61 protein-coding genes, 1 tRNA gene and 1 pseudogene (1 of these 63 cut by a window edge) are annotated in these 56614 nt (G+C 65.9%); 43 read left to right on the top strand and 20 right to left on the bottom strand.

Annotation, left to right across the window (positions count from 1 at the left end):
* Positions 1-400, top strand: the 3' portion of a protein-coding gene (locus WA675_RS20175; RefSeq protein WP_336086219.1) for a hypothetical protein. It extends 206 nt beyond the left edge of the window; only the last 400 of its 606 coding nucleotides appear in the window; its start codon lies beyond the left edge, outside the window; it ends in the stop codon at positions 398-400.
* Positions 401-560: 160 nt separating this feature from the next.
* Here the strand turns inward: WA675_RS20175 and WA675_RS20170 are convergent, their stop codons facing one another.
* On the bottom strand, positions 561-953 hold the full coding sequence (locus WA675_RS20170) for a helix-turn-helix domain-containing protein (protein WP_336086218.1): 393 nt from the start codon (positions 951-953) through the stop codon (positions 561-563).
* A gap of 358 nt (positions 954-1311) precedes the next feature.
* On the opposite strand from WA675_RS20170, the gene WA675_RS20165 reads away from it, so the two are divergent.
* The 14 genes from WA675_RS20165 to WA675_RS20100 all read left to right on the top strand — a co-directional run bounded on the left by WA675_RS20165 (position 1312) and on the right by WA675_RS20100 (position 12501).
* Positions 1312-1995, top strand: coding sequence for a hypothetical protein (locus WA675_RS20165; protein WP_336086217.1), 684 nt, complete (start codon positions 1312-1314; stop codon positions 1993-1995).
* A gap of 697 nt (positions 1996-2692) precedes the next feature.
* A complete protein-coding gene (locus WA675_RS20160; protein WP_336086216.1) occupies positions 2693-3292 on the top strand; it encodes an ImmA/IrrE family metallo-endopeptidase in 600 nt (199 codons plus the stop codon).
* A gap of 276 nt (positions 3293-3568) precedes the next feature.
* A complete protein-coding gene (locus WA675_RS20155; protein WP_336086215.1) occupies positions 3569-4351 on the top strand; it encodes a PE-PPE domain-containing protein in 783 nt (260 codons plus the stop codon).
* 34 nt (positions 4352-4385) lie between these two features.
* Positions 4386-4616, top strand: coding sequence for a hypothetical protein (locus WA675_RS20150; RefSeq protein WP_336086213.1), 231 nt, complete (start codon positions 4386-4388; stop codon positions 4614-4616).
* Between the two features lie 19 nt (positions 4617-4635).
* Entirely contained in the window at positions 4636-4890 is a 255-nt protein-coding gene (locus tag WA675_RS20145) for a hypothetical protein (protein WP_336086212.1), read from the top strand.
* Positions 4891-5117: 227 nt separating this feature from the next.
* Positions 5118-5903, top strand: a complete 786-nt coding sequence (locus WA675_RS20140) for a peptidoglycan recognition protein family protein (protein WP_336086211.1) — start codon at positions 5118-5120, stop codon at positions 5901-5903.
* Between the two features lie 1050 nt (positions 5904-6953).
* The gene (locus WA675_RS20135; protein ID WP_336086210.1) at positions 6954-7832 is read left to right on the top strand and encodes a hypothetical protein; all 879 of its coding nucleotides are present in this window, start codon (positions 6954-6956) and stop codon (positions 7830-7832) included.
* On the top strand, positions 7811-8320 hold the full coding sequence (locus WA675_RS20130) for a hypothetical protein (protein ID WP_336086209.1): 510 nt from the start codon (positions 7811-7813) through the stop codon (positions 8318-8320). The genes WA675_RS20135 and WA675_RS20130 overlap by 22 nt, the downstream gene beginning before the upstream one ends.
* 1129 nt (positions 8321-9449) lie before the next feature.
* Positions 9450-9824, top strand: a complete 375-nt coding sequence (locus WA675_RS20125) for a hypothetical protein (RefSeq protein WP_336086208.1) — start codon at positions 9450-9452, stop codon at positions 9822-9824.
* A 125-nt stretch (positions 9825-9949) separates the two neighbouring features.
* Positions 9950-10591: a hypothetical protein gene (locus WA675_RS20120; RefSeq protein WP_336086207.1), complete on the top strand. Its 642-nt coding sequence runs from the start codon at positions 9950-9952 to the stop codon at positions 10589-10591.
* 6 nt (positions 10592-10597) lie between these two features.
* A complete protein-coding gene (locus WA675_RS20115; protein WP_336086206.1) occupies positions 10598-11035 on the top strand; it encodes a hypothetical protein in 438 nt (145 codons plus the stop codon).
* A 94-nt stretch (positions 11036-11129) separates the two neighbouring features.
* Entirely contained in the window at positions 11130-11717 is a 588-nt protein-coding gene (locus WA675_RS20110; protein WP_278266192.1) for a phage tail tube protein, read from the top strand.
* A gap of 116 nt (positions 11718-11833) precedes the next feature.
* Positions 11834-12121 (top strand): hypothetical protein, encoded by a 288-nt coding sequence (locus WA675_RS20105; RefSeq protein ID WP_278266193.1) that lies wholly within the window; start codon positions 11834-11836, stop codon positions 12119-12121.
* Between the two features lie 92 nt (positions 12122-12213).
* Positions 12214-12501, top strand: coding sequence for a DUF5361 domain-containing protein (locus tag WA675_RS20100; RefSeq protein ID WP_336086205.1), 288 nt, complete (start codon positions 12214-12216; stop codon positions 12499-12501).
* A gap of 5 nt (positions 12502-12506) precedes the next feature.
* Here the strand turns inward: WA675_RS20100 and WA675_RS20095 are convergent, their stop codons facing one another.
* A complete protein-coding gene (locus tag WA675_RS20095) occupies positions 12507-13061 on the bottom strand; it encodes a hypothetical protein (RefSeq protein WP_336086204.1) in 555 nt (184 codons plus the stop codon).
* A gap of 150 nt (positions 13062-13211) precedes the next feature.
* On the opposite strand from WA675_RS20095, the gene WA675_RS20090 reads away from it, so the two are divergent.
* The 9 genes from WA675_RS20090 to WA675_RS20050 all read left to right on the top strand — a co-directional run bounded on the left by WA675_RS20090 (position 13212) and on the right by WA675_RS20050 (position 23008).
* Positions 13212-15143: a hypothetical protein gene (locus tag WA675_RS20090; RefSeq protein ID WP_336086203.1), complete on the top strand. Its 1932-nt coding sequence runs from the start codon at positions 13212-13214 to the stop codon at positions 15141-15143.
* Entirely contained in the window at positions 15140-16033 is an 894-nt protein-coding gene (locus WA675_RS20085; RefSeq protein WP_336086202.1) for a phage tail protein, read from the top strand. The genes WA675_RS20090 and WA675_RS20085 overlap by 4 nt, the downstream gene beginning before the upstream one ends.
* Positions 16033-17598 carry a Gp37-like protein gene (locus tag WA675_RS20080; protein ID WP_336086201.1) on the top strand — a complete coding sequence of 522 codons (1566 nt, stop codon included), beginning with the start codon at positions 16033-16035 and terminating at the stop codon, positions 17596-17598. The genes WA675_RS20085 and WA675_RS20080 overlap by 1 nt, the downstream gene beginning before the upstream one ends.
* Positions 17599-17613: 15 nt before the next feature.
* The gene (locus WA675_RS20075) at positions 17614-18654 is read left to right on the top strand and encodes a hypothetical protein (RefSeq protein ID WP_336086200.1); all 1041 of its coding nucleotides are present in this window, start codon (positions 17614-17616) and stop codon (positions 18652-18654) included.
* Between the two features lie 10 nt (positions 18655-18664).
* Positions 18665-19741, top strand: a complete 1077-nt coding sequence (locus WA675_RS20070) for a hypothetical protein (protein WP_336086199.1) — start codon at positions 18665-18667, stop codon at positions 19739-19741.
* Position 19742: 1 nt separating this feature from the next.
* Positions 19743-20786 carry a hypothetical protein gene (locus tag WA675_RS20065; RefSeq protein WP_336086198.1) on the top strand — a complete coding sequence of 348 codons (1044 nt, stop codon included), beginning with the start codon at positions 19743-19745 and terminating at the stop codon, positions 20784-20786.
* A 32-nt stretch (positions 20787-20818) separates the two neighbouring features.
* On the top strand, positions 20819-22108 hold the full coding sequence (locus WA675_RS20060; protein ID WP_336086197.1) for a hypothetical protein: 1290 nt from the start codon (positions 20819-20821) through the stop codon (positions 22106-22108).
* Positions 22108-22554, top strand: a complete 447-nt coding sequence (locus WA675_RS20055; protein WP_336086196.1) for a hypothetical protein — start codon at positions 22108-22110, stop codon at positions 22552-22554. Before WA675_RS20060 ends, WA675_RS20055 begins: the two co-directional genes overlap by 1 nt.
* Before the next feature lie 61 nt (positions 22555-22615).
* Entirely contained in the window at positions 22616-23008 is a 393-nt protein-coding gene (locus tag WA675_RS20050) for a hypothetical protein (RefSeq protein WP_336086195.1), read from the top strand.
* A gap of 112 nt (positions 23009-23120) precedes the next feature.
* On the opposite strand, the gene WA675_RS20045 is transcribed toward WA675_RS20050, so the two are convergent.
* Positions 23121-23543 (bottom strand): hypothetical protein, encoded by a 423-nt coding sequence (locus WA675_RS20045; RefSeq protein ID WP_336086194.1) that lies wholly within the window; start codon positions 23541-23543, stop codon positions 23121-23123.
* A 413-nt stretch (positions 23544-23956) separates the two neighbouring features.
* On the opposite strand from WA675_RS20045, the gene WA675_RS20040 reads away from it, so the two are divergent.
* The 4 genes from WA675_RS20040 (at position 23957) to WA675_RS27430 (ending at position 28563) form a co-directional block, all read left to right on the top strand.
* Positions 23957-25051 carry a polymorphic toxin type 44 domain-containing protein gene (locus WA675_RS20040; RefSeq protein ID WP_336086193.1) on the top strand — a complete coding sequence of 365 codons (1095 nt, stop codon included), beginning with the start codon at positions 23957-23959 and terminating at the stop codon, positions 25049-25051.
* An 83-nt stretch (positions 25052-25134) separates the two neighbouring features.
* Positions 25135-25587: a hypothetical protein gene (locus WA675_RS20035; protein ID WP_336086192.1), complete on the top strand. Its 453-nt coding sequence runs from the start codon at positions 25135-25137 to the stop codon at positions 25585-25587.
* Between the two features lie 573 nt (positions 25588-26160).
* Positions 26161-26637, top strand: coding sequence for a hypothetical protein (locus WA675_RS20030; RefSeq protein WP_336086191.1), 477 nt, complete (start codon positions 26161-26163; stop codon positions 26635-26637).
* Between the two features lie 165 nt (positions 26638-26802).
* Complete coding sequence (locus WA675_RS27430) at positions 26803-28563, top strand: HNH endonuclease (RefSeq protein ID WP_442945683.1); 1761 nt, start codon at positions 26803-26805, stop codon at positions 28561-28563.
* Between the two features lie 125 nt (positions 28564-28688).
* Here the strand turns inward: WA675_RS27430 and WA675_RS20025 are convergent, their stop codons facing one another.
* Positions 28689-29267: a cysteine hydrolase family protein gene (locus WA675_RS20025; protein WP_336086190.1), complete on the bottom strand. Its 579-nt coding sequence runs from the start codon at positions 29265-29267 to the stop codon at positions 28689-28691.
* A gap of 73 nt (positions 29268-29340) precedes the next feature.
* Between WA675_RS20025 and WA675_RS20020 the strand changes: the two genes are divergently transcribed.
* On the top strand, positions 29341-30318 hold the full coding sequence (locus WA675_RS20020) for a GlxA family transcriptional regulator (RefSeq protein ID WP_336086189.1): 978 nt from the start codon (positions 29341-29343) through the stop codon (positions 30316-30318).
* A gap of 221 nt (positions 30319-30539) precedes the next feature.
* On the opposite strand, the gene WA675_RS20015 is transcribed toward WA675_RS20020, so the two are convergent.
* Entirely contained in the window at positions 30540-31253 is a 714-nt protein-coding gene (locus WA675_RS20015; RefSeq protein WP_336086188.1) for a helix-turn-helix domain-containing protein, read from the bottom strand.
* A 548-nt stretch (positions 31254-31801) separates the two neighbouring features.
* Entirely contained in the window at positions 31802-33637 is a 1836-nt protein-coding gene (locus WA675_RS20010; protein WP_336086365.1) for an acyl-CoA dehydrogenase, read from the bottom strand.
* 232 nt (positions 33638-33869) lie between these two features.
* Between WA675_RS20010 and WA675_RS20005 the strand changes: the two genes are divergently transcribed.
* Positions 33870-34475, top strand: coding sequence for an alpha/beta hydrolase family protein (locus tag WA675_RS20005; protein WP_336086187.1), 606 nt, complete (start codon positions 33870-33872; stop codon positions 34473-34475).
* Positions 34476-34502: 27 nt separating this feature from the next.
* Here WA675_RS20005 and WA675_RS20000 read toward each other — a convergent pair whose 3' ends face one another.
* The 3 genes from WA675_RS20000 to WA675_RS19990 all read right to left on the bottom strand — a co-directional run bounded on the left by WA675_RS20000 (position 34503) and on the right by WA675_RS19990 (position 37237).
* Positions 34503-35174: a class I SAM-dependent methyltransferase gene (locus tag WA675_RS20000; RefSeq protein WP_336086185.1), complete on the bottom strand. Its 672-nt coding sequence runs from the start codon at positions 35172-35174 to the stop codon at positions 34503-34505.
* Between the two features lie 36 nt (positions 35175-35210).
* Positions 35211-36317, bottom strand: a complete 1107-nt coding sequence (locus WA675_RS19995) for a DUF4185 domain-containing protein (RefSeq protein ID WP_336086184.1) — start codon at positions 36315-36317, stop codon at positions 35211-35213.
* Positions 36318-36487: 170 nt separating this feature from the next.
* Positions 36488-37237 (bottom strand): crotonase/enoyl-CoA hydratase family protein, encoded by a 750-nt coding sequence (locus WA675_RS19990; RefSeq protein WP_336086183.1) that lies wholly within the window; start codon positions 37235-37237, stop codon positions 36488-36490.
* A 112-nt stretch (positions 37238-37349) separates the two neighbouring features.
* Between WA675_RS19990 and WA675_RS19985 the strand changes: the two genes are divergently transcribed.
* The 5 genes from WA675_RS19985 to WA675_RS19965 all read left to right on the top strand — a co-directional run bounded on the left by WA675_RS19985 (position 37350) and on the right by WA675_RS19965 (position 41294).
* A complete protein-coding gene (locus WA675_RS19985; RefSeq protein WP_336086182.1) occupies positions 37350-37667 on the top strand; it encodes a hypothetical protein in 318 nt (105 codons plus the stop codon).
* 93 nt (positions 37668-37760) lie between these two features.
* Positions 37761-38876 (top strand): dimethylsulfone monooxygenase SfnG, encoded by a 1116-nt coding sequence (sfnG, locus tag WA675_RS19980; RefSeq protein ID WP_336086181.1) that lies wholly within the window; start codon positions 37761-37763, stop codon positions 38874-38876.
* Positions 38876-40258 (top strand): acyl-CoA dehydrogenase family protein, encoded by a 1383-nt coding sequence (locus WA675_RS19975; protein ID WP_336086180.1) that lies wholly within the window; start codon positions 38876-38878, stop codon positions 40256-40258. Before sfnG ends, WA675_RS19975 begins: the two co-directional genes overlap by 1 nt.
* 27 nt (positions 40259-40285) lie before the next feature.
* A complete protein-coding gene (locus tag WA675_RS19970; protein WP_336086179.1) occupies positions 40286-40804 on the top strand; it encodes an NADPH-dependent FMN reductase in 519 nt (172 codons plus the stop codon).
* Complete coding sequence (locus WA675_RS19965; protein WP_336086178.1) at positions 40797-41294, top strand: flavin reductase family protein; 498 nt, start codon at positions 40797-40799, stop codon at positions 41292-41294. The genes WA675_RS19970 and WA675_RS19965 overlap by 8 nt, the downstream gene beginning before the upstream one ends.
* 49 nt (positions 41295-41343) lie before the next feature.
* Here the strand turns inward: WA675_RS19965 and WA675_RS19960 are convergent, their stop codons facing one another.
* The gene (locus tag WA675_RS19960; RefSeq protein WP_336086177.1) at positions 41344-41955 is read right to left on the bottom strand and encodes a TetR/AcrR family transcriptional regulator; all 612 of its coding nucleotides are present in this window, start codon (positions 41953-41955) and stop codon (positions 41344-41346) included.
* Positions 41956-42053: 98 nt separating this feature from the next.
* On the opposite strand from WA675_RS19960, the gene WA675_RS19955 reads away from it, so the two are divergent.
* Entirely contained in the window at positions 42054-42521 is a 468-nt protein-coding gene (locus tag WA675_RS19955) for an SRPBCC family protein (RefSeq protein WP_336086176.1), read from the top strand.
* A 29-nt stretch (positions 42522-42550) separates the two neighbouring features.
* On the opposite strand, the gene WA675_RS19950 is transcribed toward WA675_RS19955, so the two are convergent.
* The 3 genes from WA675_RS19950 to WA675_RS19940 all read right to left on the bottom strand — a co-directional run bounded on the left by WA675_RS19950 (position 42551) and on the right by WA675_RS19940 (position 43645).
* The gene (locus tag WA675_RS19950; protein WP_336086175.1) at positions 42551-43081 is read right to left on the bottom strand and encodes a DUF1990 family protein; all 531 of its coding nucleotides are present in this window, start codon (positions 43079-43081) and stop codon (positions 42551-42553) included.
* Positions 43082-43151: 70 nt separating this feature from the next.
* Positions 43152-43222, bottom strand: a tRNA-Gly gene (locus WA675_RS19945).
* 69 nt (positions 43223-43291) lie between these two features.
* Positions 43292-43645: a DoxX family protein gene (locus WA675_RS19940; protein WP_336086174.1), complete on the bottom strand. Its 354-nt coding sequence runs from the start codon at positions 43643-43645 to the stop codon at positions 43292-43294.
* A gap of 109 nt (positions 43646-43754) precedes the next feature.
* On the opposite strand from WA675_RS19940, the gene WA675_RS19935 reads away from it, so the two are divergent.
* The 3 genes from WA675_RS19935 (at position 43755) to dcd (ending at position 45812) form a co-directional block, all read left to right on the top strand.
* Positions 43755-44405, top strand: a complete 651-nt coding sequence (locus tag WA675_RS19935) for a helix-turn-helix domain-containing protein (RefSeq protein ID WP_336086173.1) — start codon at positions 43755-43757, stop codon at positions 44403-44405.
* Between the two features lie 220 nt (positions 44406-44625).
* Positions 44626-45135 (top strand): hypothetical protein, encoded by a 510-nt coding sequence (locus WA675_RS19930; protein ID WP_336086172.1) that lies wholly within the window; start codon positions 44626-44628, stop codon positions 45133-45135.
* A gap of 77 nt (positions 45136-45212) precedes the next feature.
* On the top strand, positions 45213-45812 hold the full coding sequence (dcd, locus tag WA675_RS19925; RefSeq protein WP_336086171.1) for a dCTP deaminase: 600 nt from the start codon (positions 45213-45215) through the stop codon (positions 45810-45812).
* Here the strand turns inward: dcd and WA675_RS19920 are convergent.
* Positions 45731-46237 carry a hypothetical protein gene (locus WA675_RS19920; RefSeq protein ID WP_336086170.1) on the bottom strand — a complete coding sequence of 169 codons (507 nt, stop codon included), beginning with the start codon at positions 46235-46237 and terminating at the stop codon, positions 45731-45733. The genes dcd and WA675_RS19920 overlap by 82 nt on opposite strands.
* Before the next feature lie 203 nt (positions 46238-46440).
* Between WA675_RS19920 and WA675_RS19915 the strand changes: the two genes are divergently transcribed.
* Both WA675_RS19915 and WA675_RS19910 read left to right on the top strand, forming a co-directional pair.
* On the top strand, positions 46441-47697 hold the full coding sequence (locus WA675_RS19915; RefSeq protein ID WP_336086169.1) for a helix-turn-helix domain-containing protein: 1257 nt from the start codon (positions 46441-46443) through the stop codon (positions 47695-47697).
* Positions 47698-47728: 31 nt separating this feature from the next.
* Complete coding sequence (locus WA675_RS19910) at positions 47729-48976, top strand: pyridoxal phosphate-dependent aminotransferase (protein WP_336086168.1); 1248 nt, start codon at positions 47729-47731, stop codon at positions 48974-48976.
* 336 nt (positions 48977-49312) lie between these two features.
* On the opposite strand, the gene WA675_RS19905 is transcribed toward WA675_RS19910, so the two are convergent.
* Positions 49313-49825 (bottom strand): hypothetical protein, encoded by a 513-nt coding sequence (locus WA675_RS19905; protein ID WP_336086167.1) that lies wholly within the window; start codon positions 49823-49825, stop codon positions 49313-49315.
* A 140-nt stretch (positions 49826-49965) separates the two neighbouring features.
* Between WA675_RS19905 and WA675_RS19900 the strand changes: the two genes are divergently transcribed.
* Complete coding sequence (locus tag WA675_RS19900) at positions 49966-51237, top strand: YibE/F family protein (protein ID WP_336086166.1); 1272 nt, start codon at positions 49966-49968, stop codon at positions 51235-51237.
* Position 51238: 1 nt separating this feature from the next.
* Here WA675_RS19900 and WA675_RS19895 read toward each other — a convergent pair whose 3' ends face one another.
* Entirely contained in the window at positions 51239-52480 is a 1242-nt protein-coding gene (locus WA675_RS19895) for an Hsp70 family protein (protein ID WP_336086165.1), read from the bottom strand.
* A 193-nt stretch (positions 52481-52673) separates the two neighbouring features.
* Positions 52674-53996, bottom strand: a complete 1323-nt coding sequence (locus WA675_RS19890; protein WP_336086164.1) for a UDP-glucose dehydrogenase family protein — start codon at positions 53994-53996, stop codon at positions 52674-52676.
* Positions 53997-54192: 196 nt separating this feature from the next.
* Between WA675_RS19890 and WA675_RS19885 the strand changes: the two genes are divergently transcribed.
* On the top strand, positions 54193-54717 hold the full coding sequence (locus tag WA675_RS19885) for a YdcF family protein (protein ID WP_336086163.1): 525 nt from the start codon (positions 54193-54195) through the stop codon (positions 54715-54717).
* On the opposite strand, the gene WA675_RS19880 is transcribed toward WA675_RS19885, so the two are convergent.
* The 3 genes and pseudogenes from WA675_RS19880 to WA675_RS19870 all read right to left on the bottom strand — a co-directional run.
* Entirely contained in the window at positions 54679-55128 is a 450-nt protein-coding gene (locus WA675_RS19880) for a PIN domain nuclease (protein WP_336086162.1), read from the bottom strand. The two genes, WA675_RS19885 and WA675_RS19880, sit on opposite strands and share 39 nt — an antisense overlap.
* An 11-nt stretch (positions 55129-55139) precedes the next feature.
* Positions 55140-55340, bottom strand: a complete 201-nt coding sequence (locus WA675_RS19875; RefSeq protein ID WP_336086161.1) for a type II toxin-antitoxin system VapB family antitoxin — start codon at positions 55338-55340, stop codon at positions 55140-55142.
* 115 nt (positions 55341-55455) lie between these two features.
* A pseudogene (locus WA675_RS19870) lies at positions 55456-56614 on the bottom strand (Fe-S oxidoreductase); the annotation flags it as partial.

Below are 56614 nucleotides of genomic sequence, written 5' to 3'. Positions count from 1 at the left end.
GGTGACCGGTTCGGCCGGTGCGGATGACGCCACCGACCAGCCCGACGTGCCGGTCGACACCACGTCCGCGACCCTCATCGGCGATGGTGATGCCGATGCCGGTGACGGTGGCGCCGTCGAGGAGCCGAGCACCGGTTCCGCCGACGGCCTGGCTGCCCTGCTCGAGGCTCTGGTGACCGGTTCGGCCGGTGCGGATGACGCCACCGACCAGCCCGACGTGCCGGTCGACACCACGTCCGCGACCCTGATCGGCGATGGCGACGATGCCGACGCCGGTGACGGTGGCGCCGTCGAGGAGCCGAGCACCGGTTCCGCCGACGGCCTGGCCGCCGCCCTCGAGGCTCTGGTGACCGGTTCCGCGGGCGCCGAGGACCCGGCCACCGAGACCCCCGACGCGTAATCACGCGAACGGCGCACAACGAGAAACAGTGAATAAATGCCCCGCCACCCAGGCGGGGCATTTCGCTATTTCCACCCCGATCCACCCGTGTCATAACTGGCTACCGGGACGCAACCCACCGGCACCCCTCGCGAGTGGGAGGGTTCGCGGAGTGCGTGTACTACTCGCTGTTCCGCGCCGCCCGGAGCCCGTTCACATAGGCCGCGACGATCTGCAGGTCACCCTCGGACAGCCCGGACAGATCGACGATGCCCTCATGCGATTGCGCCCGGGCACGCTCGGCCGGAACCGCTTCCAGCCCAGCCTGTTCCAGCAGCGGCTGCGCATCGACCCCGACCGCCTCGGCCATGGCCTGCAGCGTTTCGGCCGTGGTGCTCGCGGGCACCTTCTGTCCCCGCTTGTACTGAGTACCGCTCTCGACCTGGGTCCACAGGCTCGTGCTGATGCGTGCTGCTTTCGCGGCGCGGTCCATCGACATCTCGCGCTCCTTGCGAGCGAGTCGCAGGGTGGCGCTGACCTCGGGCGGGACCACCGCGCTCCGTTGTCTCACCATGCAGCGATGGTAGCAGGTTGTTTGCACTGATGCATGAATTGCATGCACCGCAGATTCGCAGACTTCGCTCGGGATCTTGTCCATCATCACTGATAGAGCGCGTAATGGTTTGTGGCGCCGAGGCACTGGGTAACGGGTCGGTCTCCTCCGCTTGACATCGCTGTTGCAACAACGTTGCATACAACGAGTGTTGGACCGTGGATCTCTGCAGGGGGAGCGGCTCGACTCTGATCAGGTATGCCGCCAGTCGGCATCACCTGGTGCAACAGATCTCGACCGAAGGAGTGTGTACATGGGTGCGAGCGGTGCCGAAACGGTATCGAGCCGCATGCGGGAGGATTCGTGTGGCGTAACGCCGTTGGACAGGTGGGCCGACGACGCCCACCTCTATCTCGACCGAGACACCGCCAGGGAGCTGGCGCGGACCCTCGGTGCGATCCCGGACCTGGCCGAGGATCTGTCGGACGCGCGGACGCGCCAGACCCGCTTCGGCGCGGTCGACTACCGCACCCGCAACGGCGCGCGGGAGCAGCGTCTGCCGTTCAATCCGGCCGCGGCCCGGGTGGAGGATGAGCTCCGGGCCGTGCTGGTCTCCTGGGTTCGGCTGGTGTGTGAGCAGCGTGCCGTCGAGTACTCGGGTGTCGTGAGTATCGCCGGTATGGCGGAATGGTTGCAGCGCAACATCGTCGCCTTCGCGATGACCGAGGGCGTCGAGCAGGCTCCCGGCGAGATCGCCGCGGCCGTCGCGGCCGCCGAGTCGGTGGTGTGCCCGCCCGCGGCGATGGCAGCGGCCGACGCCGAGCTCGTCGTCAAGGCGCGGTCGGTACGACTGAACATCTCCGGCATCTGCAAGCTCGCCGTGCAACTGGGCGAAGGCTTCCAGAACCTGAACGCCCGTCGCCTGCGCACGCTGCGCGAGGCAGGGCTGATCGCACCAGTGCCGGGCCCCTGGGCGCCCGACTGGCCGGAGCTGTTCGTCGTCGGCCAAGTGCTGGACGCGCACCGGAGCTTCCCGACACGACAGCGAGCGAAGAACGCGTAAGTGAATGCAGTACCAGCGGGGCGTCGGCCGATTGTGGCCGACGCCCCGCTGTCGTATCCGGTGCGCCGATCCGCTTACGCCACAGCGATATTCGTGGTGGTATACGCCTAGATCGGCCTTCGCGGACGGCTCTCACCAGGGCCTTCGGGAAATTTCGGAGCATGGGTTGACACCGTCGCATCGGTGATGGAAGATAGGTCCAGCGGGATGTTCTGTGCCCAAAAGTGGTTGGCGTCAACAACTTAAGTCGCGTATCCGCAGCTCACGAACAGTCCTGACGACTGCTCACTTTCCCTCGGACGTTAGAATGGTCCGGTGCTCTCGACCGAGAGTGTCCCACATTTCGGCGGTTGGATGAGGTCTTCTGTGTCAGGTGCATTCGATGCGTTCACCCCCGACGAGTCGGGCAGCTCCGCGGAAGACCCTCCACCTCGTGCGGATGAGCGCGGGTTCCAGGACGCGGAACCGGCGCAGCGCCGCAGTGTGTTTCGAGCCGGTCATGTCGACTTCTCCGACATCTGCCTCGAAGACCTACAGGTAGTGGCGGGGGCCGTGGACCGCTGGCGCGCACTGCGTCCGCCCTTCGTCGGGGCACACTCCACCTCGCGGTGAGCTCAGGACTGGCATCCGTCGCTGTCGGGGTGGCATGGATGCGGCAGGTCCTGTCGAGCAGCGAGCGTGAGAGTTGTGTATCCCCATGGGTGTTGAGGACGAGTCCGATGCGGAGATGCCGGACTTACCAGGTATAGCGGTGCAGCGCAACGGGTTCAATGCCCACGAGGTTGCGTTCAATCAAGGAATCCGGGTCGACTCGGTCATTGTGTACGACTTCGTCTCGTACTGGTCGATCGCCGATCGCGCGGTGCTGATTCAGGCCGATCTGTCGGGTCGGGTGCGCAACGAGGTGATCGCGCACTCGATCGCGCATATCGAGATGGCCGAGTCGCCGGAATTGTTGGCGGCATTGGACGGTGATCTGTGGCGTGGCCGGATCGAGATGCAGGTCCATCATGTCGTCGCGCAACGGTTGATCCCGCTGGCGGATCTGCGTGACGCGCTCGAGATCGGTACCCGACTCGCTGACGTGTCGGCGATCCTCGGAGTAACCGACTTCCTGCTCGGCTGGCGTTTGCAGCACCTCAGTGACGAGGATCTCGGCATGATCCCCGTGCACCTGCTGAATCGCCTCGGCTGGCTGCCCGGTATGCCGACCGAGTACCCCTATCGGTGCCTGTGGCCCACATCCAGTTCGGGACACGTGTTGACCCGGCTGGCCCCCGGCCGCCACCACAAATAGCTTTCACCACCCGAGAAGCCCTCGCTCCTGATCCCAGGAACGAGGGCTTTGTCATGGGCGCACCCGCGCCTCTGATCCCATGCGGCCTGCCCCCGAACGAAGCGCATTCGACCGAAGCGGGTTGAGAGCCTGCCGCATGCCCGCCCCTGACGCGCCCGTCTCCCGCGGTCCCGCGGTCGCAGACGACGCCGCCGCGCAGGGGCGTCCCGGTCCCGCTCCGGACAACACGTCCGGAGCGGGACCACCCATCCACGTCACACCGCAGAGAGGTCCGCCATGTCGTTCTGGTCCAGCCGCCCACCCCGTCCCAGCTGGGATTCCCGCACCGTCGACGTGCTGGTGGTCGGCGGCACCTGGAATCCGGGCGGCGACGGCGTCACCACCGCGTTCACCGACGCGCTGAACAAGTCGATCTTCACCACCCGAATGGTGCCCTACCCCGCCGACTACGGCACCCATGTGAGCTACACCGAGAGCGTCGCCGCAGGCAAACGAGCCTTGCTGGCCGCCGTCGACAGATCGCCGAATCCAGTTGTCCTAGCGGGATATTCGCAGGGTGCGGCGGTCGCGGGCGACCTGGCGGCAGAGATCGGCCGCGGTGACCACCCCGGTCGCGAAGTCATCGCCTGCGCACTGATCGCCGACCCCCGACGGCCCGCCGGAAAGTACCTGGGCGACAACGATCCAGGCGGATTCGGCGTGGTCGGCGAACGCCCGATCGACACCATCCCCACCTACTGGGCCGCCGCCCCCGGCGACCCGATCACCGCCCTGCCCGCGGGCAACCCCCTGCGCACCATCGCCGACCTGAGCGCCTTCTTCAGCCTCGCCGACGCCAACGCCGCCCTGCGGTGGGCGCAGAAGATGTTCGACACCGCGCTGCGAAACCAGTTGCAGCGCTGGTGGTCTCCGGCGAACTGGCGCGAATGGTCGGGCGCCGTCGCGTACGCCCGCGGCTATCTGGTCGACGGCCGCCACACCGACGACTACGTCCGCGGCGGCCACGCCCGCGCCCTGGCGCAAGCCCTGAACCGCGACATCGCCGAAGGCCGTATCTGACGGCGCGTTTCGCGAACCTTGGAAAGGAATCATCGTGCGTATCAGCAAGGTGCCCGAACCGGCACTTGTTCGTTCGGTACTGGTCGCCATCACCGGCGTGATCGCCTACCTGCTCGGCCGCGAGGTCGACACCGCATGGGTCGAGACACTGCTGACCCTCTACGGCCTGGCCACCCCGGTCATCGCCGGGGCGATCATCCGACCGGCAGTCACTCCCGTCACCGCGACGACAGACGAGGCATCCGGTGACGTGGTTAAGCCCTGAACTGATCCAGGCGACCGGTGTGGCCCTCGCGACCGTGATCGGAGCGGTGACCGCATGGCAAGCAAGGGAAGTCGCGAAGTTGCGCGAACGTGTCGTCGCCCTCGAGGAACAGGCCGCCGACGACAAGCTGCGTTTCCGTGACGCGATCCGCCTGATCCGTGCCCTGCAACGCCACATCGACGAACTGCTGGGCTTCCTGCGTCTGCACGTTCCGGGCCAGGAACCTCCGGCCGCGCAGTACAAGATCCCGGACTCTCTGCACGAAGAAATCTGACGGCACCCACGCGGTGCCTTCCCGAAACAGCATGCGGTCGGCCCCCGGAGAACACTCGACACAGTGCGGGATTCGAGCCCGCCGCATGCCGCGCCCCTGATGCGCCTGTCTCCCGTAGGTGGTCTGCGGTCGAGACGCCGCCGCAGCGTCAGGCGCGCCGGTCCCGCCCCCGGCACCTTCCCCTCGTCACCCGGGGGCGGGACCACCGAACCCCTAAGGAGAACCTCATGAGCTGGACCGGAGACCCGGTATGGCTGGCCGATGTCCTGCGCGAAGCCGGGCTCGACGTGATCGAACACGACGGCTGGCGTGACCGCGGCCACGGCGACTTCCGCGACATCCGCGGCGTCCTGTGCCACCACACCGCCGGCGGCGGCGCCAACGACTGGCGCATCGTCCAGAACGGCCGCCTCGACCTGCCCGGCCCCCTGGCCCAGCTGGTCCTCGAACGCGACGGCACCTTCCGCGTGATCGCCGCCGGTGTCTGCTGGCACGCGGGCCGCGGCTCCTGGCCCGGCTGGCCCACCAACAACGCCAACTACCACGTGATCGGTATCGAAGCCGTCTCCCGAGGCGACGGAACCGACTGGACCCCACCACAACTCGACGCCTACAAGCGCGGCTGCGCGGCCATCCTGGCCCGCATCGGCCGCACCGCCGAGGACTGCGTGGCCCACCGCGAGTACTCGAGCGAAGGAAAAATCGACCCCGCCGGTATCGACATGGACGAATTCCGTTCCGAGGTACAGGCCTTCATCGACGGAGAGGACGCCCCGATGAGCGCATCCGAAGTCAACCGGATCCAGGAATTCATCACCGCCTTTTGCGGCCCGATCGGCACCGACGTCAAAGACATCCGCGAACAGCTGTGCGGTAGCCAGCAGCGTGATGTGGGCATGTACGGCGGCTGGGACCAGCTCGACGGCATGACCGTCGTCGACGCCCTGGCCGACATCCTGGACCGCCTCAAGGCCCTCGAAGCCACCCCACCCGCCCTCCAGGAAAGGGGGTGAATCCCATGCTTCCCGTCCTCCTCCAGCTGCTCGAACTGGCAGTCGTGCTGGCCCCGGTCATCCTGCCGCTGCTCGGACTCTGATCTTCGCAGCGCGGAACCGAGTACACGGGCACGCCGCGGATCGATTCGTTGACCTTCTTCTTCACGCCCGGCCCGTGTACTCGGCCCGAGCCATTCTGTAAAGGCACTCACATTGGTGAACTCGGACGAAGTTCGCCCGCCTTCTGAGCCAGCAGTGTCTTGGGCTGCTGGTCGTTCCATGGGACTAGCAGCTCTTGCTCCGGCTGCCGGAGCATCACCTTCGGGTGGCTCCGACCGTGGCACAGGTGGACGCACCTACGATTTTCATGGAATGTCTGTGGCCGGTTCGGCACGGATGGTCGAACGCATCCAAAGCCGCAATCAGATGATCGCGGGGGTGTCTGTCGATCCCGGCATCTACGCCCAGCCAGCCGAACCACACGATGACATAGACCCCGGCATAATCGCTCCGGGCGAACCCGACATCTCCCACCGGAACCCTGACGAGCCCAACGACGCGCTCTATCGCACCGGCCCTGACCCTGGTACCGAGCAACCCGGGTCCGGTGGAGCAGGTGATGTTCCGTACTACGGAGGGGACTCCGGCCAAGGTGGCGCGGGTGGAGGCGGAAATTCCCAAAGTGGCCCCGATGACTCGCCGGGTACGACGGAACCCGCGCCGCGGCGGAACTCCATAGAGAACCCGCCCGGCCGAAAGTTGATGTGGAATAACGACGAGCCCTACTGGGACGACGGAACACCGGTCGACATCTGGCGAACCTATGAAAACGGGCAGGAGCGCGTCCACTACGGGTATCCCGTGCCCATCCCGGGCAGCCAGGACGACGCGTATCCAGTTCCCGCGCCGAGCACCGAACGCAGTGTGCCTCAGCCCGGGACGACTCCGGATCCGACGCGAGGGGACTCGCCTTCCGATCAGCCATCGAGTCCACGTGGAACCGAAAGCTCGCCGACCCAAGAGAAAAGGGACGTCCCGAACGGGCCACACAACGACGAGGCGGTTCCTGTGCCGGCTGCGGGTACCCAGCCAGGTGAAGGTGGCGGGTTCTCACCGCTGCCGCCTCCGCCCAACGTGCAGCCCCTGCGGGTACCGCCACCGCCCGAACTGAATCCTGAGACAACAAGCGAACCGGCCAACGAAGAGCAAGCCCTCCTCGAAAAGTTCCTACGTTGGCTCTCCGAATACCTTTCCACCGATCCGGGATTCTTGGAAAGCCTCATTCCGATATGGGGGCCTCTGCGCCAAGCCATCTCTGATGGATTGGCCGGCGACTGGACCGGATTCGCGGCGAATATCGGACTCCTAATTCTCGATGTAACTGGCATAGGAGCTCTGTGGCGTATAGGCGCAAAGATCCTAGCCAAACCATTCAAGTCAGCTGTTCCTGGACTTTTCGAAAGTATTGGAAGGGGCCTACAAGGTGTCGGACGTGAGATTCGTGACCTAGCGGACCGTTTGCCCTGGAGCCGAAACAGGCGCGAGGCTGCAGAACAAGCCAGGCGGGACACTGAAGCGCCGGAAGCGGGTGCGCCCCATAGAACGGAGACAGAACCGTCGACGCCGGTTCCGCATGAGGCGGAAACCCCTGAAGAACTAGCAAAAGATGTTGATCCAGAAGCCCTAGTGCTAAGTGGGGTTAATCAGAAGCACCTCAGGGAGCTGAAGCCGGATGGTCGTCCATCGAGACCCTATTTGACTTCGACCCAAATTATCAAGGAAATAATGGAGAACGGTACACTCAGGATCGACCCCGGTGGGTACCCTGGGGCAGTAAGATGGGACGCGCCAGGGTCGTTGAACGGCAAAGAAGGAAACTATGAATTGGTTATTGATACCAAGCGTAATGTGATCCTGCATTTCTTATGGAAACCAAGAAAAAAATAGGGAAGGTCTCGATTATGCGCTTTCGTGTCGAAGCTGGAGAGATGCTACACGGAGAACTTCGTTACGTTCACCACGAGTGCGCCATCGATTTCATTCCCGCCGATTCGGCTGACGTTTCGATGAGAATCGGCGATTCCGGAACGGAAAGTCTGTTAGTGAATGAGCTACAGTTGGCGACTTCGGTGGATACCGGGGAAGTGCTGTTTCCTTGGGGCTACTTGCCTAAACCGGGCTGGAGAATGACGCAGCTCCGCGCTCCGGTGGCAAACAATGGCCGAATCTTCCTCGTCTCGGAGGTGATGTCGCCGGGTGAGCCAAAAGATATAATTGAAGGGCGCTGGAACGTGGACTACGATGCTGACACCGGGTGGGTCAAGGTGCATCGTGGTGCTGGTGGTGGACAATGCGTATCTATCGCACCCGGGGTTGTAATGGATATCGTGGACGGCATTCTTGAATCGGTATGGCTGAATCCTGAATTCAATTAGAGAGTTGTCATGGACGCTCCCGGGTAGAGCTGGTGAAAGCCACGCGATCGTAAACATTCAGCCCGGATCCACCGACGTGGATTTATGAATGATTCCTGGCCGTCGGCCCGGAATCATTCCGTGTGTGGGCAGCCGATACCCGGGCTGTGAAGGACTACCCAGCTCCGCCTGAGCCCATTCCGCTTCCCCGTGCTAATTTGTTCCAGACGGAGAGTTGCCTGTACCAGTGCAGGCGCGACCATGGTTCGATAATCTGGAGCAGATCGCGGTGGCCCACGGTACCACCGTGAAGGGTATGGGTAAGGGACCTTCTGCTGAGGAACGCACCGGCATACAGATCTGGGACAACAACGATGCGAGCTATGACCTGATGACGATGGACCAGGTGAGAATGGTAAAGTCTGAATTCAGCAAGAAGAGATTGCCGTTATTCGAGACTACTATGCGGTGGTCTACGCCGCCTCCGCGGCTAGGGTCGAATTCGGCAGTGCGCGTTCCATAAATCCCAGCGCTATCCAGCGCGCTCAGCTTATGGAGTTCTACCTGAAGAACTGGGAGTATGCGTGATACTGAAGGAGTTGGGTATACGCGAGATATCGAAATTTCGCCTATATGCAAGAAGGTGTGAGTTGAAGGTTCGATTCGAGCCGTCGGGACATGAATAGACGATCGCGGAGGGGCATTTCTGGATATCTCGGTGTGGCCGCTGAATGTCGATAGAATAGACGAGTCCGAACTTACCTTGGATTATTGGGAGGATGAGCTGGTAATCGAGCAGCTTAGCTGTTTGCTGTACGCCGAGGACCCGACTGGTATGGATGTAGGTGTGTAGGTGCGGTTTCATTTTATGAGCGCTGTTTCCGGCCGTACCGTGAAAATAGATCAGGACGCGGGTATGCCGGAGGTGCCCGACCCTGTTGATGTTTCGATCGAACCGGTCCGTCGTGCTGACTGTGAATAAGACGATATCCTTTTCATCGTCGAATGCAGCTCGGATGAGATGCGGATCATTCCGGGTTCCGTCGACCTCAATGTGAAGCGTTAAGGTCATGTCTCATGTCTCATGTCTCATGTCGCGGTGAATTATCCCCGTTGTTTCGGGACGTCTTGAGACGCATGATGTTTGGTCGTGGTCGACGAATTGTTGAGGCGGCTGGTACCGGACGATCCTCGAGTCGGGCGAGGTATTCGACACGATGTGTTTGCGCTTGAGGAGCATGCACTTGGCGTGGCTTCCGTGTTTAGCGATCTGGAGATAACGCGTGAAATTCAGAATCAGTGCTCAGTCGAACGATCTGACGTCATGTTCGAGCCGGGTGGCGCACTCCTTGAGCTGCCATTGAACAGCTACATCGACATCGAGTGGACGTCGCCCGCGGCGGGCTGTGAAGATGAAATCGGCGAGGTGCAGAACCTGGAGACGATTGTCGCAATCTGGCAACCTAATGGCTGGAAGCGCAAGGTCGTTCTTGAATCGGGTGACGAATTCGGCACGCTTTGTTAGCGGTTTTGCTATACCCGCATGCGGCCGTGATCGGCCGCTAGTAAAGTAGCTCAATATTTTTAGCAGAAAGCCCAGTGCGGTAGGTCTGGGCTTTTTTGATGCCCAAAACCGGGAGGCTACACGATATGTCTGATAAGGAAATCATCGATTCAATCGAATTCCGTGACGAGGTACCGCCGAAAACTGGATACGTACAGACCGAATCCGGGCAGTTGGTGACGCCGGAGTTCCTCGCGCTGCTGCAGCAAACGCTGTCGGGCAAACTCGCGGAGGCGGACCAGGACGACGAGCTCGATCCTCAGGTGCGTGCGCTGGCTGAGGAGCTGTCGGTCATCCACCTTCCTGCCTGGCAGAGCAGAGTCGGCCGCAAGCTCGCTGAGCCCACTGTTACGTCGATCAAACAAGCTACGCGCGTTGCCGAGTACCTGGTAAAGCGAGGTGTTCGCGTGCACCCAGAACTCGAGACCATCCGGTGGATCCCCACTCCTGCTGGGCCGCCAGGTGCGTTCGACACCGGAACGCACATCACACCGAATGACGATGGCAGTTGGCCGGATCCGGATCCGGAAGTCTTCTACGACCTCGCCGACATCGACGTTCGGCAAACCGACGAAGGAATGTGGTCCGCCACGCATCCCCGCGGATTGGCAGTGGAAGGTCCTACCAAGACCGATGCGTACGCGGGGATTGTCGAAGTCCTCCGCGAGCGGATCAATACGGCACGAAGGGCCGATACCAGCCGCAACCAACCTAATGAAGATTGGTGAACACCCATGCTTGAACGAGTTGTATTCGCTGATATCGAAGAGGCACTCGTCGACTACCTCTCCGCGGAACTTGCGGATCTCGCTGATACCGCCGCGGTGGTGACGCGAATCCCCGACCCCCGGCCTGCTCGCATGGTGCGAGTCGCCCGGAACGACCGCAAGGCCAGGCTCGACGTCGAGGACCGGGAGGGACGTCGTGGTGCGCACCTCGCATTCGATCGTCCTCGAATCGTCGTCGAATGTACCGATGATGCCGGAAGCGCCGCGATCCTGGCGGCGAACGTGCGAGCGATCGTGACATCTCTGGCGCCGGGATACATCGGCGAGATCTGGTGCGACAGCGTCGAAGACGCCGGCGGTGAGAACGACACCGACCCGCAGACCGACGCGCCCCGATACACAGCCATTTTCGACCTGATCGTGCGAGGCAAGATCCTCGCCTGAGACTTCCCGGGGAACTACACACGCGGTAGTTCCATTCGGGAGGAACAACAACTGAATACCGAAACGACAAGAAATCTGAAGGGAACTCACTCTCATGGCTCTGCCTTCCAGCAAGTTCATCGGCGCCGGCACCCCCAACCTCGCGGTCACCGGTGGCGTCCTGGTCGCCCCGCTGTCCACCGCGCTGCCGACTTCGGCCGCCGGCGTGCTCGACGCCGGCTTCACCCCCCTCGGCTACGTCTCCGAGGACGGCATCGAGTCGATGGGCGAGCGCAAGGTCGAAACCGTCAAGGACTGGAACGCCGATATCATCGCCCAGCTCCAGACCGAGCACTCGGTCCGCTTCGGCCTCACTCTCTACGCCGTGTGGGACCAGGATGTGCTGAGCGAGGTGTTCGGCCCGGACAACGTGACTGTCACCCCGGCCGACGCCACCAACGGCACCCGCATCGACGTCCACGAGACGGGCGCTGTGCTGCCGCACCGTGCCTGGATCTTCGACATGATCAACGAGGACAAGAAGCTGCGCATCGTCCTGCCGAACGCCAAGATCTCGGCGGTCAAGGAGAAGAAGTTCGTCTCCAAGGAGCTGGCCGGCTTCACCATCACCGTCGAAGCGTTCAAGAACGACGCCGGTATCAAGGCGTACCGCTACCTCGACGACGGCATCAAGACTGCCTGACGAAGTTCTTCCTGGGGTGGGCCGTCCGCACGTCTTGCGGCGGCCCACCCCGCAGGGTGACGGCCAACAGCCTCCACCCCTTCTGCACGTACTGCATCACCTGAAGGAAGTATTCCGTGAGCTCCCCCAAAGCGCCTGTTCAGCCCACCTTTAGCAAAGTGAAGGAGGATTTCGTCGAACGAGTCGGTCAGGTGGAGGTTCGCCTCCCCTCGCTGACGTATTTGAAGCCCGGGCTGGTCCGCCGAGTGCGCCGCCTCGGTATTGCCGATGCGTTCCACACCATCATCGAACTGAGTGTGTCCGCTGATGTCCTCGCGGTACTCGATGAAATGGACCACGACGAGTACCACCACCTACTCGAATCCTGGCAGCGTCACTCGGGTGTGCGCCTGGGGGAATCCTGAGCCTCGATGCGCTCTGTGAAGAGCACAGCGAGGCCATCGAATACGACCTGATCCTGCTGGGGTTGCGCCTACGTCAGCTGGGCACGGAGACGTTGAACTGGGGGGATCTCAAGGCGATCGTCGGCTACAGCCCGAGGACCTCCGCGCTGTACCGCGCCCGCAACCGCGGCGAGCACGAATGGCATCTGGACCGCATGCTGCTGGCTGATATGGCCGATTCGCTCCGCTGGCTCGTGTGGGCGAAGTCGGCAGACGCTCAGCACGGCCGGAACCGTCCGGAGCCGATTCCGCGGCCCGGAGTGAAGCCGACGGCCGAGCGAATCGGAAGCCCGATGGGGATCGGAAACGTCAACGAATTCCTGGGATGGGATCAGGGCTGACGGCTCTACGGGATGTTGAGTGGTATCGCATCGGCAGGATCCCCCGGTGTGAAAGGGAAGCAGGGCGATACGGCAGTGAGGACCAATAGTTTTTCCTGTAATACCTGCATGTTCATCGAGTAGTGATCAGGGGTGACCCCCTCGATGACGTTGGTTTCGTAATCCACCGAATGTAGTCCAGCCTTGTATGATACTTTCCAGCCCATTTGTCGCCATGAATTCATGAACTCTTGGAGTCCGGCTTTGCCGGTTGCTCCTTCGACCTGATATGAAGTCATGAATCGGTGGGGGGGATCGACCGCCAATTTGTCCAGCACGCAGGATGGCCGTGATGGCGCCAATGAATTATACCCGGTGAGTGAGATTTCGAATGCAAATGCGCTGACCATTGAGCGGACGTGCGCGATTGTAATGTCCTGAGCGCGACCGGCGGTCAGATCTTTGTCGACCGGAACGTCTCCGAGGTACGTCAGTTCGGGGGCGCGCCGCCATCCGTCGGGGTTGTCGGAATCATCAGAGCATGAAGTGGCGATAACGGTGCAGATGATAAGTAACGTCATGCGGCGTGCGTAAGCATGCTTGGCGTGAATTGAACGTCGAGTAATCAAGACCCATGCCTGTCTGGAGCGGACTGTCGCAGAACGATACCACGCGAACGCCGGGGGCATAGCAACGAAAATCTTCTATATTCAGTCAGGAGATGGTGTCCCATGGCGCCAAAAGATCCGAAGAGCGATAAAGACGACACCAGTATGTCGACAGTCGAAATGTTTACCGGGGTGCCGCCTGGCTCGATGGGTGGCAATCAGGGGTCGAGTAGCGATATGGCCACCGTGAACATGTTCACCGGTGTGTCGCCTGCTCCGCAAAGTGCCGGTGGCTCGTCGACCCCTCCGCCCGCGGGTGGCCTGGAGGATGTAATCGTGATGACGACATCCGGGAAGCCATCGGCCGGTGAGACGGTAGAGCTGCCGAGTGGAACCGAGTGGTCGGTCGGTGAGACCAGGTCGGAGACGATCGAAGTGCCCGGGAAGACCCCGTTGGTCGTCGATCGGGGGTATGTACCGCCTGCGGCCGATTCATACGCTGGGCAATTCGACGGCGCGCGCCTCGGTTCCTCGGCCGACGTGTTCCATGATGTCTTCAAGCGCTGGCCGGAAACCGACGCGGATTGGTCGACCGCTGTATTTCTGAATCCCAATAGCTACACGGAAAAATATGGCGGTGTGGGTCCGAGTATCCAGGCGGTCATGATCAATCCGGTTCCAGGAAAGGGTGTAGTACGCGCCACGCATTTCATCGAGCAGTTCGACGTATACAACCCATGGCCTGGGCGGCTCAGCTGGGAGGATTTTGCTGGCGGTGACTTCAGCTTCCCAGAGGATCGCGGCGACAACCGGACGGCAGATCCGAATTTCGACCCTGAGTCCGGCAAGATCTCGGTAATCATCGATTACGAGAACGGAATCGTCGTCATGCGGCAGAATCCGTCGGTTGCAGTCCGTGGTGGTGACGTTGAGGTGGCCACGCCGCAAGCGACTATCTGGCAGAGTCCTGACGGTGAAATCAGGATGAAATACAGCGGTCGGGATGGATTCCTTCCCTCGATGGGCGAAAAGACCGGAACCGTCAATGGCGATATCGTAGTGACGCCCGGTGAAAATGGTGTGGAACTCAGTGGCGTTCGTACCGACTACCCGTCTTTCGAGGCATACCACGATACGCCCGGCAGTCCTGTCGAGACGGCGCTGATCGATCCCGCCGCATCGGGAGCCAAGCACGGCCCGATGGTGAACTTGTGGTTCCAGCACGAATTGCCTGGAGGCGAGGCAGCACTGGATCGGTATCGGCAGATTATAGTCAGTCCATGGGGCGGCCCTGCGATTCTCGCGGATGTGCCCGGTGGCGTAAAGCTTGGTCCGGTCGACGATATTCCCCGAGTTCCCCGAGCCAACGGCGGATTCGTCTCGGGTCCCGGCGGGTCTACCGAGGATTTGATTGCGGCATGGTTGTCCGATGGTGAGTATGTCGTCAACGCGAAAGCGGCACGGCAGTTCGGTGGAATTCTCGAAGCGATAAACAGTGGCGACTTCTCCGCGCTGCTGAGGACTTTCGCGCCGCAGACCGATGGCGGCGGATTGCCCGAGCTTCCATCGATAGACACAGACGCTCTGTTGTCCGGAGGTGCCGAGGCCGGTCTTTCCGGCGGATTGTCCGGCGCGCTTTCCGGGTTGGAGAACGGTGGACTGATCGGCGGACTCACGGGTGGGATACAGGGCGCGGCATCAGCGGCCGGAAGCCAGATCGGCTCGAGCATCGGCGCGGCGATCGGCACGGCCGTCGGTGGACCTGTCGGCAGCGCGATCGGTGGTGCGCTGGGGTCGGTCGCCGGCTCGGAAGTATTGGGTACCGCCGCCGAATTCATCACCAAACCAATCGAATACGCCGCGGAAACAGCGAAGGAAGTGATCGGGACCGGGTTCGGGCTGGTCGATCTGGCGGAAGGCCCGGGTGCGCACACCGCGCGCGGAGATATCTACAACTTCAATGGCATGGACCCGAAGAGCGCTGCGGTAGCGGTGGAGCGGGTTCGTCGGCGTCGGGTTCTGGCGCAGCAGCGTGGAGGAGGTTTGGGGCGGTGACGCACCAGCTTTTGAATGATCAGGGCACCAAGATCGTGGTGTGGGATGTGAACGGTCGCGCGTGGCATCTATCGGGCGCGAACGCCGGGCGGGAGGGTGTGCGGCTGTCGGCGCAGACGGGCTTCATGTTCGCGCCGGTCGAGTTGCTTGTCTCCGAAGGTGCGCGCCAGGACGGCGCGACGTTCATGCGATCGGTGCGGTCGAAGCGGGAATGGGACTTCGTGGTTGTGATCACCGGTACCGGCGGGGCCGGTCGGACGGATCCGGTCCGGGAGTTCCATGCCGTACATGACGCGTGGTTCCGTGGTTGGTCGACCGACAAGCCGGCGACGGTCGGCTACTTCACGCGGCACCAGGGTTGGCGGTTCCAGAAGGTGCAGCTCGACGCGGCGCCGGAGCCGGTGGGTGATGTCGATCCCGCTCGCAATCGGCTGGTCGCCTACAAGATGTCGGCCGCGGCGATGGACCCGCTGTTCGGGCACTTCGAGGAAAACTCGGTGTGGGAGAACAGCGCCGGTGCCGGGGAAGGTGTGGTTCGGGTGCGTAACGCGGCGGACCAGCAGGCGTGGCCGCGATACACGATGAACGGCCCCGGTCGGTGGGCGATCCTCGATCCGCTGGCGGGTGACGACCTGCGCTTGGTGCAGACGCCGCGCCTGGCCGAAGGCGAAGTGCTGCGCATCGACACTCATCCTCGCCACCGCACCGCGCGACTGTATTCCGATGACGCTCCCGGTGGTCGCAATGTGTGGGCCCAGTTGGCCGGACGCCGTTGGCTGGCACCTGTCGAACCGTGGTCGACTACCGAGATCCTGGTGCAGGTCGAAGACGGCACCGTCGACTCGAGCATCATCGCCTCGGTGAGCCCCCGATCCTCGAGGCCCTTCTGATGAGCGCGGTGGCCTGGGATCCGCATGCCGAGTCGCGTCGGATGGACGAGGCGGTCCGGCTCGAGGGAGAGCAGGCGCGCAGCCAAGACGTTCTGGTCCGGTACTGGAACAAGGACATGGAGGAAGTGGGGGAAGAGCACAGCTATCTGTCGCTGGAATTCACCTACCCCCGCAATGCCGCCGGTGGACTGAAGATGCTCTGTCCACGGGACATGGAGCATTTCGATCATCTGTTCAACAACGATGATCTCGAGGACGCGACGATCCCGATTACAGTGAACACCAAGGGATTCCGGTGGGACGGGTACATCACGAAGGCTTCGATCGTCCGTGATGAGCACGGTGTGGAGACCGTCGACATCGAGGCGATTCACGCCTGGAACCATGTCTCGACGATCTGCTGCTGGGCGTCGCCGTTCGCGCCGATCCTGGCGCAGTTCCCACGGCATCACATCATGTTCGGTCCGGTGCGGTCGATGGTGACCGCCTACCTGACGATGAACCTGATGCGCTTGCAGGGAAACACCACCTTCCCGATCGCGGTCGTCCCTGTCGATCCGCTGACCGACACCAGCACGTGGAGTGCGGCGTCGGCACGATTCGATATGGCGGACAAGCTGTTCCAGCCGATGCTCGAGGATTCGGGCGTGATGCTCACCGCCCGCTTCTTCCTGCCGGGCGAGGACGAACAGCCCGCGCCGGAATGGTTCTACCTCGATAAGCCGACCGTGGTCCTGGAGACTGTGGACAAGTCCGGTGTCACCGGTCCGACCGGCACGCTCCTGGACGGAATCATCTCCTGGATCGAGGATTTCGCGGATGACGGGACCACTCCGGTCCGGTACCCGCGATTCGACTCGACAACCGAGTACGAGGCCATCTACGGCCAGCCCGGCAAGTTCGGCACGGTCAAGAACTTCCCCTGGGTGTGGTACTTCGAAGGCGAATACTCCGGGATCGGGCCCTCCGAGGTCGCTCTGCACAAGCCGACCGCTACAGATGTGATCATCGGCGGACGCTCTCCTGGCTGGGTCAACGCCGGCATCGAGTACGCGATCAAGGGGCTGTTGTCGCTGATCGGCTTGGACTTCCTGTATCGCGGGCAGCTCGACGACATCTTCCTGGCTTGGATGGTGTATCAGGACAAGGCGCGCATCGACCGCGCCGGGCCCTACGCGTTCCGCGAGCTCTACATCACCGGCAGCGACAAAGCCTTCACTCTCGACGGCTTGGTCGCGGGCAGACAGGGATTGCACCTGACCCGCGGCTACACCAGCCACAAGGTGACGGTCGAGGACAACGCGCCCTATCTGCTCGGTCGCGACTTCGGCCTCGGCGACCAGATCGGCTTCGCGCTCGGCGACCAGGTCTTCACCGACTTCGTCACCGAATTCACCTTCATCGACAACCGGGAAACCGCGGCGACCTGGCAGATCACCGTCGGCGACGGCTCCGACGAGGAGGACTCGATCGTGAAGGCCTGGCAGCGCCTCGGTCGCGTGGCCTCGGCGATCAAGGACCTGTCCACCGATGTCGGTGCCGACCTCGACCTGCTCATTATCTGATACACGGAGGAATTCATGGCGGACATCAGTTTTCCCGCCCATATCACCGTGGCCCGTGAGACCGATATCGACGGACTTCCGATTCTCGATGCCGAGATCACCGTGTCCGACGATATCGCCGCCCTCGAACTGCCTCCGGGCCCCGCTGGGGAACAGGGCAGGCCGGGTCGGCCGGGGACCACATTTCGCAAGATGGGGGAGATCGCCAACGCGGCCGCCCGGCCTGGGGGGCTCGGTGCCGAGCACCGTGGCCACTGGTGGCACCGGCTCGACGACGACGGTATGGATGTGTGGACCGGCGTCTCCTGGCAGCACTCGCCAGCGGCTGTAGGGCCGAAAGGTGTCGTCGCGGAGACGACTTCAGTCGTCGCTGTGACCACGCCGCCGGATGAGCGGCTGACCGCTCCCGCGGTGCAGATCGAATCCGTCGGCGGCGTGCAGCGGATCACCGTGAACGCGCCTGCTGGGCCGCGTGGTCCGGAAGGACCGCCCGGAGAGTCCGGCCCGATTGTCGGCGCATCCGACTACGACAGCTCGTCGGGCCCATCGCACGGTGGCGTGTTCGCCTACCACCGCGCGGGCGGCAAGTTCGTTCCGGCCCCGGCACCGCTGGGTGCGGGGCCGTGGTCCTGGTACGAAACGGGATTCGTCGAGACGACGGAGGTCACCGCCAGTCGACTCACCGTCGCGACGTTCACGATTCCGGCGCAGCCGTTCGCCTGGCGTCCCATCGTGTACGGCCACCTGTACGTCGGCGCGGCCGTGACGGCATCGAACTACGGCCAGGGCACCGTTCGCCTGCACAACGCGCAGGGTCAGGTGCTTGCCACGACGCTGCCCGTCGCCGGGCCGCGGACGATCTGTCTGCCGCTGATTCCGACGTATAGCGAGGAGCAGGCGACGCGCAACATGTCGCCTACCTCGACTTACGCCACGGTCGCGGCCGGGCAGTCGGCGAATCTGGTCGTCTCGGTGGAGCGCAGCCAGAACGGCGCCGGTGCGATCAGTTTCAACAACACCCGATCATCCCTGGTCGTCTACGCGCGACCGATCTGAAGGAGGTGACATGTCCACCATCAGCGAATACTTCGAGTCCGCCCGCATCAGGGGCATCGATGAAGGCATCGAGAAACCCGGCGTCCTGCAATCGATGCACGCCACCCCGCGCGACGGCGCCCTGGAACTGATGACCGGTCCGCCCGGCCCGGCCGGTCCAGCGGGTGAAGCTTGCCGTCCATTCCGATGGGAAGGCGACATCGCCGATCCCGCGGCGCTGGCGAGCCTGGCGAGCCGGCTCGGCCCGGCACAGGCGGGCCGGGCTTGGCGGGTGCTGTCCAATGACGCGCTCATGTACTGGAACGGCACGGGATTCGACTCCTTCGCCGAGGCTTTCGGTGCGGTCGGCCCGTCCGGCGACCCCTGTGTCATCTCCCTCGGCGTCGTCGAAACCGGAGAACCCGGCTCGACGCTCGAGGCGACGATCACCGGGACAGCTCCCAACCTCACGCTGAATCTCACGGTTCCCCGAGGAGTCAAAGGTCAGCGTGGTGTGCCGGGTGGGCCGGGGCCGCTGCGGAACGCGCCCGACTACGCCGACAGTACCCATCCCGACGGCGCCGTACCCACCTGGAACGCCGCCACCGAGAAGTGGACGCCGACCCCGCATCCGGGGCTTCGTGGTCCCTGGTCAGTCGTCGAGTCCCAATCATGGGACGGCACAGCGGGGTTCGCTGCGTCGGTGTCGTCGATCTCGGCCGCGACCTACACCGTGGCGACGCTGAACATCCCGGCACAGGACACCGCCTGGCGTCCGATGGTCTCCGGCGGCGTTTTCACCCGGCCGCTGAATAGCTCCTTCGAGAACCGAGTCGATACCGAGGTTCGACTGGGGTCGACCTCCGGCCAGATCGTCGCGCTGGGTTCCGGCGTCACCGCCGGTGCGGGCGCATACAGCCGGATTCAGAGCTTCTTCGGCACCACGGTGACTCCGGACAGTTCGGTGGGTGTGGTGCCAGCTGGTGAAGCGGCACAACTGCATGTGGTGTTGCGTCGCAATCTGGGCACGGCGGACTACCACTACTCCCGCGGAAGCGCGCAGCTCGTCTGCTGGGCGCAGCCGGTCGTTCCCCCGATGGAGCTGTGACATGACCGAGAATCCCGTATTCGATGACGACATCATGATCACGATGCGCGCCGTGGCCGACTCGGTGGGATTGCCCTACACGGTGAACCCGGTCGAGCTGGTCGACCGCGAAGCGGTGGTCGAGGTGCGTGAGGGGCCCGCGGGTCCGCCCGGACCGGAAGGTGACCGGGCCTGGCCGTGGGAATGGCAGGGCGATATCGCCGATGTGGACGCTCTCCGCGCGCTCGGCCTGACGACAGCCGACGCGCGCAAAGCATGGCGAGTCGTGTCCGACAACGCTGTGTACTTCTGGACAGGCATGGAATTCATCGCCTTCGGCAATGCGTTCGGCAAGCGTGGTCAACGCGGCCCAGCGAGCCGGATGACCGGTTCCGGCGTGGCCGGACCGGCCGGGTCCGCCGCCACGGCCCAGCTCATCGGCGAGGCGCCGGAGCAGCATCTCGAAATCACCTTTCCCCGTGGCGAAGTCGGTGACCCCGGTGAACCCGGCACGGTCGGGCGCATTCAGGACTCGGCGGATGTCCTGGTCGATGCCGACCATCTCCTCGGCCAGAATTTCGTGCTGTCCTGGGACGCCGCGTTGCAGAAGTTCACTCCGGTTCCCAGTCCGCGGCTGATGGGACCGTGGGCGATCGGTCAAGGTCAGTTCAACGGTGGCTCCAACCTCGACGACGCCCACCGTGTGCTTGCCTCGATCACCATTCCAGCACAGCCGATGGCGTGGCAGCCGGTGGTCGAGGGCATCGTCGGAGTTGCCAGTAAGCCGACCGACCAGTCGACCGCCTGCCACATCGAGGTCCGTCTCGGAGACCCGAAAGAGGGCGACCTCGTCGGACTCGGGGTCGGTTCGCCCGCAACCACATTCCCGGTCGCCATGGTCGCTCCCGCCTTCGCGCAACCGGTCTCCCCGGAACAACCACTCGCGGTTGTGCCCGCGAACCGGACCGTGACCCTCTACGTCGTAGTCCGGCGCGCCTACGGCACCGGCCGCTACACCGTCGGATCGCACGGCGCTCAGATCATCGTCTACGCCCGCCCGGTCTGACCTCCTCAACCCTCTTCGAAAGGCAGCACATCATGGCTGATCTATCCCCGCTCGAGTACGGCAAGGTCGTCGGGCGCTTCCTCGCCAACGTCGCCGATGGGCCCGACATCGGTGACCTGCCCGAGTTCCCGCCGCTGGCCGGCCGGGTGATCTTCACCGCCGACGCGCCGAAGGTGCTGGTGGCAGGTGGTGAACCCGCGCCCGCCACCTATGTCCAGTTGCCCAAGCACTACGAGTGCCAGCTCGACGAGTTCGGCTATCTCACCTGGCGTGGCGCCCGCGGGATCCGGTTGGTGGCTCCCAACGGCGCGACCAACCCGAGCGACTGGACCTGGAAGGTCTCTTTCGACCTCAGCTACGACGGTGATCCGGTTCCGCTCGACCCGTTCAGCTTCACCGTCAGTGTCTACCAGCCGGGGCCCGACGCGGAGAACCCCGATGCTGGGTCGACCGGTCTGGTCGACCTCACCCTCGTCTCGCCGGTCCCCGCGAGTGCTGGCAACGCTGTGGTGCGCGGTGAGCGTGGAGCAGGCATTCAGGTCGACGGCCAGGCAGCCACCTATGCCGAGCTGCCCGCGTCGCCGCCGGACGGTTCCCAGTACGTCGTCGCGGCAGACGGACTGCTGTACGTCTATCACTCCGCCGAGGGGTGGACGCCGGACGGCGCCGGAATCGTCGTCCGCGGTCCCGCCGGAACCACCACTTGGAGCGGCATCACCGGTAAACCCGCGACGTTCCCTCCTGCCATCGGCTCCACCGCGACGACGGCTGTGGCCGGTGACGACCCGCGTCTCACCGACGCGCGCACCGCGCTCCCGCACGCCCATCCGGTCAGCCAGATCGCCGATGCGACCGCGACCGGCCGGAGCCTGGTCACCGCCGCCGATTCCGCGGCTGCGCGGACCACGCTCGCGGCGGTCGCCGACAACGACCCGCGACTCACCGATTCGCGGACGCCTACCCAGGCTGGTCAGGCCTACGACATCGCGTTCAAGTCGCACACCGGGGCCAGGAAGGTCGGCGCGGGGAACGTGATGCCCGAGGGACTGCGGATCGAACGACCGCTCAGCATCTCTTCGATCACCTACCGGGGGGAGACCGCCGGTACCGGCAACCTGGTGGTCGAGCTGCGCAAGAACGGGACCGCGCTGTCGGGCAGCGCGGCGACGATTCCCGCTGCCACGCACGGCGCTGACACCGTGGTCTCCACGGGCGGCCCCTGGGGCTTCGCGACCGGAGACCGGCTGACTGTCCATGTCACCACTGCCGACAGCCCGGCGGGCCGTGGGCTCCAGGTGAGCCTGAAAGGGGTGACCGCCTGATGCAGCTCCTCGTCGTCGCTCCCACAGTCGCTACCGGGGCCGGAATGGACAAGAGCGGAACTCAGCTGGTCAGTGCCAATAGCAGCAACGTCAAATTGACCAGCTGGGTCGCGCGGTCCGGCTACGAGGAATCGAGCATCGTGTCCGACGAGCTGGTGCTCGGGGAGGACCTCGCCGCCGTCATCCGGTGCCGAATCTCGCTGACCGCGGCGTGGAGCCCGTTGACCGGTGCACTGCAAGTCAGCCTGGTTCGCAACGGCACGGCCCTGGCGACAGAGTCCTTCGCGTCGGGGAGCAGTTCGCTCACTCTTGCCGATGTCCCGCTGAATCTCAGTAGCGGCGACCGGATTTGGGTCCAGATGACGAACACCACCTCGGTCCCCTACAACCGCGACGCCACGGTGCAGGCCGGTTCGACGACATACCTGACTGTCGACGCGGCCTGAATCCACACGCAGGCGGCAGTCGACTCCGGCTGCCGCCGTCCGAACGAACAGGAATGAAGCAATGGCGAAACTCGTCCGCATCGCGGTCAGGTCCGATTCCGCATGGACAACCATCCGGGTGCCCCGGCAGGCGCGACCGGTTCGCGCACGCCGGACCTCGCTCGGTGGTGGAACCGGCTGGCCGCCGCCCACGGAACCGAACCCCGAGAACGTCGTCTACAACACCTACTGGGAGGTGCCGAGCAACGCTGTCGCCGGGGAGGAGACGTACCTGATCCGTCGCGGCATTCTCCCGGATCCGGCGCCCACCGGCCCCGAACAGCCGCCGCGTGATGAGGTCAGCGAATCAGGGCTATCCGGAGCCACAGCGCTTTTCGCCGATGACTCCGAGTTCTTCTGGATCTATCGGGATCTGTTCCAGTCAGGCGGCGGATACCCGCCCAACCAGCCCTGATCGCCGGAACTCGAACGTGACTCGGTAAGACGTGCACGGCGGGATGGGGTGGCAGCGACGCCCGGTGCCACCCCACCGCTGGTTCCCGATGGGTCTGGTCTGGTCCGTGTGCTCACGCGCAGCGCCATGAACCCGTGACGTGCACCCAATCGGAGCGCGGCGTTCCACTGGTATTCAACCAAGCGTCCAGCGTTCCGCTCATGCGATCTGCGGCGAAAGTGACTGCTGAACGATAATCGGGATCGTCCATGTGTGCGGCCCGAATCGTGCCGAATTCGCCAGCATCGACATCGATCATCACCTCGTCCGGATTCACTGGTTCCGCGTGGCCAGGAATTCTCGAATTCTGCGTGTACGAGATCTTCACCTGGACCAGCTGCCCGCTTCCGGTATAGCCAAGAATGATCGCGGCGTAGTGCAGCATCGGCTCGCTCGGCCTGCCGTCGCCCAGTGCCGCACCCGTGTCATCGTCCGGAATGCATTGCGTGTGGTCGCCAGCGGAGAACTCTCCTCGCGCTACTGCATCTTCCGGCACGGCGAGGAGGGCATCTCTCATATTTCCGGAGAACCCGCCGGTGAAATGCAACGAGACCGGCAGTGCTGTATGCGGTTCGGCGTCGTCACAGGCACCTGAATATAGGGCGAGAGCAGCGATTAACAGTGACCCTGATATCGACCGATATTTCAATTCTTGTGCAACCGATCCATGGCGACGATAGAGAGTTCGATTCTATCATGCGCCGTTGCCTGTCGTGCTGGACCGAATCCGGTCGATGCTGATCCATACTCGTAGATGTAGACGGGAGAAGGTGAATAAACCCGCGCGAAAGTCATGGTGAGCCTCCGGATCTGGGTCCAGATGGCGAATAAGATTTGATTCTTCCTGCACGAGGATCAGCGATCAGGCTGACACTTCAGTTCTTTGAAAAGTCCGAGGGTGGACAACGAATGGAATTTTCCTCCTCCGAACCGCGCCAGGGTTGGCTCGAGTCGATGGCACCCGCGGTTGCCTACCTCGGCTCCACTCATGAATCAGGTGGGCGGCGTCGAGTCCATAACTACTTCGCAATGACCCCCACATCGGCCGGGCGGCAGATCGAACGGATGGATTCCGTGGAAGCCATGGTGAATGCCGTGGTTTCGCGGGCATTGACCGAGCTGGCCGACACCGCGAACGTGGCGTTTCCAGAAATGGAAGCGCAGAACGGGTCGGAGTTCGGGAACGTTCAATTCATTGACAACCCCCAACCTTCGAATCCGGGCTCCGACGAATCCGATACGGGCAACCGTCCAACAACGGCGGACCGTAGGCAACTTGCTCAGGAAGAGCTCCAAGAGGCCATCGAGCTGAAGTACATGGGAATTCGCCATCTCCCGGGTACCCGAATCAGTATCGATGACGTTATCGAGAAGCGGGTCAAGGAGTTAAACAAGTGGAATCAGCTGGCGGAAACCCAGATGAAACTGTCCGACTATTCTGTCAGTGAGCAGCGCTTCAATGATGCGGAGTCCTACATGTTCGACGAGATGATTCGAAATGTAAATTCTGACGAGGTGTCTCGCATGTCTCACCTGAATGACCACGAGTGGTGGGAGGCGCTATCACCCAGCACCTCGGACGAAGTGGCGGCGATGCTCGCGTTCAAGAGCATGGTAGAGGTCAACGCGCCGTGGGATCACAAGCCGCTACTCAAGGAAAAATTCGATCTGGCGGACGAGAACGACTTCTACTTCAAGGATCCTACTCAGGATCGCGCAGTGTTCTATGACATATATTCGAATATCCACTACGGGTACGTGGGCAACGCCGCCGGATTTCCGGAAGATACGTTGATGTGGGCGGCGAACCTCCATGACGGCTCAACTGGAGCCAATGACGTCGGAGACGACATTACGATGAAGATTGGATACGATCTTTACGAGAAATACGGTAGAGACATTACTCGTGAGCAACTGCGCGACGGCATCAGGCAGGCCATGCTGGAAATGGACAAGGCGATGAGCGATGGCGAGCGCGTTACGCAGCTCAGAACTACGAGATAGTTGAAGAAGTTCGCGTGCGCCGGTAGTCTTCCGTGGGGTAATGGGTCCACCGCAGCTTTCGGTGGGGTTCGTATCCGATCGGGATGGCGGCTGAATTTTTGATCGAGCATGAAGTTCGTGACCGGGACTCGGGGTTCACATGGTATCGCGTTCGCCGAGTAGTTATGCTTGTTGTCACCACTCTGGGTGCCGGCTTCGTGACATCCAGTGCGATCAATGGTGCGGTGGCCAGGAGTTGGCAAGATTGCAGGGTGGGGGGACCCGGCGAGGGCTTCACTCTGTTGCTGATGTTCATCCCGAATGCGGCTATTGTATCGCTGTGGTGGGCGGCTTCGTCGTGGATCGGGTATTCGCTCGGTGCGAGGGCCTCCACTGCTGTGCGCTGGATGGTCATATCGGTATTGGGGTCGGCCGGCTCGCTCGGATTCTTCTGGATGATGATGGTGTGGTTGCACGATCCGGGCGGGAACGTATCCAGTGAATACTGTCGGCCGGAGAACATTCCCCCATGGTGGCCCAGCTGGATTCCTCTGTGAGCAGTCACAGTGCGGGGGTGAGTGCACGCACGGTTGTGTCGAGGTGGCTCAGTGTGCGCGGGTCCGATGATGTATTCGGTCATTGCCGCCTGAGCTCGCGTGCACCCGCAGGCGGATCTGACTACCGCGCGTTCGATGGGCTCTGGACGCGGATATACCGTGAGCCCGAACGGCCCGCACTTCGACTGGAGGCCGTTTTCTTGTGTGCGCCCGGAGACCGCGAAGCGGGCAAGGCTATCGTCCCGCAACCCGAGCGTGCAGTGGCTCGTGTTCGGTGGCGACGTGACGGCGGCCGCGTCGGTGTCGGCTGGTGTGAAGAGTATCGGCGCGATGATCGCTACAGGTGTGATCCTGTGCTGGTCCTCGTGGCGCGGAGAGTGTTGGCGCCGTTCGCCGCCACCGGTGTGCGGGCGGAGTCCGGGCCGTGAACAGTTGTCGCGCACCGGCATCCGCTCGATGCAGCTGATAGGCTGAGCTTTCTCAGATGCATCGAAAGATGTTGATGGCCAACCGTTATGGCGCCGTTCGGGGGCAGGGGGCGGGATGTGTCCTCCTTATGTGAAGGAGAAGAAGATGCGAAGGCTGGCTGTGGGGATAGCGTTCGCCGCTGTGCTCGGTGTCGCTGGGTGTAGTGGAGAGGAAGCGGCGCCCGCGCAGGCGACTGCGCCGGAACAGTCCGCGGTTCCGGGTGCGCCGGTCTCGCAGGAGAAGCAGCAGGACGTGCGGATCACTGCCTCGGCGACCCCGTTCGTTCCCGGTGTCTTGGATCAGGGTGCCCCGGCTACCGCGGTGCTGGTGCTTGTCGAGAACACCAGCGCCGACAAGGTGGTGAAGGTGAACCCGCTCTACTTCTCCATCACCGACAGTGAGGGCGGCAAGCACTCGGTCGAGCTCGGCCTGGGCGACGATCAAATCGGCGCCGACGAGTTGCAGCCCGGTGAGAAGATCGAGGGCACCATCGCGGCCGAAGGTTCTTTCACCGCGGCCAAGGTCACCTTCAAGCCCCTGTTCGGTGCGAATGTCACCGTGAATGTGACTCCCACGCAGTAGTCGCATGTGCTCGGCACCTGGCCACCTCGGGTATATGAGCTGCGGCCTGAAACGCGGGCTGGATGTCACTACTACCCCTGCCTCGACTCGACCAGAGGGCGGCCGTGTCGCATGGCAACGCCAAGGTTGTCACCGGGCGGTGGTCCAATGAGATGAGGAGGCCTCATGCTCACCAAGTGTGCTGACTGCGACACGATGTTCGACCCTCGCCCCACTGGGCGCGGGCCGAGCCGTCAGCGGTGTGAGGAACACGTCAAGCGGCGTAAGGCTGAGTTGATTCGCGCGCGTGACGCGCTCAATCGGGCCGAGAAGTACGGGGTTGAGAGAGAACTTGTCATCGCGCGAGAGGTGTTCGAGCGGGATGGCTGGATGTGTCACCTGTGCGGAGGTCCGATACCGGAGCGCTTGCGGATGACCCGAGTTCTCGGCGGCAAGCATGACCCGATGTCCCCGGCTGTCGACCATGTGATTCCTCTGTCCAGAGGTGGCCCCCACACGATGGGAAATTGTCGTGCTGCGCATTGGACATGCAATGCGCGCAAATTCAATATCGAGCGAGCCGAGATCAACGCGGAACTGCCTGCTGACCGACCTGCTCCGCGTGTTGCGGTGAGAGGTGATGTATGCAAGCTCGATGAGTGCCTGCGTCCAGTCGCCGCACGCGGGCTGTGCCAGGCGCATCTCCGGCGCTTGAAGAAATACGGTGACCCGAACAAGGTCAAATGCGGTTGCGGGTGCGGTGAATTGCTATCGGTCGCGGCCGCCGTCGCTGTTGCTGTCGTATACCTCGACGGTCACGGTGTCGCGACTGGAGCTGCGGTTTCTCCTGCGGCCAAATTGAGGCAAGGGCTCGTTTCTCGGCCGGTTTCGGATCGCGGTAAGACATGGTATGGGCTCACGAGTGACTGCCAAGTATGGACCGGCTCGAAGAATGAGGCGGGCTACGGCCGCATGTATGTTCGGGTACAGGGCCAGAAGCGTACGGGGCGCTCTATCCAGGTGCACCGCCTCGCGTACGAGCTTGCAAACGGTGAGGGTTCAGCCCTCAACCTCACGATTGACCACTTGTGCGGTGTCTCGTTGTGCTGCAATCCCCGGCATCTAGAGGCTGTGACAATTGGTGAGAACCTGAGGCGCGCCGCGATGGTGATCCTCGCTTGCCCACGAGGACACACCTATGACGACGAGAACACAGACTACAGCCCAGACGGCCATCGGCGGTGCCGCCAGTGCAACACGGACCGGTACCACGTCGAAAAGCATGGGCATGAATTTGTTGCTGACCCTGAGAACGCGAGCGATTTGCGCCGACGGTGCCTCGTTTGTCGGGAACGCAGGGAAGCGACGCCGCAATTCTGCCCTCAGGGGCATGAGTACACACCGGAAAACAAGCGAATCGGCAGCGACGGAAAGCGGTATTGCCAGCAATGTACCTGGGATAGAACACATATACCGGACTACGGACACTCATGTGTTCCTGACACGAACGGACCGGCCAAGAAGCGGCGCTGCCTCATCTGTCGCAAACTGAATCCACCTCCGACGCATTGCGTCAACGGTCACAAGTTTACGAAGGCGACAACGGAATACACCGCAAAGGGTTGGCGCAATTGCGTGCTGTGCCGCCTCAATGCCAATCATGTTCCGAAGCATGGGCACGAGTATGTGATTGACACGAGCAACCCGACGACGGTGCGCCGTTGCCGCGTGTGCTTTCTGGCGAAACATGCGGCATCTCGGTTCTGTCCATACGGTCATGAATTCACGCCGGAGAACACGCGGCTGAAGAAGGGGTGGCGCAACTGTCGGGTTTGTGAACGTAACAGGGGGCACCGTAAGTTGTTCGATCACGACTTCTTACTCGATCCACGCAGTGGAAAGCAGGCGCGCTGCCTGACCTGTGCGCAAGCCCGCGCGGAGCGCTAGAGACTTCCCGACGGTGGGACCTTCTGACGCACTAGCGCTCGCGGTACGAGCGCTCGCGAGCCCTGGAACTACTGCGCGGTTTCATCGACGCGCAGTGCTGGGTGCGGACGTTCGAGATTTCTGATTCAGGATAGGTCGGCGGGGGTTGGGACGACGACGGCGTAGAGGTCGGTGAGGGTGGCGAGGGCGCTCGCGTGGAGTTGGGCGGCGGAGACCGTGGCCAGGGGGCGGGTGGCGCAGGCTTCGGCGATGACGGTGGGTTTGTTGCCGCGGAGGAAGGCGCCTTCGGTGGTGAAGGTGACGCACATGTGGGTCATGAATCCGGCGATGATGACGTTGTCGTTGCCTGCGGCGTCGACGAGGTCGCCGAGGTCGGTGTCGACAAAGGCGTTGGGGAAGGATTTGACGACGACGCTCTCGTCGGGGGTGGGGGCGACGGTGGGGTGGATGTGGCCGATGTCGGCGGTGATGTCGTAGGGGGTGTTCTTGCCGTCGTCGTGGATGACGTGGATGACGGTGGCGCCGGTGGCGCGGGCCTTGGTGAGGAGGTCGGTGGCGGTGTCGAGGGCGGGTTGCCAGCCGGTGAGTTCCATGACGCCCTGGGTGTAGGTGTTCTGGTAGTCGATCAGGATCACGGTGGAGTCGGCGAGGGCGGCGGGGGTTTCGTCGAGGCCGTTGAGGGCGCGCAGAGTGGTGGAGGTCATGGGATCGACGGTATTGGCCTGCGGGAATGTCGGCAATGTCATGTAACCTGCAGATTCAGACATGGAGGTGGCGGTGGATCGGCTGGTGGTGATCGTGCTGTTCGATCGGGTGGATCTGCTCGATGTGACGGGGCCGCCGGAGGTGTTCTCGCTGTTGCGGCGGGAGATGGACGAGCCGACGGGGTATCAGGTGGTGCTGGCCGCGGCGTCGATGGCGCCGGTGACCACCTCGGCGGGGGTGCGGGTGCTGCCGGATACGACGTTCGCGGAGCTGGCGGGGCGGCGGGTCGACACGGTGGTGGTGCCGGGGGCTGTCGAGACCGACGGCGAGCGGCGGGTGCGAGCGGTGGTCGATCCGGGGGTGGTCGATGCGGTGGGGGAGCTGGCGAAGGATGCTCGGCGGGTGGCGTCGGTGTGCGTGGGGGCGCATATTCTCGCGGCGGCGGGGCTGCTCGACGGCAAGCGGGCGACGACGCATTGGTCTACGGCACGGCAATTGGCCGACGAGCATCCGGACGTTCTGGTAGACGCGGATCCGATCTATATCCGGGACGAAAACGTCTGGACCGGAGCGGGTCTCACCGCCTGCCTGGATCTGACGCTGGCGCTGGTCGCCGACGATTTCGGGGACGAGCTCGCGTTGCGGGTGGCCCGGCAACTGGTGATGTATCTCAAAAGACCCAGTGGCCAAAGCCAATTCAGTGTTTCGCTGGAGCCGGTGTCGACCACTCGGCGGATCGAGGAACTGCGCCACTACATCGCGCGGAATATCACCGATTCGCTGACGGTCGGCGAGCTGGCCGAGCGGGCGCATGTGAGTGAGCGGCAGCTGACGCGGGTGTTCCGTGCTGAATTGGGGATGACACCGGCGGCCTATGTGGAATCCGCGCGGGTGGAGGTGGCGCGGCATCGGCTCGAGACCAGCGACGACGCCCTGCCGCGGATCGCTGCGGCGTGCGGGTTCAATACCGTCGATACCCTGGCTCGCGCGTTCCGGCGCACGCTCGACACCACCCCGGCTGAATACCGCAATCGCTTCCGGATCGGCTGATCGCGGGCTGTCTTGCCCGCGACCGAGCCCGCGCCGTCCGGCGCCCGTCGATTCGTCGGCGGGCGCCGCGTCGTGCCGGGGTGGTGCCGCACCGTAGGATATGGCCCGGTCAGGGCTGTTGACGGTGAGTGGCAAGGGGTTTGGTGTGGACGGATTGCAGTGGCCGACATGGATTCTGATGACCATGCTGTCGGCCATGAACAGCGTGCTGTGGCTGTTGGTCAGCGGGTCGGGATAAGGCGGTATTGCCACCACGGGCGGGTGGGGAAGGCCGGGTCGTAGATGCGCAGCAGGAGACGGCGTTCCAAGCCGGTGCTGCGTTCGCGGACGCGCAGGTGGCGGCGGGAGACGTCCTGGGCGCTGATCTCCGCGGCCCAGACCGGGTCCCAGTCGGGGGAGACGCTGCACGCGTCGGTGATCGCGGTGACGCGCTGGCTCGAGGCCAACGGCGCGAGCATGCGGAAGGCGTGCACCATCAGCTGGGCCTCGGTGGTCCAGTCGAGGTAGGCCTTCTTCGCGGCGGGGTTGAGGAACATCCACTCGAGCATGTTCACGCCCGCGCCCAGGCCGGGGAACAGGCGCTGGTAATCGCTGTTGGCGGCGAGCATGTCGAGGGTGGGGAAGCGCAGGTAGCAGGCGGGGTGGTTGAGGCTGGCCAGGTCGGTCAGATCCTCGGCCGTAGGCGTGGCGGGCACGGGGCCGGAATCGACTGTGGGCAAACCGAGTACGAGGATGTGCTTGCGATACCACAGCGGCACTTCGAGGCTGTCGAAAAGCCGTTGCAGCATGGCGGTATTGGGCACCAGCGTGCCGGATTCGATCTGGCTGATCAGCAGCGGCGCCATCTGCGCCCGCATCGCCAGCTCCGAGCGCGCCAGGCCCGCGGCCATCCGGCGCTCCCGCAAATACACACTGAGCGCGGTACTGTCACCCATCCTGCAACCCCCGAGCCTCACCCCGACCGACGGTAGAACCCAGGGTACGCCGGGAAGATCACCAAGAGACGACAAACGGCCCGGAGCCGAAACTCCGGCCCGCCCACCCGGTCTCGCGATGTACGCGGTCGCCTGCCCCGCATCACGGTGCGCGTGTTTCAGGGGCCGAGAGCGCGAGCGGGTACTACAGCGATTCCATCGGGGCGACGGTGGCCGACCATGGCTCCTACTCCGCCATTCGCAGGATGGGTCATGCCCCTTTTTCTGTGGCTATCGGGTGGGTGGGTGGCCTGCTAGAACGGTCCTGGTGCCGGAAGTCTTCTGGCGAAAATCTGAAACATGAGAGGTTCGCAATGAGTGGAATTGGGGTGTTCGGTGCGGTTTCCTACCCGCCGCAGATCCACACCGGTTCGGGCGAGGCCGTCGATACCCTGCTCGAACAGCTCTACGTGCTGCTCTTTCCGGCCTAGCCAGGACAGAGACGACGAACGGCCCGGAGCTTGAGCTCCGGGCCGTTCGTCGTCAGGAAAAGGGTTGGGCCGTCAACCTCAGAAGGCGGCTTCGTCCAGCTCCATGATGTCGTTGTCCAGGTTGGCCAGGATCGCGCGGGTGGCGGTCAGCTCCGGCAGGACGTTGCGGGCGAAGAACTGCGCCGAGGCGACCTTGCCGGTGTAGAAGGCGACGTCGGTGCCGGTGGCGCCGTTGTCCAGGGCGGCCAGGGCGATCTCGGCCTGCTGCAGCAGCTGCCAGCCGATGAACAGGTCGCCGACGGCCATCAGGAAGCGGACCGAACCCAGGCCGACCTTGTACAGCTCGGTCGGCTGCTCCTGGGCGCCCATCAGGTGGCCGGTCAGGGTGGCGGCCATGGTCTGCACGTCCTCGAGCGCGGTGGCGAGCAGCTTGCGCTCACCCTTGATGCGCTCGTTGGCGCCCTCGGCGTCGATGAACTTCTGGATCTGGCCTGCCACGTGGGCCAGGGCCACACCGCGGTCGCGGGCGATCTTGCGGAAGAAGAAGTCCTGCGCCTGGATGGCGGTGGTGCCCTCGTAGAGCGAGTCGATCTTCGCGTCGCGGATGTACTGCTCGATCGGGTAGTCCTGCAGGAAGCCGGAGCCACCGAAGGTCTGCAGCGAATCGGTCAGGTACTGGTAGGCGCGCTCGGAACCGACACCCTTGACGATCGGCAGCAGCAGGTCGTTCACGCGGAACGCGACGTCCTTGTCCGCACCCGAGACGGCCTCGGCGATCTCCGGGTTCTGGTGCGCGGCGGTGTAGAGGTAGATCGCGCGCAGGCCCTCGGCGTACGCCTTCTGGGTGGCCAGCGAACGACGCACGTCGGGGTGGTGGGTGATGGTGACGCGCGGCGCGGTCTTGTCGGTCATCTGGGTGAGGTCGGCACCCTGGACGCGGGTCTTGGCGTACTCCAGCGCGTTCAGGTAACCGGTCGACAGGGTCGCGATGGCCTTGGTGCCGACCATCATGCGGGCGTTCTCGATGACGTCGAACATCTGCGCGATGCCGTTGTGCACCTCGCCGACCAGCCAGCCCTTGGCGGGCACGCCGTGGCCGCCGAAGGTGACCTCACAGGTGGCCGAGGCCTTGATGCCCATCTTGTGCTCGACATTGGTGACGAACACGCCGTTGCGGTCACCGTAGGTCTCGGTCTCGAAGTCGAAGTGGACCTTCGGGACGTAGAACAGCGACAGGCCCTTGGTGCCCGGACCGGCGCCCTCGGGGCGGGCCAGCACCAGGTGCATGATGTTCTCGAACAGGTCGTCGGAGTCACCCGAGGTGATGAAGCGCTTGACGCCCTCGATGTGCCAGGTGCCGTCTTCCTGCTTGATCGCCTTGGTGCGGCCCGCGCCGACGTCGGAGCCCGCGTCGGGCTCGGTCAGCACCATGGTGGCACCCCAGTTGCGCTGGGCGATCTTGGCGGCCCAGCCCTTCTGCTCCTCGGTGCCGTTGTTGAAGAACACCTGGGCGAACCCGGCGCCCGCGGCGTACATCTGGATGGGCGGGTTGGCGCCGAGCACCATCTCCGACAGGGCCCAGGTGATGGCGGACGGGGCGTTGAGGCCACCGAGCTCCTCGACGACGCCGACCTTGGCCCACTCGCCGTCCTCGAGCGCCTTGTAGGACTTCTTGAAGGACTCGGGCAGGGTGACCGTGTGGGTGTTCGGGTCGAAGGTGGGCGGGTTGCGGTCCGCGTCGGCGAACGAGTCGGCCAGCGGGCCCTCGGCCAGGCGGCGGACCTCGGAGAGCATCTCCTTGACGGTGTCGGTGTCGAGATCACCGAAGGTGCCCGCGTCCAGCAGCTTGTCGATGCCGAGAACCTCGAAGAGGTTGAACTCGAGGTCGCGAACGTTTGCCTTGTAGTGGCCCATGTGAGTACTCACTCTCCGTTGAGTTCTGGTGCGGTCGGTTGTGCGCCGTTCCCGCCCGTTGTGACGTCCACCGGGTAGCCTTCCGGTTTTCCGCATGCTACTCGCGGGTAACTTATGCACCATATTACCGGTGGGTAATGCCCACGGCAAAGGGGTGGGCGGCAATGTGACATGAAAAACACGCGCGGCTGCGGAGACGTTGCTCGCCGCGGACGCGGGGCTACCGTGAGGTGTGCGCATCGAGACGTCAGCGGGACCGGCCGAGATCGAGCTCGACGAGCCGGGCGCACCGGCCTTCCTCCTGGTGATCACGCACGGCGCGGGCGGCGGTGTCGACGCGAAAGACATTCTCGCGGTTAGGGATTCGGCGCTGGAAGCCGGTGGGGTGGTGGCCAGGGTGGTGCAGCCGTATCGCGCGGCCGGGCGCCGGGCGCCGGGGAATGCCGACAAGCAGGACGAGGCCTGGCTCGAGCTCGTGGCGGCCCTGCGGGCGCGCTATCCGGGTTTGCCGCTCGTTCAGGGCGGTCGGAGCAACGGGGCGCGGGTCGCTTGCCGAACCGCCGTCGCGGCCGGGGCGCGCGGGGTGATCGCGCTGTCGTTCCCGCTGCATCCGCCCGGGAAACCGGAGAAGAGCCGCCGCGACGAACTGCTCGCGCCCGGGGGCATCGAGGTCGTGGTCATCAATGGTGGCAGCGACCCGTTCGGCATCCCGGACCCCGCCGACACGGCCGAACTCGTGGTCATCCCCAAACAACCCCACTCGTTCCGCACCGGCTTCGACACCATCGCCGCCACCGTCACGCCGTGGTTCGCCCGCTGGGCACACCTGGACGACTGATCACCACGCTGCGGTGGCGGCGTCGGCTCAGGCCGGGTCGGGGAGCGGGCGTTCGGCGACGACCAGGGCATCGATGGCGTCGGGGCCCTCGGTGGGGCGCAGGACCGTGTCGGCGATGCGAATCGTGATGTCGTCGCGGTCGAGTTCGGCGCGGATGTCCTCGGGGGTGAACAGGATGGCCGGGTCCTGGGGGCCGCCGTAGCCGTCGGTGAGGTTGCGGGAGTCGTGGCCCAGGACCAGCAGCATGCCGCCGGGAGTGAGCAGACCGGCGAGTTCGCGCAGCAGGGCGGCGCGCTGGTCGGCGGGCAGGTGCACGAAGACCATCAGCACGAGTTCGAACGGGCCGGTGATGCCCGCGTCGGCGAGTTCGGTGATGTCGGCGGTCTGCCAGTGCACGCGGCTGCGGACCGAGCGCGACAGCCGGGCGGCGACCGTGCGGCCCTTGTCGATACCCACCTGGGAGAAGTCGACCGCGGTGACCTGCCAGCCGTGGGTGGCCAGCCACAGCGCGTGCCTGCCCTCGCCGCAGGCCAGGTCGAGGGCACGGGGCAGCTCGGGTGGGGTGCCGCCGGGTTCGTCGGGGAGCAGCGGGACGCGCCGGTCGAGGCCGTAGACGTGCTCGACGACCACACTGTTCGGCGGTGCGCCCCACACCAATTCACTGCGCGCGTATCGCGCGTCCCACTCCGCCGAGTCCATGGTTTCGAGTGTAGGACCCGTCGGTGGGCCCCGTGCTCACAACGTCGTGCGCATCAGGACCACGTTGTACTGGGTGTGGATGGTCGTCATGAAGTAGAGGTCGCGGCCGGTTTGGTAGGGAAAGATCGACGGGGCGTAGGCGGTGGGGAGTTCGCGGGCGTCGATGAGGACCTCCGGCGCGCTCCACGGGCCCTCGGGCGAGGACGCGCGGCGCAGGACCACGGAGTTGAACGGGTCGGTGGTCAGCGAGATGAACTGGCCGAGGTACTCGTTGTACATCACCGACAGCTCGCCGACGCCGCCCATGATCGGGACCGCGGCGTTCACGTCGTCGCGCTTCCAGCCGCCGCCGTCCCAGTACTCGTAGGCGGCGAGGTTCTCGATCTCGGCCTCGGGCACGCGGGCCAGGAAGGCGTCGTTGTCGCGCCCGGAGCGGGTGCCGTACTCGTAGACGAAACCGCCGTCCTTCAGGAAGGCGTTCATCTGGAAGTTCGCGTTGCCGCCCTCGTCGGGGCGGCGGGTGTGGCCGAGATCGGCCCAGGTCTCGCCGTTGTCGGCGGAGGCGGCCAGGCCGGAGAAGTTGGTGGTCCACTCGCCGGGGGCGTCCCAGGTCTTCACCGACATCATCGACAGGTACTGCACGCCATTGGCCGAGATGCCCGCGGTGGGGATGCGGCTGATCTCCAGGAACGGGATCTTCGGGCTGGGGATCAGGTCGCGCGCCTGGCCGACGACATCGCGCACCACGCTGTCGAAGTACACGCCGTTGGCCGGGTTCTTGGTGTTGCTGCGGACCAGGATGTTGGAGCGCCAGGCCCAGGTGCTGCCCGCGAGCAGGTTGGGGAAGCCGATGCCCGCGGTGTCGCCGAAGGCGGTGAGCATCTCGCCGCGGCCGTTGTCCCACATGATGCCCAGGTCGGTGCCGAGCACGTTGTAGTTCTGGGTGTTGTTGGGGCTGGCCATGCCGGTCACCTGGAACACGGCCTGGGTGCGGCCGTGTAGGACGGGCAAACCGTGGGTGCCGTTGAGCACCGGGATCGGGTTGATCGCGTTCGGATTCGCCGCGGCGGGAGTCGCCCCGCTCACCAGCAAGACTGTCGCGCCCGCGAGCGCCGACAGCAGGATGGAACCGGTCTTGATCACGATCGTCGACAGCCTCCGGGTCGCGCCGAAACCCTCGCACGCCGCAGGCATCCCTGTGCTACGTACCACATTTCGACTGGTTGGCGAATCGCAGAGATGCTAACAGGCAATCACGGTGATGTGGAGTACATCGCCTTGTGAGTTGGTATCAAGAAATCCGCATTAGCTTGTCAGTCGCTGCGCGCACCCGCCTTACGCAGCAACAATGGGATCTGGGCGGCGCGTTCGGCGGCGAAACTCGCGCGGGAATCGCGTTGCCAGGAGCGGTCGAAGAGGCGTTTGGCGGCGGCCACGGCCTTGCGGTCGCGCGCGGCGATGCGGTCGGCGAGGGCCTCGGCGGCGGCGATCGGGTCCTCGGCGAGCTCGGTGACCAGGCCGATGCGGTGCGCGTGCGTGGCGTCGATCGGGTCGGCGGTCATGGTCAGCAGCATGGCCTGGTCGATGCCGATGAGCTGGGACAAGGTGGCGGTGCCCGACATGTCGGGAATCAGGCCGTGCACGCCCTCCATCACCGTGAGTTCGGCGTCGGGGGTGGCGATCCGGAAATCGGCGGCCAGCGCCAGCTGCAGGCCGCCGCCGAAACAGCGGCCGTGCACCGCGGCGATCACCGGCACGTCCAGGCGCCGCCATGCCCAGCAGGCCTCCTGGAAGGTATTGGTGCCGCGCAACGGCCGGGGCAGGAATTCGGTGACGATTGCCAGCGGATTGCGCGCGGCCGCGGCGATATCGAGTCCGCTGCAGAAACTCGGGCCGTTTCCGGACAGGATGACCGCGCGGGTTGCTTTGTGGCGGTCGACTTCTCGGGCCGCCGCCACGAGGTCGCGCAGCATTTCCAGGGTGAGGCCGTTGTGTTTGCTGGGGCGGTTCAAGGCGATATATGCGCGATCGCTGTCGAAGCGCACGCTGAGGTGGTCTCCCATGGGGCCACCTTACTCGGGAGTCAGTTGGGTGGTCTGGCACTCCGGACGACGGTGCGGCATGATCCACCACGCACCGCGCATCGGCCGATGCGCGTCGATCGAGAGGACGAGAGTGCGGATCTGTATTGTCGCCGCGGCATTGCTCGCGATGCCGGTGCTGGCGGCCTGCGGAAGCGGCGACGACGCTCCCGCGGTAACCCAGGCGGAGCTGTCGAAGTCGTTGCAGGACAAGGGCCTGAAGAACCCCGAGCTGGCCGATTGCGCGGCGAAGGTCTTCCTCGAGTCGGGGATGTCGCAGGACGGGCTGCGGGTGATGGTGTCCGACGAGCAGGCGGGTGATCCGGCCACGCTGCTCGGCGAGGACGACACCGCCAAGGTGAGCGCCGCGCAGTCGAAGATCGCGGCGGACTGCGTGCAGCTGGGCGGCTGAGCTCGCGCGCGTATCGATCGCGCCGATTCAAACCCTCGTCGGGCCCGGTCGCCGGTGTTGCACTGGTAGCGCCCACGACGAGGAGGAGCTGCCATGACCACGGAGACCATCGCCGATCAGGTCTCGTTCGCCTACTGGGTCCCCAATGTCAGTGGTGGCCTGGTGACCAGCGAGATCGAGCAGCGCACCGGCTGGGACTTCGAGTACAACAGGAAGCTCGCGCAGACCGCCGAGCGCAACGGCTTCGACTACGCGCTGTCCCAGGTGCGCTACACCGCCTCCTACGGGGCGGAGTACCAGCACGAGTCGACCTCGTTCAGCCTCGCGCTGCTCGGGGCGACCGAGCGGCTCAAGGTGATCGCCGCCGTGCACCCGGGCCTGTGGCATCCGGCGGTGCTGGCCAAGTTCGGCGCCACCGCCGATCACCTCTCCGGTGGCCGGTTCGCCATCAATGTGGTCTCCGGCTGGTTCGCCGGGGAGTTCCAGGCCCTCGGTGAGCCGTGGCTCGAACACGACGAGCGCTACCGGCGCAGCGCCGAGTTCCTCGAGGTGATCCGCAAGATCTGGACCGAGGACGCGGTGAACTACGGCGGCGACTTCTACCGCATCCGCGACTTCACGCTCAAGCCCAAGCCACTGAACACCCCGGAACGGCCGAATCCAGAACTGTTCCAAGGGGGTAACTCCTCGGCCGCGCGCCGCAACGGTGGCCGCTACGCCGACTGGTACTTCTCCAACGGCAAGGACTTCGACGGTGTCACCGAGCAATTCGACGACTTGCGCGAGGTGGCCAGGGCCAACGACCGCGAGGTGAAGTTCGGGCTCAACGGCTTCATCATCGCCCGTGACACCGAGAAGGAAGCCCGCGACACCCTACGCGAGATCGTCGACAAGGCGAACAAGCCCGCGGTGGAAGGATTCCGGAGTGCCGTGCAGCAGGCGGGAGCGTCGACGGCCGACCGCAAGGGGATGTGGGCCGACTCGACCTTCGAGGATCTGGTCCAGTACAACGACGGTTTCCGCACCGGCCTGATCGGCACACCCGAGCAGATCGCCGAGCGCATCGTGGCCTACCGGGCGCTCGGCGTCGACCTGATCCTGGCCGGTTTCCTCCACTTCCAGGAGGAGATCGAGTACTTCGGGGCCAAGGTGCTGCCGCTCGTGCGTGAGCTGGAGGCCGCGGCGACCCCGGTCGCCGCGGGCCGCTGATGACGGTGGTGACCGCCGAGCGGATCACCACGGCCGCACAGGCATTGGCCATCGCCACCGAACTGGCCGAGGAGTTCCGCCAGGGCGCGGCCGAGCGCGATCACGCGCGCAGGCTGCCGCACGAGGAACTGGACCGGCTCTCGGCGAGTGGGCTGCTGGCGATCACGGTGCCCTCGGCGTTCGGTGGCGCGGATCTGGCGCCGAGTGTGGTGGCCGAGGTAGTGCGTCGGCTCGCGGCGGCCGATCCGAATATCGCGCAGATACCGCACAGTCACTTCGTGTATCTGAATCTGTTGCGGCTGGCCGGATCTCCCGCGCTGCGGAACGAGATCTTCACGCGGGTGCTGGCCGGTGCGCGGATCGCCAATGCGCAATCCGAGCGGGGTGGCGCGACGGTCGCCGAGATCGAGACCGTGTTGCGGCCGGTCGAAGGTGGCCGGTTCGTCATCGACGGGACGAAGTTCTATTGCACCGGTTCGCTGTTCGCGGATCTGCTGGCGGTGCTGACCAGACTCGATGATCCGCACGGGATTTCGGGGCTGGCGCCGGGGGAGTACGTGGCCTTCGTGGCCGCCGCTCAGCCCGGAGTGCGCATCGTCGACGACTGGGATGCGCTGGGGCAGCGGACGACCGGAAGTGGGACCGTCGCGTTCGAGTCGGTCGATGTCGACCCCGCGTTCCTGGTCGCGCGCGCGGCCGCGGTGGCCGTGCCGACGGGATACGGTGCGTTCGCGCAGTTGCTGCACGCGGCCATCGATACGGGCATCGCGCGTGGTGCGCTCGACGCTGCGGCGGAATTCGTTCGGACGCGGGCTCGTCCGTGGTTCGAGGCCGAGGTGACGCGGGCCGTCGACGACCCGCTGGTGGTGCAGCGCTTCGGGGAGCTGGGCGTGGCGGTGGCGGCCGCGGAGGCGACGCTGACGGTCGCGGGCGCTGCCGTGGATGAGGCCGTGCGCGGAGCGGGGCAGGCGGTCGTGAGCGCCGCGGTGTCGCCGGGGACGCCGCCAGCCGGTCGAGGGGTTGGCATCGCGGACAGCGCGGTCGGAGCCCGCGGCCTTGAGAACGCGCACGGCCGGGTAGGTGCTGATAGCGCTTCGGGCGGCGATAGCGGAGTGGATGGTGGCGCTGTCGAGGCCGCGGTCGCGCGGGCCTCGATCGCGGTCGCGACGGCCAAGGTGCTCGCCGATCGCGCCGCCAACGAGGTGTCGGCGGCCGTCTTCGAGGTGGGTGGGACGCGCAGTGCCGCCGCCACGCACCGCCTCGACCACTTCTGGCGCAATGCGCGCACGCACACCCTGCACGACCCGGTGCGCTGGAAGTACCAGCACATCGGGCGGGCCGTGCTGCACGACCGGCCGCCGCCGCTGCACGGCGTCATCTGAGCATCGAATCGAGAGAAGGACATTCCCGTGACAGTCACCGTCGTCGTCGGAAACCCGAAGCCTGCCTCGCGCACGCTGGACGCGGGCGTGCGGGTCGCGCGGGCGCTGCGGCCGGAAGTGGAACCGCAGGTCATCGACCTGGTCACGCTCGGGCCCGGACTGCTGGGCTGGGGCGACCCCGCCGTGGCGGCCGCCGCGCGCGCCGTCGCCGAATCGGAGCTGGTCGTCTTCGCCAGCCCCACCTTCAAGGCCACCTTCACCGGGCTGCTCAAGCTGTTCCTCGAACAGTTCGACGGCGGGACCGGGCTGGCGGGCGTGGTCACCGTGCCGGTGATGCTCGGCGCTGGCCCGGCCCACGCGCTGGCCCCGGACCTGCTGCTCAAGCCGGTGCTGGTGGAGATCGGCGGGACCGCCGCGCTGCCCGGGCTCTACCTCGCCGACCGTAGTTTCGCCGAGGACGGCGTCATCGAGGACTACGCGCGCCGCTGGGCACCGGTTGTGGCGGCGCTGACCGATCTACCTGTGGAAGCGACGAATCATGCGTGAGCTCTTGGACTTTCCCGCCGACGGTAGCGGCCTGCGCCGCGCCTTCGCCAACTTCCCCAGCGGAGTGGTCGCGGTGTGCGCCGACATCGACGGCACCCCACACGGTTTGGCGGTGAGCACGTTCGTGCCTGTCTCCCTCGACCCGCCCCTGGTCTCGTTCTGCGTGCAGAACTCGTCGTCGACCTGGCCCAAACTGGCCGGCGCGGGCCACCTCGGCCTGAGCCTGCTCGGCACCGACCAGCAGGCCGCCGCCAAGGCCCTCGGCGCCCGCAACGGCGACCGCTTCCGCGAGACGGATCTGCACCGCGGCACCGGCGAGGCGGTCTTCATCGACGGGGCCACCGCCTGGATCGAGGGTGTGCCCGAAACCCATATTCCCGCAGGCGATCACATCGTGGTCATCCTGCGGGTGCACCGGGTCGCGGCGCGCGAGGATGTCGATCCGCTGGTCTTCCACGCGAGCAAGTTCCGCACGCTGCACGCGGGCTGATCGACAGTGAACTTCGCCCCTCCGTGGGCGGAGCGCCGCGGTGGTACGCCTATCGGTTGCTGTGATCGTCGGTGAGCACCGTGGGCGGGAGGAGGGCTTCGGCGGCTTCCGCGGCGAGTTCGGGAGCGTGGGCAGGGATGGTGCCTTCGGTGCGGAGGTGGCGGCGGACCAGGGTGTAGGGGATGTCGACTACGGCCAGGACTACCCGGTCGATCTCGGTGGGGGATCGGGCGCCGAGGCGGTGGGCCAGGTCGGTGATGGCGGTCATGATCGCGGTGTTGGTCTGGTCGGTTGCTTCGCGGGCAGTGGGGGGCCAGTCGTGTTCGCCCAGTTCTCTGGCGCCTGCCAGGAGGACGGCGGCGTCGGTGAGGTTGTCGCGGGACCAGGTCACCACGTAGGCGGCTGCCGCGCGGGCGGCTGCTCGCGGTGGTTCTTCGCGGAGGATCTCGTGCAGGCCCGCGTGGAAGCGGGTCAGGCTGCGTAGCCACAGGGCCGACAGGAGCGAGGCGCGGTCGGGGAAACGGTGGTAGACCGAGCCGCTCGGGGCGCCGACCGCCGTGGCGACCGCCGACATGGTGGCCGCGGCCGGGCCCGATCCCGCGACCAGGGCGGCGGCCGCGTCGAGGAGTTGATCTCTGTCGTGCTTGGCAGGTCTTCCCATGAATTGGAGATTATGCTCTAATTCTGTTTTAGAGGGGTATCTCTAAAATGAGCCGGAGGAGTCGGTCGATGGGTGTCGTCAACGTTCATACGAGGTGGTTGCCGGTTTCCACGGCGGAAGCAGGGGCACTGATCGACTCGCTCGCCGGGTCCGACGACCGGTTGTGGCCGACCGGGGAGTGGCCGCCGATGGAGTTCGACCGGCCACTCGGCGTGGGCGCGGTCGGCGGCCACGGGCCGGTGCGGTACACGGTGCAGCACTACGTGCCCGGCGAGTGGGTCCGGTTCGGTTTCACCGGCCCGCGTGGTTTCGACGGCTTCCACGAGTTCACCGTCCACCCCGGCCCCGACGGCACCATCGCCCTCCGGCACACCCTGGCCATCCAGCCCACCGGCCCCGCCCGCCTCACCTGGCCGTTCGCGTTCCGCTGGCTCCATGACGCCTGCCTCGAGGACAGCCTCGACAAGGCCGAGCGTGATCTCACCGGCACCGTCGCCAGGCCGACCCGCTGGAGTTGGTACGTGAAGCTGCTCCACGCGATCAGCGAGCGAGTCTTCCGCAACTGATCGCCGCCGCTCCCCGGCGCGAAAGAGCGTCAGCGCAAGGCGCGCAGGTATCGGCGGCGGTACCAGCGCTGAGCGAGCAGCAGGACCGGAAAAGCCTTCCGCCACAGCCCGTGCGGTGCCGCCGCGGTCACGGACCGAAGCGTAAGATGGACGCCGCCATCGGAATCGCGGTGCACGATGAACGCCTCCTCACCCGAAACCGGATGCCCGGCCAGGGTGCCGTAGGCGAATCCGCAGCGGTCGGGAGTATCGACCACGGCGACGACGAGCGCGGGTTCGGCGACGCGCAGTGGCCCGACGCGCGCGACGATCCAATAGCGCCCACCTTCCCGCGCGGTAGTCGACCCCGAACCGTCTGCGGCTTCGACCCGAAAACCACTGCGCTGCTTGATCTCCCAATCCAGCACAGCCACTCTGACCCGCTGCCACAATTCCTCGCCGTAGCCGAGCGGAATCGTCACACTGAACCGTCGATACCCGGGGAGGACGGCGGTCCAGTCGCCTTCGGCGGGCGCGGTAACCCCGGGCCTGTTGTAGGTGAGCGGCGGATTGTCGAGCACCGGCCCGACACTAATCGGAGTGCCCGAAACGTCGAAAGCCCCCAGAATCTACCTGGGGGCTTTCGGTGTGAGCCGATGACGGGAATCGAACCCGCGCTGTCTGCTTGGGAAGCAGAAGTTCTACCATTGAACTACATCGGCGTGCGTTCATCGAGCGCGATCGCGACTCTATCAGACCGGTTCGTGTGGTGGTCAATTCTTTCGGGTCGGTCAGGGGTAGTTGTAGAGGATTGTCGTGGTGAGGGTGGCCGCGGACAGCAGCAGTAGCGCGGTGGGCTGGGTGAGGGCGTAGTCGTTGACGCGCAGGTGGGCGAGGACGGCGCCGAGGAAATAGAGGACGAGGCCGGTGGCGGCGGCGATGCCGAGGGGTGGGAAAGCGAGGCCGGTGAGCAGGCCGAGGGCGCCCGCGCCGAGGGCGGTGGCGAGGTAGACCATCCAGGAGCGGGGGACGCCGACCTGGGCGGCGGCGGTGACGGGGATGGGGTGGTGGGTGTAGCCCAGCACGCTGCCCGCGCCGGTGACGAGGGCGAGCAGGACCGTGAGGGTGAGGTACGCGGGAAACATGGGGATCCTTCGGTGGGGATAGCGTGGTGGAGTGAGCATGGCTCGGCAGCGGCTGTGGCGGCTTGAACGAAACGATCATCGAACGGTTTTCGCGTGCGATGCGTCGACGGTGCTGTTCGCGGGGACGGCGACCGGGGTGGTCGCGGTGCATCGGCATCCGGCGTGGAAGCTCGTGCTGCCGCTCGGCGCCCAGCCGCTCGAGCTCGCCGGACCCGCGGGGCGGGCCGAGCTGCCCGGCGTGCTCATTCCGCCGGAGTGGCCGCACGTGTGCCGGGTGCCGGGCGGGTTCGCGCGGCTCTCGATCGACGCGCATCTGCTGGGGCCGCGATCCGAGCCGGTGGTGCTGTCCGGGCGGGACCGGCGGCGGCTGCTCGACGCGCTCGCGGTGGGGGCCGAGGTGGCGGGGGAACCGGATCTGGACGCGGCGCGGGCCGAGGTCGTCGCGCTGTGCGGGGGTGCCGACGGGGTCGACGAGCGGGTGTTGCTGGCTGTCGAGCGGCTCGGGGAGGCATCCTCGCTGGCGGGACTCGCGCGCTCGGTGGGGTTGTCGGCGCCACGGCTGCGCGGGCTGACGCAGGCGCAGGTGGGGGTGCCGCTCGCGCGGCTGCGGCGGTGGGAGCGGTTGCGGCGGGCCGCCGCGGTGCTGCCCACCGGCACGGTCGCCGAGGCGGCGGCGGGGGCCGGGTTCGCCGACCAGGCGCATCTGGCCAGGACCGCGCGGGAGCTGGCCGGTCGGTCGCCATCCTCGATGCTGAGCTGAACGGCGGGGCGCGTCACCTGGTGGGCATCTCGAGACGCGCCCGCGCGTGTGGGCGGAATTGGAACGGGGGCGTTCTACAGTTCGAAGGCGGGTCTCGCCCCGGTTGGTAGGCGGGTGCTCGGCACGGCTGCCCGCGCGGGCGGCGCGACAGGTTCTCCGGTTCGAGTGGTCGGCTCGGTGTCTGCTGGGTCGTCGGCCGGGCAGACGAAAGGCTGACTGTATGAAGCGGGTTCTGTTCGTTTCGGTGATCGCGGCGCTGGCCGTCTTCGGGGCGGGATGCTCGGACGACTCCGGGTCCGATACCGACACCACCACCACCAGCACGACGACAACCACGACCACCGAACACCACGACGAGGGCCACGGCGAACCGGGACATCAGCACACGCAGCCCACACCGGGACCGAGCATGATGCCGAATCCGAACGGTGACGGGACCTGGGTGCCGTGCGAGGGCACGATCTGTACGAACCCGAACCACGGCGGTGGCGATCCGACGCCGACCAGCATGATGCCGAATCCGAACGGTGACGGGACGTGGGTGCCGTGTGAGGGAACCATCTGTACGAACCCCAACCACGGCGGTGGGGACCCGACGCCGACCAGCATGATGCCGAATCCGAACGGCGACGGCTCGCAGGTGCCGTGCGAGGGCACGATCTGTACGAACCCCAACCACGGCGGCGGTGACGACCCGGGTACGCCCGCGCCGACCACCGACGGCCAGTAGCCCGCACGACAGGTCGCTGACCGTCCCTCCGGGTGGGGGCGGTCTACCTGCGGGATCGGCCTGCCTACACTGGGCCGGTGCTGCTCTCCGATCGTGACATCAGGGCCGAGATCGCCGCGGGGCGTCTCGGTGTGGAACCGATGCTCGAGTCGATGGTTCAGCCGTCGAGCATCGACGTGCGGCTCGACGGGCTGTTCCGGGTGTTCGACAACAGCCGCTACACCCATATCGATCCGGCCATGCAGCAGGACGAGCTGACCAGCCTCGTCGAGCCGAAACCGGGCGAGCCGTTCGTGCTGCACCCGGGCGAGTTCGTGCTCGGGTCCACCCTCGAGGTGTGCACCCTGCCCGACGATCTGGCCGGGCGGCTGGAGGGCAAGTCCAGCCTGGGCAGGCTCGGGCTGCTCACGCACTCCACGGCGGGGTTCATCGATCCGGGCTTCAGCGGGCACATCACCCTCGAGCTGTCGAACGTGGCGAACCTGCCGATCACGCTGTGGCCGGGGATGAAGATCGGGCAGCTGTGCCTGATCCGGCTGAGCAGCCCGGCCGAGCACCCCTACGGCAGCGCCGCGGCCGGGTCGAAATATCAGGGTCAGCGCGGGCCGACGCCGTCGCGCTCGTACCTCAACTTCCCGCTGCCCGACGCCTCGCTCAGCGCCGTCGAGACCCGCTGAGGGCCCACCTCCAGGGCGATCCGCAACACCAGCGACAGCGGCGGTGCCACATCGTCGCGACAGGGCGGCCGCACCCAGTGACAGCCCTCGCGGCTCCACCGGCCCAGGCTGGTCGGCAGCATGACCGCGCTGCCGATCCCGGGGATATCGATATCGACGCCGGACAGCTCGGCGGCCACCTCGGGGGTGGGCCGGGCATCGGGGTGCGCGAGCACACTCCAGCGGATCTGGCGCGCGAGCACCGCGCCCTCTCTGCGCTGCTCACGCAGCACCGCGAACACCTTCTCGGCTCGTGCGGTGGGCAGATGCACCACGCAGAGCCGATCGGTGATCGGCAACATCACGAAGCCGCCACGCTCGCGCACGGGTAGCCCGAATTCGCGCTGGTAGCAGCTCACCCAGTCATCGACAGTCCTGGCTTCCACGCTTCCAGCATGCGCGCGCGGGCCCGCGCGCGACCACTGCCCCGCACCGCCCTTTCACTGCCTCAGGCAACCGATTACCGGAACTTGTGGCGTGTCTCACTGTCTCGCTCGTACTCTGGAGAAAGTTGTCAGTAAAAGGATGTGACGCCGTGGTAGGGGAGTGGACAGGCAGAGAGGCTCGAGCTCTCCGCGATGCGAAGCGAATGAGCATCCGGGAGTTCGCGGCTCATCTCGGCGTGCACGAACGCCTGGTGTCCAAATGGGAAGCCGGTGGGGCGCGGGTGCGTCCGCGACCGGTGAACCAGGCCGCGCTCGACACGTCGCTGGCTCGCTCCGACGACGTTGTGCGCGCACGTTTCTCGACCCTGCTGGCGCCCGCGGGCGCCGACGCCGACCTGCTCGCCTTCGTCGACGCCGGTGCGGTCAAAGGTGCTGTGCCCGAGGTGATGTCGGAGAAGGAGTTGATCATGGCGGCTGCGCACGAGGCCAGCGAGCACGCGGCTGCCGCGGAGAGCACCAATGTCGGTGCGACCACGTTGGCCCAGCTCGATGCCGACGTGCGCCGCATCGCCAACGAATACGTCCATGCCGCACCGGCACCCATGATGATGGAGATGTTGCGGGTGCGGCGCCGGGTGTACCGACTACTCGACGGGCAGCAGAAGCCGGTCGACACCAGTCATCTGTATTTACTGGCGGGCACCCTGTCGGGACTGTTGGCGAACGCGAGCACCGACCTCGGCTATCTCGACGCGGCGGGCGAACAGATCAGGGCCGCATGGGCTTACGCGGAACTGAGCGGCCACAACGGGTTGCGCGCGTGGACCCGTGGCATGCACGCGCTGATCGAGAACTGGTCGGACCGGCCGCGCAACGCGGTCCAATTGGCCAGGAGCGGGCAGGAATTCGCCGCGCCCGGCCTGGCGAAGGTGCGGCTGTTCAATATCGAGGCCAGAGTGTGGGCGCGGCTGGGCAGCGACACCGATTCCGACCGCTGTCTGCGCGCGGCCGAGTCGGCCGTCAGCGATCGGCGCGACGAACTGCACGACGAGATCGGCGGGGTGTTCGGCTTCGGTCCGGCCAAGGCCGCCTACTACGCCGGTGCCACCTGCATCCAGCTCGGCCGCGCCGAGCAGGCGCTGGCCGCCACCGACCTGGCCATCAGCCTCTACACCAGCGGCCCGCCGTTACAGCGCTCCTACGGTGCCGAATCACTGGCCCGCGTCGACAACGCCGCCGCCCATCTGGTCAACGGCAGTATCGACGGCGCGGCCGCCGCGCTGCGCCCGGTACTGGACCTGCCCGAGGACCGGCGCATCGCCCAGCTCGGCGAGCGGCTCACCGGCCTGCGCCGCCGCATCGCCGCACCCACCTACCGCGACGCCGTCGAGGCGCGTGGCCTGGACGAACGCATCGAGGAGTTCTGCATCGCCACCGCGGCGCCGCCCAGGCGGCCGTGAACCCGGCGAACAGTGCTCTTACCATGGACGGGTGACCCCTAGCCACTCGCCGCATGTGCCGCCGCGCGTTCTCGAGCAGTCGACCAAGCTCCAGAACGTGCTCTACGAGATCCGTGGACCGGTACACGCGCACGCGGCACGGCTCGAGGCCGAGGGGCATCGCATCCTCAAGCTCAATATCGGCAACCCGGCGCCCTTCGGTTTCGAGGCGCCCGACGTGATCATGCGCGACATGATCGCGGCGCTGCCGGTGGCCCAGGGCTACTCGGAGTCCAAGGGCATCCTCTCGGCGCGGCGCGCGATCGTCACCCGCTACGAGCTGGTGCCCGGCTTCCCCGAGCTCGACGTGGACGACATCTACCTGGGCAACGGCGTCTCCGAGCTGATCACCATCACCATGCAGGCGTTGCTCGACAACGGCGACGAGGTGCTCATCCCCGCGCCGGACTACCCGCTGTGGACGGCGATGACCAGCCTCGCGGGCGGCACCCCGGTGCACTACCTGTGCGACGAGTCCAACGGCTGGCAGCCCGATGTGGCCGATATCGAGGCCAAGATCACCGACAAGACCAAGGCCCTGCTGGTGATCAACCCGAACAACCCGACGGGGGCGGTGTACTCGGCGGAGGTGCTCCAGCAGCTCGTCGACCTGGCGCGCAAGCACCGGCTGTTGCTGCTGGCCGACGAGATCTACGACAAGATCCTCTACGACGACGCCAAGCACATCTCGCTGGCCTCGCTCGCGCCCGATCTGCTCTGCCTGACCTTCAACGGCCTGTCCAAGGCATATCGGGTGGCGGGGTATCGCTCGGGCTGGCTGGCCATCACCGGTCCCAAGGACCACGCGGCCGGTTTCCTCGAGGGCATCGATCTGCTGGCCTCCACCCGGCTGTGTCCGAATGTTCCCGCTCAGCACGCGATTCAGGTGGCGCTGGGTGGGTATCAGAGCATCGACGATCTGATCCTGCCCGGCGGCAGGCTGCTCGAACAGCGTGATGTGGCCTACGAGCGGCTGAACATGATTCCGGGTGTGTCGTGCGTGAAGCCGCGCGGCGCGCTCTATGCCTTCCCGCGGCTGGATCCGAACGTCCACGAGATCCACGACGACGCCAAGCTCGTGCTGGATCTGCTGCTGCAGGAGAAGATCCTGATGGTCCAGGGCACCGGGTTCAACTGGCCCGACACCGACCATCTGCGGATCGTGACCCTGCCGTGGGCCAGGGATCTGTCGGTCGCGATCGAGCGATTCGGCAACTTCCTGTCCAGCTACCGACAGTGAGAGCTCACCTGTCAGGGCTTTGACCTGTGAGTTTCCCGGGGTGCTGACAAGGTCGACGTCTTGATAGGTCAGCCAAAACAGACTCCGGGTTCGGAATTTCCAAGGTTTTGAAGACTTACTAGTGCAAAAGTCCAACTTTTGTGTACAGTAGTCCTCGGCGCTACGGCGCCCGGCCCGGTTGTCTACCCCCCCTGGACAACCGAGAGCCTCAGGTACGAGCGCCTACCCCCCTGGGCGCCTGCCTGCGGGCGGCGGAGACATCCCCCTGCTCTCCGCCGCCCCCACCAACGAGAACTCCCCGCGCCTCAGGCGCGGGGAGTTCTGTGTTTTCCGGGATCAGAAGGCGGGGACGTCGCTGGTGCTCGCGTTGCCGCCGATCGACTTCTGCAGCGTGATCTCCCAGTCCGAGCCGCCGTCGAAGGAGTCGTCGAACTTCGAGAACTGCTGGTCGCGGGTGAAGGTGAGGGTGGCCTGGTCCCAGTCCTTGCCCGACTTCATGTACACGTAGTACGTGCCATCGATGCCGGAGAGCGTGGCCTTGGAGTTGGCCCGCACGTAGATCGTGGCCTGGGGCGACTTCGGGTCGCCGTTGGTGACCACGATGGCGCAGTCGACGTCGTTGCCGTTGTCGATCTCCAGGGTGCCCGCACCCGTCAAGCCGTCTTGCTGGACGACCTCGCCGTTGTCCGCGCGGCGATCCAGCGCGGGGATCTCCGGCAGCGACGGCACGACCGGCGCGGCCAGCGTCGACGACGGGGTCGCCGCCGAGCCCGACTTCGTCGAATCGTCACACCCGCTGAGGACCACTGCCGTCGCTACCGCGGCCACGACGAACACACTCTTCTTCACGATGATTTCCCACCCGTTCGATCCAAGTCTGGTTTCACCAGAACAACTCTCGCGAAACAGTATCCCGTCCCACCGACAACATCACTCACACAGGTGTCGTCACCGGGTTGTTGAAAACGACATCCCTTAAGGTTTGGGTGGTGAGCGATCATCATCACCACCATCACGATTCCGGGCCGATTGCCATCGGTGCCACGGCAGCGAAGGTCGTCGTCGGGTTACTGGCCTTCATCGGTGTCGTGGTGCTGGTCGCCACGGTGATCCTGTGGCCGAGCGCGCAGCATGTGGAGATTCCGCTGCCGATGCAGACCGTCTCCGGCGACGCGGTGCAGACCGAGGCCGGGACCGTGGTGCTCCAGGACATCGGGGCCTGCGGGAGCCCGTCGCAGGGCAAGGTGTTCACCGATACGCCGGTGCCGCCGCGGGCCGCGGCCTACGAATGCCAGCGCAGCGTCATCGAGATCCGGTCGGGGCCGGACAAGGGCAACAAGACGCTGTTCGAGATCGCGCCGGGCCCGGGGCAGCCGGATCTGCGCGCCGGTGACGAGATCCGGATCGTGCGGGCCGAGGACCCCAGCGGCACCACCATGTACGCCTTCGAGGACTACTCGCGCGGCCTGCCGCTGACGCTGATCGTGCTGGCCTTCGTGGTGGTGATCTGCGTGGTCGCGCGCTGGCGCGGCTTCCGGGCGCTGGTCGGGCTCTGCTTCGCCTTCGGTGTGGTGGTGATGTTCCTGCTGCCCGCCCTGCTCGACGGCAAACCGGCCATTCCGGTCGCGCTGGTCGCGGGTGCGCTGATCCTCTACGTGGTGCTGTATCTCGCGCACGGGGTGAATCTGCGGACCAGTTCCGCGCTGCTCGGCACGCTCGCGTCCATGCTGGTGGCGGCCTTCCTGTCCTGGCTGACGCTCGAGGTCACCAACCTCACCGGGTTGTCCGAGGAACAGAACACCAATGTGGCCACCTATATCCAGCACGTCAGCATCACCGGACTGCTGCTGGCCGGGTTCATCATCGGCTCGCTCGGTGTGCTCAACGACGTGACCATCACCCAGGCCTCGGCGGCCTTCGAACTCGCCGCACTCGACGAGGGCGCCTCGCGCCGCGAGGTGTTCACCGCGGCCATGCGGGTCGGACGCGACCACATCGCCAGCACCGTCTACACCCTGGTGCTCGCCTACGCCGGTGGCGCGCTGCCGCTGCTGCTGCTGTTCAGTGTCGCGGGCCGCTCGATCACCGACGTGCTCACCGGTGACGCGGTCGCCATCGAGATCGCGCGCTCGGCGGTCGGCGGTATCGCCCTTGCCCTTTCGGTGCCGCTGACCACCGGTATCGCGGTGCTGCTGGCGCGTCCGTTCGGTGGCAAGCAGGCCGAGGTCGCGCCGCAGCGCGCCCGGCACGCGCGCGGCTGAACTACTGGCCCGGCGGGGGGAAGCCGGGCAGGACCACCGGCGGCAGGGTCGGGATGACGACCGGCGGGAGGCCGGGCACCACGGTGAAGGTGTTCGGCCCCGCCGACGGTGTGGCCGGGGCGGTGGGTTCGTCGTCGAGCTGACGCGCGGGCGGCGCGGCCACCGTCGCGTGCACGGCCTCGGTGGTCGGCGCGATCGAGGAACTCGGCCCGGCCTGGGTCGGGCGCGGGGCGGTGGTGGCGGGCACGGCCTGCGGTTCCTCGCTGGAGTTCCCGCGTTCGAGCACCTCGGGTCCGTAGCCCAGGCCCAGGCCGATCGCGGCGACCACCACCAGCGAACTCACCGTCAGCACGGCGGCATTGAGCTCGCGGCGGTTCTGGCCGCCGCGGTTGGCCAGGGCGCTGAGCGGTCGGCGGCGGGCGGGGGCGGTCAGCCAGGCGGGGGTGGCGTCGGCGTCGTCGTCGATCGGGAGGATCGCGGGCGCGACCGGCGCCTGCTTGACCTGCGCGGGCCGGGCCAGCAGCGCGGCGCCGCGGGCCAGCGCGGTCTCCGGCTCGGCGGGCACCAGCACCGGCACGCCGATCGTGCGCTCGAGCACCCGCGCGATCAGCGGGATGCGGGCACCGCCGCCGATCACCAGCACCGCCTGCACCGGATGCTGGGAGCGGATGATGGCATCGCGGGTCATCCGCGCCGACGACTCGATCGCCAGCATCATCAGCGCTTCGAAATTCTCCTGGGTGAGCAGCACCAGGCCCTGCTCGCTGGGCAGCGCCACCGCGTTGCTGTTGGACAGCTGTTCCTTGGCGGCCCGGCACAGCGCGTCCAGCGCGGCCAGGCCCGCCGGGTCGGCCGGGTGCGCGATGCGGCCCGAGGCGATCTGCTGTTCGCGGATCAGCGAGTCCAGGTAGTCGCCGCTGATATCGCTGATCCGCTCGCACTGGTACACATCGCTGGTGCGGGCGTTCACCACGCTCACGGTGAGCCCGGAACTGCCCAGGTCGTAGACGGCGAGGGTGCCGACCTCGCGCATGTCGGCGGTCGCGTGCGCGAACTGCACGGCGGCAACGGCCTCGGGCACCAGCTGGTAGTTGGTGAGCTGACGGCGCGCCATGGCGGCCCGGATCGCCCTGGCCTGCGCGTCGCTGCGGAAGGTGATGGTGGTGGCGCCGATGTCGGGGGCGGCGGCCAGGGCCGCGGCGATGGCGTCGGCGGCGGCTTCCTCGGCCTGCCGCTCGGGCATCGTCAGGGTCTGGACCTGGAATGTGGGCGCGTGTGGGCCGCCGTGCTGAGGGCACGCGAGGCGCACCGTGCCGGCCCCCACCGATACTCCCAGTACCGCACTCATCAGCTGCCCATCTCGATCCCTACTGCACGACATGCGGAGCCTGCACATTCAGACCGAACGTCTGGCAGCCCCCGCTTGGACCGCCACTCTACGGGGTACCGAGTCCGGCGTACACCCACCCGGCGTCACGCCAGGTAGCGCGGTCCAAGCAGTTGCGGCCGTCGATGATCGAACGGGAACGTACCACCGGGTCCAGATCGGCCGGTGTCAACGCGGTGAACTCGTTCCATTCGGTCAGGACGAGGACCACGTCGGCCCGATCGCAGGCCTCGGCGACGGAGGTGGCGTAGTTCAGGGTGGGGAAGACGCGGCGCGAATTCTCCACCGCCTTGGGGTCGTAGACGGTGACAACGGCGCCGTGCAGCTGGATCATGCCCGCCACATTCAGCGCGGGGGAGTCGCGGACGTCGTCGGATTCCGGCTTGAACGCCGCGCCGAGTACCGCGACGTTCGCGCCGAGCAGGGAGCCGCCGCAGGCGCGCGCGGCCATGTCGACCACCTTGGTGCGGCGGCGCATATTGATGTTGTCGACCTCGCGCAGGAAGGCCACGGCGTGGTCGGCGCCGAGTTCGCCGGAGCGGGCCATGAAGGCGCGGATGTCCTTGGGTAGGCAGCCGCCGCCGAAACCCAGTCCGGCATTGAGGAATCGGCGGCCGATGCGGGCGTCGTAGCCGAGCGCGTCGGCGAGCATGGTCACGTCGGCGCCGGTCGCCTCGCAGACCTCCGAGACGGCGTTGATGAACGAGATCTTGGTCGCCAGAAAGGCGTTCGCGGAGACCTTCACCAGTTCGGCGGTGGCCAGATCGGTGCGCAGGAAGGGGATCTCGGCGCTGATCAGCTCGGCGTAGATCTCGCGGATCTGCTGTTCGACCCAGTCGGCGCGCTCGCGGGTGCGGTCCAGGCCGAGGACCAGGCGGTCCGGGCGCAGGGTGTCCTGCACGGCGAAGCCCTCGCGCAGGAACTCCGGGTTCCAGGCGACCTCGACGTCGACGTTTGCCTGCTCGCGGGCCCGAATGCCCAGGGCCGCAGCGGTTCCCACCGGGACCGTCGACTTGCCGACGATGACCGCCGGGCGCTGCAGCAGCGGCGCGAGCGTATCCACCACGGCGTGCACGTATTTCAGGTCGGCGCCGTATTCGCCCTTCTTCTGCGGGGTGCCGACGCCGAGGAAGTGCACGTCGGCGTGGTCGGCGGCCTCGGTGTAGTCGGTGGTGAAGCGCAGTCGGCCCGCGTCGAGATTGCGGCGCAGGACCTGTTCGAGGCCCGGCTCGTAGAACGGCACCACTCCATCGGCCAGTTTGGCCACCTTGCCGGGATCGACGTCGACCCCGACCACGTCATGCCCCAGGTCGGCCATGCACGCCGCGTGCGTGGCCCCCAGGTAGCCCGTTCCGAAGACTGTGCATCGCATACCTCTTTTGGTAGGGGTTGTGCATGGCTACGCCGCGTCAGCCAGGCGAGAGGGGGCGCAACATCTGGTGTACAGGGGGCGACGGGGGTTGGCTGCGGGGCCGCTACCTGCGGTGATGGATGTGCGTGGTTCGTTTCGGGGCCCGCGCGGACGTGTCTGCCGGGGTTGCGCCTGCCGCCCTCACTAGCATCGGGATGTGCGCAGGGTCCTAGTCGTGGTGGCCGGGTTGCTGCTCGTCGCGGTGCTCGCGGTGGTCGCCCTGTGGCCGGTCTACGTGCGCCCGCGCACCGATCCGCCCGCCGTCGCCGACGCGATCCTGATCCTCGGCGGCGCCCATGACGGGCGCGAGGAACTCGGCCTGCGCCTGGCCGCCGACGGATACGCGCCGCGCGTGCTGGTCTCCAACCCCTACGAACACAGCGCGATGATCAACCGGATCTGCCACGGCGGCTACAGCTTCGAGGTGATCTGCTTCGACCCCAGCCCCCGCACCACCCTCGGCGAAGGCCGCGAACTGGCCCGCCTCGGCACCGACTGGACCCGCGTCATCGTCGTCACCTTCACCCCCCACATCTCCCGCTCCCGCTACATCCTCGGCGAATGCTGGCCCGGCGAACTCCTCTTCGTCGACCCGAAACCCCACCTCTCCCCACCCCGCTGGGCCTGGGACTACGCCTACCAGTCAGCGGGTTACGTCAAGGCCTGGTTCGCGGACTGCTGAGTTGTCCGTGCGCGCGCTCGTCGGGAGACGACGATGTGCCTGCCCGGTGACTTCGGCGATCGTCTCGTAGTCGCTGTCGACATGCAGGATCGTCGCACCGTGCACCTCGGCGGTGGCGGCGATGATCAGGTCGGGGATCGGGAGGCGATGGGAACCGCGTTCGGCGAGTAGTTCTTGCACGGCCAGGGCACGGTCCATCACCTCCTCGGTCACCGGCAACCAGACCAGCGACTTCTGATGTCCGATCTTGGCGCGGTAGTCGGCGAGCGTCCGGGCCGAGTATCCGATTTCGAGTGCGGTCAGGTGGCAGGCGGCGACCAAGGAGCCTGGTTCCGCGGTGACCTGCGTGAAATCGGCTGCTGCGACGGGATCGCGCAGGACCCACTCGATTGCTGACATGTCGGCCAGCATGAACATCGTCCTCAGCGCCAGGCCCCCTTCATACCTTCGGGTGACAGGTCGGTGTCGGTGTCGCGGAACTGCTGCAGCATGTTCGCGACAGCCCGTCGGTTCGCGACTTCGCGCAGTGCCGCGTTGACGGTCGCCACCTTGGTCTTCGTCCCCAATTCTGCTGCTGCGAGGGCTAGGGCGTCGTCGTCGATGTCGATCAGTGTTCGGGACATTGCCCACCTCCGGATATCAAAACTATCGATCTGATGATATCAACCGCGTCCATGGCCGGAAAGCAGCAGCGCCCCGGATTCTCGGGGAATCCGGGGCGCTGCTGGTGTGCGGTTGTCAGTTCTTGCGGCCGGGGGCCTTGGCGCCGGACTTGAAGCCGAGGCCGCCGGGCTTGGCGGTCGGCGGGGCTACCGGTGGGGTGCCGTTGCCGTTGCCGTTGGTGGGCTCGGGCTGGGCTTCGGTGGTGGCCTTGTCCAGGGTCGGGGTTTCGGCCGGGGTGGCCGGGTCCGCCTGGGCTTCCGGTTCGGGGGCCGGGGTGGGCTCCGAAGCCGCGGGGGTTGCTGCCGGGGCCGCGGCGCCGGGGGCCTTGGGGCCGGGGCGCTTGAAGCCGGACTTCATGGCGAGGCCCTTGGCGGCGACGGTCGGCTTGGTTTCGGTGGGGGCCGAAGCCTGCGCCGGAGCCTCGGCTGCCGGGGCAGCTTCGGCGGTGGGGGCCGGGGTCGCTTCGGCCGCCGGAGCGGTGTCCGCGGCCGGGGCGGCTTCGGCCGGAGCCTTGGCGCCGGGGGCCTTCACGCCGGGGCGCTTGAAGCCGGACTTCATGGCCAGGCCCTTGGCGGCGACCGTGGGCTTGGTTTCCGACGGGGCCTCGGCGGCCGGAGCGTCGGCGGCCGGGGCCGCTTCCGCTGCCGGGGCGGCCGGAGCCGCGGGCGCCTTCGCACCCGGGGCCTTCGCGCCACCCTTCATGCCGAGTCCGCCGCCGGGTGCCTTGGCGCCACCCTTCATGCCCAGACCCTTGACCGGGGGAGCAGTGGTCTCGGCGGCCGGGGCAGCTTCGGCCGCGGGCGCCTTCGCGCCCGGCGCCTTGGCAGCACCCTTCATACCCAGGCCGCCACCGGGCGCCTTGGCGCCGCCCTTCATGCCGAGTCCGCCACCGGGTGCCTTCGCGCCACCCTTCATACCCAGACCCTTGGCCGGAGCGGCCTCGGCAGCAGGGGCAGCCTCAGCCGCGGGCGCCTTCGCGCCCGGCGCCTTGGCAGCACCCTTCATACCGAGTCCACCACCGGGTGCCTTCGCGGCACCCTTCATGCCCAGGCCACCACCGGGCGCCTTGGCAGCACCCTTCATACCCAAACCACCACCGGTCGGCGCGGCCTTCGGCGCGGCCTCAGCGGCCTCGGCCACCTCCGCGACGGGCTCGGGTTCGGGCTCCGGCTCGGGTTCGGCCTTCGGCTCCTGGATGACAACCAGGTTCGCCGACAACTCCGAGGCATCGACA

It is taken from the genome of Nocardia sp. SSK8 (assembly GCF_037034205.1).
Taxonomy (GTDB): Bacteria; Actinomycetota; Actinomycetes; order Mycobacteriales; family Mycobacteriaceae; genus Nocardia.
This window is presented reverse-complemented; position numbering and strand designations above follow the sequence as displayed.

Coding starts and splice junctions, on each gene's coding strand:
- WA675_RS20065 (WP_336086198.1), top strand. CDS start 19,743: ATGACCGAGAATCCCGTATTCGATGACGACATCATGATCACGATGCGC.
- WA675_RS19875 (WP_336086161.1), bottom strand. CDS start 55,340: ATGTCCCGAACACTGATCGACATCGACGACGACGCCCTAGCCCTCGCA.
- WA675_RS20095 (WP_336086204.1), bottom strand. CDS start 13,061: ATGACGTTACTTATCATCTGCACCGTTATCGCCACTTCATGCTCTGAT.
- WA675_RS20030 (WP_336086191.1), top strand. CDS start 26,161: ATGCGAAGGCTGGCTGTGGGGATAGCGTTCGCCGCTGTGCTCGGTGTC.
- WA675_RS20115 (WP_336086206.1), top strand. CDS start 10,598: ATGCTTGAACGAGTTGTATTCGCTGATATCGAAGAGGCACTCGTCGAC.
- WA675_RS19895 (WP_336086165.1), bottom strand. CDS start 52,480: ATGCCCGAGCGGCAGGCCGAGGAAGCCGCCGCCGACGCCATCGCCGCG.
- WA675_RS20035 (WP_336086192.1), top strand. CDS start 25,135: ATGGCGGCTGAATTTTTGATCGAGCATGAAGTTCGTGACCGGGACTCG.
- WA675_RS20050 (WP_336086195.1), top strand. CDS start 22,616: ATGGCGAAACTCGTCCGCATCGCGGTCAGGTCCGATTCCGCATGGACA.
- WA675_RS20130 (WP_336086209.1), top strand. CDS start 7,811: ATGGAAACCAAGAAAAAAATAGGGAAGGTCTCGATTATGCGCTTTCGT.
- WA675_RS19915 (WP_336086169.1), top strand. CDS start 46,441: ATGAGCATCCGGGAGTTCGCGGCTCATCTCGGCGTGCACGAACGCCTG.
- WA675_RS20060 (WP_336086197.1), top strand. CDS start 20,819: ATGGCTGATCTATCCCCGCTCGAGTACGGCAAGGTCGTCGGGCGCTTC.
- WA675_RS20110 (WP_278266192.1), top strand. CDS start 11,130: ATGGCTCTGCCTTCCAGCAAGTTCATCGGCGCCGGCACCCCCAACCTC.
- WA675_RS20090 (WP_336086203.1), top strand. CDS start 13,212: ATGGCGCCAAAAGATCCGAAGAGCGATAAAGACGACACCAGTATGTCG.
- WA675_RS20025 (WP_336086190.1), bottom strand. CDS start 29,267: ATGACCTCCACCACTCTGCGCGCCCTCAACGGCCTCGACGAAACCCCC.
- sfnG (WP_336086181.1), top strand. CDS start 37,761: ATGACCACGGAGACCATCGCCGATCAGGTCTCGTTCGCCTACTGGGTC.
- WA675_RS19940 (WP_336086174.1), bottom strand. CDS start 43,645: ATGTTTCCCGCGTACCTCACCCTCACGGTCCTGCTCGCCCTCGTCACC.
- WA675_RS27430 (WP_442945683.1), top strand. CDS start 26,803: ATGCTCACCAAGTGTGCTGACTGCGACACGATGTTCGACCCTCGCCCC.
- WA675_RS20070 (WP_336086199.1), top strand. CDS start 18,665: ATGTCCACCATCAGCGAATACTTCGAGTCCGCCCGCATCAGGGGCATC.
- WA675_RS19930 (WP_336086172.1), top strand. CDS start 44,626: ATGAAGCGGGTTCTGTTCGTTTCGGTGATCGCGGCGCTGGCCGTCTTC.
- WA675_RS20015 (WP_336086188.1), bottom strand. CDS start 31,253: ATGGGTGACAGTACCGCGCTCAGTGTGTATTTGCGGGAGCGCCGGATG.
- WA675_RS20120 (WP_336086207.1), top strand. CDS start 9,950: ATGTCTGATAAGGAAATCATCGATTCAATCGAATTCCGTGACGAGGTA.
- WA675_RS20160 (WP_336086216.1), top strand. CDS start 2,693: ATGGGTGTTGAGGACGAGTCCGATGCGGAGATGCCGGACTTACCAGGT.
- WA675_RS19890 (WP_336086164.1), bottom strand. CDS start 53,996: ATGCGATGCACAGTCTTCGGAACGGGCTACCTGGGGGCCACGCACGCG.
- WA675_RS19965 (WP_336086178.1), top strand. CDS start 40,797: ATGCGTGAGCTCTTGGACTTTCCCGCCGACGGTAGCGGCCTGCGCCGC.
- WA675_RS19975 (WP_336086180.1), top strand. CDS start 38,876: ATGACGGTGGTGACCGCCGAGCGGATCACCACGGCCGCACAGGCATTG.
- WA675_RS20055 (WP_336086196.1), top strand. CDS start 22,108: ATGCAGCTCCTCGTCGTCGCTCCCACAGTCGCTACCGGGGCCGGAATG.
- WA675_RS20080 (WP_336086201.1), top strand. CDS start 16,033: ATGAGCGCGGTGGCCTGGGATCCGCATGCCGAGTCGCGTCGGATGGAC.
- WA675_RS20040 (WP_336086193.1), top strand. CDS start 23,957: ATGGAATTTTCCTCCTCCGAACCGCGCCAGGGTTGGCTCGAGTCGATG.
- WA675_RS20170 (WP_336086218.1), bottom strand. CDS start 953: ATGGTGAGACAACGGAGCGCGGTGGTCCCGCCCGAGGTCAGCGCCACC.
- WA675_RS19990 (WP_336086183.1), bottom strand. CDS start 37,237: ATGGGAGACCACCTCAGCGTGCGCTTCGACAGCGATCGCGCATATATC.
- WA675_RS20155 (WP_336086215.1), top strand. CDS start 3,569: ATGTCGTTCTGGTCCAGCCGCCCACCCCGTCCCAGCTGGGATTCCCGC.
- WA675_RS20075 (WP_336086200.1), top strand. CDS start 17,614: ATGGCGGACATCAGTTTTCCCGCCCATATCACCGTGGCCCGTGAGACC.
- WA675_RS19960 (WP_336086177.1), bottom strand. CDS start 41,955: ATGGGAAGACCTGCCAAGCACGACAGAGATCAACTCCTCGACGCGGCC.
- WA675_RS20000 (WP_336086185.1), bottom strand. CDS start 35,174: ATGGACTCGGCGGAGTGGGACGCGCGATACGCGCGCAGTGAATTGGTG.
- WA675_RS20010 (WP_336086365.1), bottom strand. CDS start 33,637: ATGGGCCACTACAAGGCAAACGTTCGCGACCTCGAGTTCAACCTCTTC.
- WA675_RS20140 (WP_336086211.1), top strand. CDS start 5,118: ATGAGCTGGACCGGAGACCCGGTATGGCTGGCCGATGTCCTGCGCGAA.
- WA675_RS19880 (WP_336086162.1), bottom strand. CDS start 55,128: ATGCTGGCCGACATGTCAGCAATCGAGTGGGTCCTGCGCGATCCCGTC.